Origin of the sequence: Rhodovarius crocodyli (assembly GCF_004005855.1) — a bacterium.
Classification (GTDB): domain Bacteria; phylum Pseudomonadota; class Alphaproteobacteria; order Acetobacterales; family Acetobacteraceae; genus Rhodovarius; species Rhodovarius crocodyli.
Genome location: NZ_SACL01000015.1, coordinates 1 through 54,002, shown reverse-complemented (window position 1 = coordinate 54,002; position 54,002 = coordinate 1). Strand labels below are relative to the sequence as shown.

56 protein-coding genes (1 of these 56 running past the window's edge) are annotated in these 54,002 nt (G+C 69.4%); 30 read left to right on the top strand and 26 right to left on the bottom strand.

Features of this window, described 5'->3' with window-relative positions; genetic code table 11:
* The 5 genes in view from EOD42_RS24390 to EOD42_RS24370 are tightly spaced (at most 60 nt apart) and all read right to left on the bottom strand, a layout consistent with a single transcriptional unit that may run on beyond the window.
* A protein-coding gene (locus tag EOD42_RS24390) for a VOC family protein (protein WP_127790208.1) crosses the window boundary here: on the bottom strand, positions 1–738 show its 5' portion. Its footprint begins 54 nt before the window's first position; the window shows 738 of its 792 coding nt (coding positions 1–738); it begins with the start codon at positions 736–738; the stop codon falls past the left edge of the window.
* A gap of 14 nt (positions 739–752) precedes the next feature.
* The gene (locus EOD42_RS24385; RefSeq protein WP_127790207.1) at positions 753–1,157 is read right to left on the bottom strand and encodes a DoxX family protein; all 405 of its coding nucleotides are present in this window, start codon (positions 1,155–1,157) and stop codon (positions 753–755) included.
* A gap of 55 nt (positions 1,158–1,212) precedes the next feature.
* Complete coding sequence (locus EOD42_RS24380) at positions 1,213–2,169, bottom strand: LysR family transcriptional regulator (protein ID WP_127790206.1); 957 nt, start codon at positions 2,167–2,169, stop codon at positions 1,213–1,215.
* A gap of 60 nt (positions 2,170–2,229) precedes the next feature.
* The gene (locus tag EOD42_RS24375; RefSeq protein ID WP_127790205.1) at positions 2,230–3,057 is read right to left on the bottom strand and encodes a sterol desaturase family protein; all 828 of its coding nucleotides are present in this window, start codon (positions 3,055–3,057) and stop codon (positions 2,230–2,232) included.
* A 4-nt stretch (positions 3,058–3,061) separates the two neighbouring features.
* A complete protein-coding gene (locus tag EOD42_RS24370) occupies positions 3,062–3,364 on the bottom strand; it encodes a hypothetical protein (RefSeq protein ID WP_127790204.1) in 303 nt (100 codons plus the stop codon).
* 184 nt (positions 3,365–3,548) lie between these two features.
* Here EOD42_RS24370 and EOD42_RS24365 point away from each other — a divergent pair, with 184 nt between their 5' ends.
* Both EOD42_RS24365 and EOD42_RS24360 read left to right on the top strand, forming a co-directional pair.
* On the top strand, positions 3,549–4,292 hold the full coding sequence (locus EOD42_RS24365) for a response regulator (protein ID WP_127790203.1): 744 nt from the start codon (positions 3,549–3,551) through the stop codon (positions 4,290–4,292).
* Entirely contained in the window at positions 4,289–5,617 is a 1,329-nt protein-coding gene (locus EOD42_RS24360; RefSeq protein WP_127790202.1) for a sensor histidine kinase, read from the top strand. Before EOD42_RS24365 ends, EOD42_RS24360 begins: the two co-directional genes overlap by 4 nt.
* Positions 5,618–5,620: 3 nt before the next feature.
* On the opposite strand, the gene EOD42_RS24355 is transcribed toward EOD42_RS24360, so the two are convergent.
* Positions 5,621–6,496 carry an isocitrate lyase/PEP mutase family protein gene (locus tag EOD42_RS24355; protein ID WP_127790201.1) on the bottom strand — a complete coding sequence of 292 codons (876 nt, stop codon included), beginning with the start codon at positions 6,494–6,496 and terminating at the stop codon, positions 5,621–5,623.
* Between the two features lie 12 nt (positions 6,497–6,508).
* Positions 6,509–7,465 carry a Bug family tripartite tricarboxylate transporter substrate binding protein gene (locus tag EOD42_RS24350; RefSeq protein WP_164868108.1) on the bottom strand — a complete coding sequence of 319 codons (957 nt, stop codon included), beginning with the start codon at positions 7,463–7,465 and terminating at the stop codon, positions 6,509–6,511.
* A gap of 66 nt (positions 7,466–7,531) precedes the next feature.
* Here EOD42_RS24350 and EOD42_RS24345 point away from each other — a divergent pair, with 66 nt between their 5' ends.
* The 6 genes from EOD42_RS24345 to EOD42_RS24320 all read left to right on the top strand — a co-directional run bounded on the left by EOD42_RS24345 (position 7,532) and on the right by EOD42_RS24320 (position 13,633).
* Positions 7,532–7,930, top strand: coding sequence for a nuclear transport factor 2 family protein (locus EOD42_RS24345; RefSeq protein ID WP_127790199.1), 399 nt, complete (start codon positions 7,532–7,534; stop codon positions 7,928–7,930).
* A gap of 98 nt (positions 7,931–8,028) precedes the next feature.
* Entirely contained in the window at positions 8,029–9,081 is a 1,053-nt protein-coding gene (locus tag EOD42_RS24340; protein WP_127790198.1) for a phytanoyl-CoA dioxygenase family protein, read from the top strand.
* Between the two features lie 34 nt (positions 9,082–9,115).
* On the top strand, positions 9,116–10,360 hold the full coding sequence (locus tag EOD42_RS24335) for an ABC transporter substrate-binding protein (RefSeq protein ID WP_127790197.1): 1,245 nt from the start codon (positions 9,116–9,118) through the stop codon (positions 10,358–10,360).
* Positions 10,360–12,186 (top strand): ABC transporter permease, encoded by a 1,827-nt coding sequence (locus EOD42_RS24330; protein ID WP_240655281.1) that lies wholly within the window; start codon positions 10,360–10,362, stop codon positions 12,184–12,186. Before EOD42_RS24335 ends, EOD42_RS24330 begins: the two co-directional genes overlap by 1 nt.
* Positions 12,183–12,932, top strand: a complete 750-nt coding sequence (locus tag EOD42_RS24325) for an ABC transporter ATP-binding protein (RefSeq protein ID WP_127790196.1) — start codon at positions 12,183–12,185, stop codon at positions 12,930–12,932. Before EOD42_RS24330 ends, EOD42_RS24325 begins: the two co-directional genes overlap by 4 nt.
* Entirely contained in the window at positions 12,932–13,633 is a 702-nt protein-coding gene (locus tag EOD42_RS24320; protein ID WP_127790195.1) for an ABC transporter ATP-binding protein, read from the top strand. Before EOD42_RS24325 ends, EOD42_RS24320 begins: the two co-directional genes overlap by 1 nt.
* A 108-nt stretch (positions 13,634–13,741) precedes the next feature.
* On the opposite strand, the gene EOD42_RS24315 is transcribed toward EOD42_RS24320, so the two are convergent.
* Complete coding sequence (locus EOD42_RS24315) at positions 13,742–14,623, bottom strand: SMP-30/gluconolactonase/LRE family protein (RefSeq protein WP_127790194.1); 882 nt, start codon at positions 14,621–14,623, stop codon at positions 13,742–13,744.
* Positions 14,624–14,713: 90 nt separating this feature from the next.
* Here EOD42_RS24315 and EOD42_RS24310 point away from each other — a divergent pair, with 90 nt between their 5' ends.
* Both EOD42_RS24310 and EOD42_RS24305 read left to right on the top strand, forming a co-directional pair.
* Entirely contained in the window at positions 14,714–15,388 is a 675-nt protein-coding gene (locus EOD42_RS24310) for an RraA family protein (RefSeq protein WP_127790193.1), read from the top strand.
* Positions 15,388–16,044 (top strand): alpha/beta fold hydrolase, encoded by a 657-nt coding sequence (locus tag EOD42_RS24305; RefSeq protein ID WP_127790192.1) that lies wholly within the window; start codon positions 15,388–15,390, stop codon positions 16,042–16,044. Before EOD42_RS24310 ends, EOD42_RS24305 begins: the two co-directional genes overlap by 1 nt.
* Here the strand turns inward: EOD42_RS24305 and EOD42_RS24300 are convergent.
* The gene (locus EOD42_RS24300; RefSeq protein ID WP_206020455.1) at positions 16,027–16,386 is read right to left on the bottom strand and encodes an ArsC family reductase; all 360 of its coding nucleotides are present in this window, start codon (positions 16,384–16,386) and stop codon (positions 16,027–16,029) included. The two genes, EOD42_RS24305 and EOD42_RS24300, sit on opposite strands and share 18 nt — an antisense overlap.
* 93 nt (positions 16,387–16,479) lie before the next feature.
* On the opposite strand from EOD42_RS24300, the gene speB reads away from it, so the two are divergent.
* Both speB and EOD42_RS24290 read left to right on the top strand, forming a co-directional pair.
* Positions 16,480–17,463 carry an agmatinase gene (gene speB / locus EOD42_RS24295; RefSeq protein ID WP_206020454.1) on the top strand — a complete coding sequence of 328 codons (984 nt, stop codon included), beginning with the start codon at positions 16,480–16,482 and terminating at the stop codon, positions 17,461–17,463.
* Between the two features lie 57 nt (positions 17,464–17,520).
* The gene (locus tag EOD42_RS24290; RefSeq protein WP_127790190.1) at positions 17,521–18,453 is read left to right on the top strand and encodes a Bug family tripartite tricarboxylate transporter substrate binding protein; all 933 of its coding nucleotides are present in this window, start codon (positions 17,521–17,523) and stop codon (positions 18,451–18,453) included.
* A 74-nt stretch (positions 18,454–18,527) separates the two neighbouring features.
* Here the strand turns inward: EOD42_RS24290 and EOD42_RS24285 are convergent, their stop codons facing one another.
* Positions 18,528–19,031 (bottom strand): protein-tyrosine phosphatase family protein, encoded by a 504-nt coding sequence (locus tag EOD42_RS24285; protein ID WP_127790189.1) that lies wholly within the window; start codon positions 19,029–19,031, stop codon positions 18,528–18,530.
* 211 nt (positions 19,032–19,242) lie between these two features.
* On the opposite strand from EOD42_RS24285, the gene EOD42_RS26700 reads away from it, so the two are divergent.
* The 4 genes from EOD42_RS26700 to kdpC are packed head-to-tail and all read left to right on the top strand — an operon-like array spanning position 19,243 to position 23,581.
* Positions 19,243–19,329, top strand: a complete 87-nt coding sequence (locus tag EOD42_RS26700; RefSeq protein ID WP_408902183.1) for a potassium-transporting ATPase subunit F — start codon at positions 19,243–19,245, stop codon at positions 19,327–19,329.
* Between the two features lie 16 nt (positions 19,330–19,345).
* The gene (gene kdpA, locus EOD42_RS24275; protein WP_127790187.1) at positions 19,346–21,037 is read left to right on the top strand and encodes a potassium-transporting ATPase subunit KdpA; all 1,692 of its coding nucleotides are present in this window, start codon (positions 19,346–19,348) and stop codon (positions 21,035–21,037) included.
* Positions 21,038–21,044: 7 nt separating this feature from the next.
* A complete protein-coding gene (kdpB, locus tag EOD42_RS24270) occupies positions 21,045–23,033 on the top strand; it encodes a potassium-transporting ATPase subunit KdpB (RefSeq protein WP_127790186.1) in 1,989 nt (662 codons plus the stop codon).
* A 2-nt stretch (positions 23,034–23,035) separates the two neighbouring features.
* A complete protein-coding gene (gene kdpC, locus EOD42_RS24265; protein WP_127790185.1) occupies positions 23,036–23,581 on the top strand; it encodes a potassium-transporting ATPase subunit KdpC in 546 nt (181 codons plus the stop codon).
* Positions 23,582–23,832: 251 nt separating this feature from the next.
* Here the strand turns inward: kdpC and EOD42_RS24260 are convergent, their stop codons facing one another.
* Together EOD42_RS24260 and EOD42_RS24255 are read right to left on the bottom strand one after the other, a co-directional pair.
* A complete protein-coding gene (locus EOD42_RS24260; RefSeq protein ID WP_127790184.1) occupies positions 23,833–24,801 on the bottom strand; it encodes a Bug family tripartite tricarboxylate transporter substrate binding protein in 969 nt (322 codons plus the stop codon).
* An 8-nt stretch (positions 24,802–24,809) separates the two neighbouring features.
* Positions 24,810–25,823, bottom strand: coding sequence for a Bug family tripartite tricarboxylate transporter substrate binding protein (locus EOD42_RS24255; RefSeq protein WP_240655280.1), 1,014 nt, complete (start codon positions 25,821–25,823; stop codon positions 24,810–24,812).
* 49 nt (positions 25,824–25,872) lie between these two features.
* Between EOD42_RS24255 and EOD42_RS24250 the strand changes: the two genes are divergently transcribed.
* The 5 genes from EOD42_RS24250 to EOD42_RS24230 are packed head-to-tail and all read left to right on the top strand — an operon-like array spanning position 25,873 to position 29,786.
* A complete protein-coding gene (locus tag EOD42_RS24250; protein ID WP_127790183.1) occupies positions 25,873–26,598 on the top strand; it encodes an IclR family transcriptional regulator in 726 nt (241 codons plus the stop codon).
* A gap of 29 nt (positions 26,599–26,627) precedes the next feature.
* Complete coding sequence (locus EOD42_RS24245; RefSeq protein WP_206020453.1) at positions 26,628–27,203, top strand: carboxymuconolactone decarboxylase family protein; 576 nt, start codon at positions 26,628–26,630, stop codon at positions 27,201–27,203.
* Positions 27,203–28,003: an SDR family NAD(P)-dependent oxidoreductase gene (locus tag EOD42_RS24240; RefSeq protein ID WP_127790182.1), complete on the top strand. Its 801-nt coding sequence runs from the start codon at positions 27,203–27,205 to the stop codon at positions 28,001–28,003. Before EOD42_RS24245 ends, EOD42_RS24240 begins: the two co-directional genes overlap by 1 nt.
* On the top strand, positions 27,994–28,959 hold the full coding sequence (locus tag EOD42_RS24235; protein WP_127790181.1) for a Bug family tripartite tricarboxylate transporter substrate binding protein: 966 nt from the start codon (positions 27,994–27,996) through the stop codon (positions 28,957–28,959). The genes EOD42_RS24240 and EOD42_RS24235 overlap by 10 nt, the downstream gene beginning before the upstream one ends.
* Positions 28,959–29,786 (top strand): amidohydrolase family protein, encoded by an 828-nt coding sequence (locus EOD42_RS24230; protein WP_127790224.1) that lies wholly within the window; start codon positions 28,959–28,961, stop codon positions 29,784–29,786. Before EOD42_RS24235 ends, EOD42_RS24230 begins: the two co-directional genes overlap by 1 nt.
* 182 nt (positions 29,787–29,968) lie before the next feature.
* Here the strand turns inward: EOD42_RS24230 and EOD42_RS24225 are convergent, their stop codons facing one another.
* Genes EOD42_RS24225 through EOD42_RS24215 form a run of 3 tightly spaced genes read right to left on the bottom strand, consistent with a single transcriptional unit; the run spans position 29,969 to position 32,973 of the window.
* A complete protein-coding gene (locus EOD42_RS24225) occupies positions 29,969–30,925 on the bottom strand; it encodes a Bug family tripartite tricarboxylate transporter substrate binding protein (RefSeq protein WP_127790180.1) in 957 nt (318 codons plus the stop codon).
* Positions 30,922–31,998 carry an LLM class flavin-dependent oxidoreductase gene (locus EOD42_RS24220; RefSeq protein WP_127790179.1) on the bottom strand — a complete coding sequence of 359 codons (1,077 nt, stop codon included), beginning with the start codon at positions 31,996–31,998 and terminating at the stop codon, positions 30,922–30,924. Before EOD42_RS24220 ends, EOD42_RS24225 begins: the two co-directional genes overlap by 4 nt.
* 12 nt (positions 31,999–32,010) lie before the next feature.
* Entirely contained in the window at positions 32,011–32,973 is a 963-nt protein-coding gene (locus tag EOD42_RS24215; protein ID WP_127790178.1) for a Bug family tripartite tricarboxylate transporter substrate binding protein, read from the bottom strand.
* A gap of 120 nt (positions 32,974–33,093) precedes the next feature.
* Between EOD42_RS24215 and EOD42_RS24210 the strand changes: the two genes are divergently transcribed.
* The 5 genes from EOD42_RS24210 (at position 33,094) to EOD42_RS24190 (ending at position 38,177) form a co-directional block, all read left to right on the top strand.
* On the top strand, positions 33,094–34,068 hold the full coding sequence (locus EOD42_RS24210; protein WP_164868107.1) for a LysR family transcriptional regulator: 975 nt from the start codon (positions 33,094–33,096) through the stop codon (positions 34,066–34,068).
* A 126-nt stretch (positions 34,069–34,194) separates the two neighbouring features.
* Positions 34,195–35,187 (top strand): quinone oxidoreductase family protein, encoded by a 993-nt coding sequence (locus tag EOD42_RS24205; protein ID WP_240655279.1) that lies wholly within the window; start codon positions 34,195–34,197, stop codon positions 35,185–35,187.
* Positions 35,184–35,621 (top strand): PaaI family thioesterase, encoded by a 438-nt coding sequence (locus tag EOD42_RS24200; protein WP_127790175.1) that lies wholly within the window; start codon positions 35,184–35,186, stop codon positions 35,619–35,621. The genes EOD42_RS24205 and EOD42_RS24200 overlap by 4 nt, the downstream gene beginning before the upstream one ends.
* Positions 35,622–35,624: 3 nt before the next feature.
* Positions 35,625–37,139 (top strand): class I adenylate-forming enzyme family protein, encoded by a 1,515-nt coding sequence (locus EOD42_RS24195; RefSeq protein WP_127790174.1) that lies wholly within the window; start codon positions 35,625–35,627, stop codon positions 37,137–37,139.
* 54 nt (positions 37,140–37,193) lie between these two features.
* Positions 37,194–38,177, top strand: coding sequence for a Bug family tripartite tricarboxylate transporter substrate binding protein (locus EOD42_RS24190; protein ID WP_164868106.1), 984 nt, complete (start codon positions 37,194–37,196; stop codon positions 38,175–38,177).
* Positions 38,178–38,220: 43 nt separating this feature from the next.
* Here EOD42_RS24190 and EOD42_RS24185 read toward each other — a convergent pair whose 3' ends face one another.
* The 5 genes from EOD42_RS24185 to EOD42_RS24165 form a co-directional block, all read right to left on the bottom strand.
* Positions 38,221–38,679 (bottom strand): Lrp/AsnC ligand binding domain-containing protein, encoded by a 459-nt coding sequence (locus EOD42_RS24185; protein ID WP_164868105.1) that lies wholly within the window; start codon positions 38,677–38,679, stop codon positions 38,221–38,223.
* Entirely contained in the window at positions 38,679–42,062 is a 3,384-nt protein-coding gene (putA, locus tag EOD42_RS24180) for a bifunctional proline dehydrogenase/L-glutamate gamma-semialdehyde dehydrogenase PutA (protein WP_127790171.1), read from the bottom strand. The genes EOD42_RS24185 and putA overlap by 1 nt, the downstream gene beginning before the upstream one ends.
* A gap of 126 nt (positions 42,063–42,188) precedes the next feature.
* Positions 42,189–42,923: an ABC transporter ATP-binding protein gene (locus tag EOD42_RS24175; RefSeq protein WP_127790170.1), complete on the bottom strand. Its 735-nt coding sequence runs from the start codon at positions 42,921–42,923 to the stop codon at positions 42,189–42,191.
* The gene (locus EOD42_RS24170; protein ID WP_127790169.1) at positions 42,920–43,927 is read right to left on the bottom strand and encodes a FecCD family ABC transporter permease; all 1,008 of its coding nucleotides are present in this window, start codon (positions 43,925–43,927) and stop codon (positions 42,920–42,922) included. Before EOD42_RS24170 ends, EOD42_RS24175 begins: the two co-directional genes overlap by 4 nt.
* On the bottom strand, positions 43,924–45,000 hold the full coding sequence (locus tag EOD42_RS24165; protein WP_127790168.1) for an ABC transporter substrate-binding protein: 1,077 nt from the start codon (positions 44,998–45,000) through the stop codon (positions 43,924–43,926). Before EOD42_RS24165 ends, EOD42_RS24170 begins: the two co-directional genes overlap by 4 nt.
* A gap of 170 nt (positions 45,001–45,170) precedes the next feature.
* Between EOD42_RS24165 and EOD42_RS24160 the strand changes: the two genes are divergently transcribed.
* Positions 45,171–47,360, top strand: coding sequence for a TonB-dependent receptor (locus EOD42_RS24160; protein WP_164868104.1), 2,190 nt, complete (start codon positions 45,171–45,173; stop codon positions 47,358–47,360).
* Positions 47,361–47,409: 49 nt separating this feature from the next.
* Here the strand turns inward: EOD42_RS24160 and EOD42_RS24155 are convergent, their stop codons facing one another.
* From EOD42_RS24155 to EOD42_RS24145, 3 genes are read right to left on the bottom strand one after another with little or no spacing between them, the layout of a single operon-like run.
* Positions 47,410–48,054 (bottom strand): hypothetical protein, encoded by a 645-nt coding sequence (locus EOD42_RS24155; protein ID WP_206020452.1) that lies wholly within the window; start codon positions 48,052–48,054, stop codon positions 47,410–47,412.
* Positions 48,054–48,653 carry a hypothetical protein gene (locus EOD42_RS24150; protein ID WP_127790166.1) on the bottom strand — a complete coding sequence of 200 codons (600 nt, stop codon included), beginning with the start codon at positions 48,651–48,653 and terminating at the stop codon, positions 48,054–48,056. Before EOD42_RS24150 ends, EOD42_RS24155 begins: the two co-directional genes overlap by 1 nt.
* Complete coding sequence (locus EOD42_RS24145) at positions 48,646–49,161, bottom strand: hypothetical protein (protein WP_206020451.1); 516 nt, start codon at positions 49,159–49,161, stop codon at positions 48,646–48,648. The genes EOD42_RS24150 and EOD42_RS24145 overlap by 8 nt, the downstream gene beginning before the upstream one ends.
* A gap of 106 nt (positions 49,162–49,267) precedes the next feature.
* Between EOD42_RS24145 and EOD42_RS24140 the strand changes: the two genes are divergently transcribed.
* Positions 49,268–49,750 carry a group III truncated hemoglobin gene (locus EOD42_RS24140; RefSeq protein WP_206020450.1) on the top strand — a complete coding sequence of 161 codons (483 nt, stop codon included), beginning with the start codon at positions 49,268–49,270 and terminating at the stop codon, positions 49,748–49,750.
* A gap of 179 nt (positions 49,751–49,929) precedes the next feature.
* Here the strand turns inward: EOD42_RS24140 and EOD42_RS24135 are convergent, their stop codons facing one another.
* Together EOD42_RS24135 and EOD42_RS24130 are read right to left on the bottom strand one after the other, a co-directional pair.
* The gene (locus EOD42_RS24135; RefSeq protein WP_127790165.1) at positions 49,930–50,184 is read right to left on the bottom strand and encodes a hypothetical protein; all 255 of its coding nucleotides are present in this window, start codon (positions 50,182–50,184) and stop codon (positions 49,930–49,932) included.
* 188 nt (positions 50,185–50,372) lie between these two features.
* Positions 50,373–51,548 (bottom strand): MFS transporter, encoded by a 1,176-nt coding sequence (locus EOD42_RS24130; protein ID WP_240655278.1) that lies wholly within the window; start codon positions 51,546–51,548, stop codon positions 50,373–50,375.
* Between the two features lie 132 nt (positions 51,549–51,680).
* Between EOD42_RS24130 and EOD42_RS24125 the strand changes: the two genes are divergently transcribed.
* Positions 51,681–52,130, top strand: a complete 450-nt coding sequence (locus EOD42_RS24125; RefSeq protein ID WP_127790163.1) for a helix-turn-helix domain-containing protein — start codon at positions 51,681–51,683, stop codon at positions 52,128–52,130.
* A gap of 535 nt (positions 52,131–52,665) precedes the next feature.
* Complete coding sequence (locus tag EOD42_RS24120) at positions 52,666–53,679, top strand: HNH endonuclease (protein WP_127790162.1); 1,014 nt, start codon at positions 52,666–52,668, stop codon at positions 53,677–53,679.
* 126 nt (positions 53,680–53,805) lie between these two features.
* Here EOD42_RS24120 and EOD42_RS26695 read toward each other — a convergent pair.
* Positions 53,806–54,002 (bottom strand): integrase core domain-containing protein (locus tag EOD42_RS26695; RefSeq protein ID WP_164868103.1); only part of this gene is annotated, 197 nt, incomplete at its 5' end.

Below are 54,002 nucleotides of genomic sequence, written 5' to 3'. Positions count from 1 at the left end.
GGGCTGCGCCGCCAGGCGCTCCGGCGAGAGCAGCAGCCGAAGCTCCGTCAGGCCGGTCGAGGGCATCTCACGCACCGGCGCACCCCGGCTGCTCCAGATGTTGGTGGCCAGATGGTGGTGATAGCCATCCGCCGAATAGAAGGTGCCGCCCGGATAGCGGCAGGTGATGTCGAGGCCGAGCGTGCCGGCATAGAAGGCCTCGGCCGGCGGCAGCGCGCCCACCTGCAGATGGACATGGCCAATGCCTGAGCCCGGCGGGAAGCCCTTCCATTCGCCGCCGGCGCCGGCGGCGTAGAGGTTCTCCAGGTCGAGCGGCTCGGTCGCCATGCGCACCTGGCCGTCCTGCCAGGACCAGCTTTCCTTCGGGCGATCGGAATAGATCTCGATGCCGTTGCCCTCGGGATCGGCCAGATAGAGCGCCTCGCTGACCAGGTGGTCGGACGCGCCCTGCAACGGGGTGCGCAGACGTGCCCCATGCCCGAGCCACCGGCCGAGATCGCCGCGCGACGGCAGCAGGAAGGCGGTGTGGAACAGGCCGGCCTCGCGGTGGGTGCGGGCCCGGGCCGCCTTGTCCAGCCGCAGCTCCAGCAGGGTGCGGTCGCCCACACCCAGGCTGGCGGAGGCGGCATCGGCGCGCAGCAGGTGCAGGCCGATGACGCGCTGGTAGAAGTCGCTGGTCACATCGAGGTCATGCACGGTGAGCGTGACCTGGCCGATCGCGAGGCTGGGCGTGGACATGGCGGAACTCCTCGTTACTTGGTGAATGTGGGGCGCAGCGCGCGGGCGCCGTCGCCGATCAGGGCCAGCGCCAGCAGGCCGACGATCCAGAAGGCGGGGAACTCCCAGCCGCCGCCCTGGGCGGTGAAGAAGAAGCCTGCCTTGCCGTGCACGGTGAAGATGGCCCCCAGCAGCACCGGGACAAGCGCGATGGCCACGGCGCGGGCATAGATGCCCAGGATCAGCGCGACGGCGCCCAGCACTTCCCAGGCGATGGTGACATAGGCGAGCCAGCCCGGCAGGCCGAGGCTGCCGAAGAAGCCCGCGGTGCCGGCGGGGGTGAAGACGAAGATCTTCAGCCCGGCATGGGCCAGGAACAGGATGCCCAGGCTGAGGCGCAGCAGCAGCGCGGCATAGGGGGCGGTACGGGGGTCGGTCACGGCTCTCTCCTTCGCGGAAGCGGTGCCGTTGAGATAGACCTTCCAGGACCACGCACTATCCGCGAATATCGGGATTGTTCCCTTCCGATACGGAAGCAATGCCACGCCATCCCTGATCCCATGCCGGCGTGCCGCGAAAACAGGCCGCGAGGAAATCGACCAGCACCCGCACCTTGCCCGCCAGGTGCCGCCCGGGCGGGTAGAGCGCGTGGAGGGCTGAAGGATGGTCCTCGAAGGCTTCCAGTACCGGGCGCAGCGTCCCGGCCCGGAAGGCGGGGCCGGCGATGAAGCTCGGCACTCGTGTGATGCCGAGCCCGGCGACGGCGGCCGCCGTGCAGGCCTCCGCATTGCCGAAGCGCAGCCGCCCGTGCATCGGCACCACCACCGGCCTGCCGTCGCGCAGCAGGCGCCAATTCGCCGGGTCCCGGAAATTGGTGTCGATCACGGCGTCATGGCCGGGCAGATCCTCGGGGACCTGCGGCGTGCCCCGGCGCCCGAGATAGGCGGGGGATGCCGCCAGCACGATCCGCACCGGGCACAGCCGGCGCGCCATCAGGCTGCTGTCGGCGGTGGTGCCGATGCGGATGGCGGCATCGAAACCCTCATCCACCAGGTTCACGGTGCGGTCCGTGAAGCTGACATCCAGCTCGATCGCCGGGAAGGCATGGGCGAAATCGAGCAGCGGCGCGGCCAGCTGGACGGTGCCGAAGGAGAGCGGCGCCGTCAGCCGCAGCCGCCCGCTGGGCGCGCCGGAGGCATGGCGGATGGAGGCATCGAGCGCGTCGAACTCCTCCAGCAGCGGCTTGATGCGGGCGTGATAGGCCTGCCCCAGCTCGGTGGGCGACAGGGCGCGGGTGGTGCGTTTCAGCAGCTGCACGCCCAGGTCGCTTTCGAGGCGGGAGACCAGCTTGCTGGCCTGCCCGCTGCTGGTGCCCAGGCGCTGCGCGGCGGCGGCGAAGCTGCCCAGTTCCAGCACCGCGACGAACATGCGGTCGCAATCCAGCCGTTCCATAGCGCAGCCCCGGAAGGAATAAGGCCCCTCCTTACCCCTTCCCGCCCAAGGCGGAAACAATCACGGCGGGCCGAACAGCGCCCGCAACCGCGCCCAGCCCCGCGCCCGCCAGGCATCCCGCAGCATCGATGCCCATTCCCCCAGCGCGATGCGGAAAGGGTTGTGGCTGGGTGGGCGGCCGGCCAGCCCATAGCGCAGCGCCTCGGCCGGTGCCTCGGCGAAGCTGCCGAACAGCCGGTCGAACACGATCAGCACCCCGCCATAGTTGCGGTCCAGGCAGGCCTGGTTGCTGGCATGGTGCACGCGATGATGCGCCGGCGTGTTCAGCACCCATTCCAGCACGCCGAGGCGCGGCACCAGCTCCGTATGGATGAAGAACTGATAGGCCAGGTTCAGGGCCAGCGCGCCCAGGATCATCAGCGGATGAAAGCCCAGCAGCGCCAGCGGCAGCATGAACAGCACATGCCCCGACAGGCCCGCCGTCCAGCCCAGCCTGATCGCCGCCGTCAGGTTCAGCCGCGTGCTGGAGTGGTGCACGGCATGGGTGGCCCACAGCCAGCGGATGCGGTGGGACGCGCGGTGATGCCAGTAGTAGAGGAACTCCGAGCCCAGAAAGAGGCCGAGCAGCGCCAGCCAGTGGAATTGCGGGAAATCCAGCAGCCGGTGCCGCCAGGCGAGTTCCAGCGGCACCGCCACCAGCCCCGCCTGCGCGGCGCGCAGCAGGTTCTGGCCGAGCGCCACGCCCAGGCTGGCGGCGGTTTCCCGCCAGTCGTGGCTGTCATGGCGCAGCAGGCGTGCCGCGGCGAATTCCAGCGCCATCGCACCCAGCGCCACCGCCGGCACGCCCAGCAGCAGCGGGTACGGAAGCTGTTGGGCGAGCATGGCCATGGCGCTACCGCGTGACGGAGCCGGTGCGCGTGCGGGTCTGCCCGCCCGGGCCCGTGGTGGTGCTGGTGCCGGTGCAGCTGCCATCGGCGCAGCTGGCGCTGCCGCTGCGGTTCACGCTGTTGCCGCCGGGGCCGGTGCGGGTGATGGAACGGGCGCAGCTGCCGCCGTTGCACCAGCCCGACGCATCCACCGTGCTGGTGCCGCGCGGGCCGGTGCTGCTGGCGCGCCGTTCATAGGCGCCGGCATCGCCGGCCGCGCCGAGCCCGACGGTGAGAACCAGGGCGGCAAGGGCAAAGGTCTTGGTCATCGGCTTGTCTCTCCTGGCCGGTGCCCCGATGGCGCCGGCCCTGGGCGCACCCTGCCCGCCCCGCGTCATCGCCCGATCAATGCCGCGCATCGTTTGGCCACCATGCGTCAACGGCGTGTAACAACGTGTCAAAACAGGGCTTTCCCGCTTGCCAAGCGGGTGCCGCCATCGTGATTTTGCCGCCATGGAGCACAGCGCGCCCACCCTGCTGATGGTCGAGGACGATCCGGAGATAAGCCGCCTCGCGGCCGCCTTCCTGCGGCGGGAAGGCTTCGCCACGGAGCTGGCCGAAAGCGGAGCCGCGATGGATGCGGCACTCACGCGCATACGGCCCGACCTGATCATCCTGGACCTGATGCTGCCCGGCGAGGACGGGCTGTCCATCTGCCGCCGCCTGCGGCAGAGCCATGACGTGCCCATCCTCATCCTCTCGGCCAAGAGCGAGGAGGTGGACCGGGTGATCGGGTTGGAGCTGGGCGCGGATGACTACCTGACCAAGCCCTTCGGCCCGCGGGAGCTGCTGGCGCGCATCCGCGCCCTGCTGCGCCGCGCCCAGGGGCGGGTGACGCAGGGGCGGGTGACGGAGGGCGGCACCAGCCCGGCCCGCCGCTATGGCTTCGACCGCTTCGTGATCGACCTCGACGCCCGCGCCTTCGAGACGGAAGCCGGCGAGGCCGTGGCGCTGACCACGGCCGAGTTCGACCTGCTGGCCTGCCTGGCGCGCCACCCGCGCCGGGTGCTGACGCGCGACCAGATCCTGGATTTCACCCATGGCCGCGCGGCGGGGCCCTTCGACCGCACGGTGGACATGCTGATCAGCCGCCTGCGGCGCAAGCTGGAAGGCGCGAGCCCTGGATCGGGCCTGATCACCACGGTGCGCAATGGCGGCTATCTGTTCACCGCCCATGTCAGGCGGCTGGGCGCATGACCCGGCAGCTGACCCTGCTGATGCGCCTGGCGCTGATCGTGGCCATGGCGCTGAGCGTGGTCTGGATCCTGATGATCGGCGCCTATTTCCGCCAGGACTTCGCCCAGCGCATGGCGCTGCGCCCCGCGCCCGAGCGCATCGCGGCCCTGGCCGGGCTGCTGGAGGGGCTGCCGGCCGAGGGCCGCGCCGCGCTGCTGCTGGCGGTGGGCACGGAGGAGTTCCAGGTCCATCTCGTGCCCGCCGGAGAGGCCGTCCCCCCGCGCTACGACGCGGCCCTGCTGGCCGGCTATGCCGCCGCCATGCCGGGCCGCGCGCTCTCCCTCGCGCAGCCGCCCCTGCCCGACCGCTGGTTTCCCCGCCTGTCCAACCTGCCGCGCAACGCCATGCAGCTGCGCGTCGGGCTGGCGGGCGGGCAGGTGCTGGTGGTCGATACCCGCGCCCCGGTGCCCGTCACCGCGCTGGGGGTGCCGGTGGGCTTCGGTGCCGGGCTGTTCGGCACGCTGGTGGCCCTGGTCGCGCTGCTGATCATGCAGCGGGAAACCCGGCCCCTGGCACGGCTGGCGGCCGCCGCCGACAGGATGGACCTGGCAGGCCCGCCCGTGCCCCTGCCCGAAGTCCGCCGCAGCGCGCCCGAGATCCGCGCCGTGGTCGGCGCCTTCGCCCGCATGCAGGAAAGGCTGTCGGGGCTGTTGCAGGCGCGCATGGCGCTGCTGGGCGGCATCGCGCATGACGTGCGCAGCTTCGCCACCCGCCTGCGCCTGCGCATCGACGCCCTGCCCGATGCCGCCGAGCGCGAACGCGCCGAGACCGATATCGCCGACATGATCCGGCTGCTGGACGATGCCCTGCTGTCCAGCCGCGCCGGCGCGGGCGAACTGGCCCAAGAAATGGTGGAGCTGCCCGCCCTGCTGCGGGCCGAGGTGGATGACCGGCTGGCCCAGGGCGCGCGCGCCACCCTCGCGCTGGACGTGCCCGAATGGCTGGTGGTGCTGGGGGACCCGCTGGCCCTGCGCCGCGTGGTGGCGAACCTCGTGGGCAATGCGCTCGCCTATGGCCATGCCGCCCATCTGGGCCTGCGGACCGAGGGCGAGGAAGCGGTGCTGACCGTGGACGACGAGGGGCCCGGCATTCCGCCCGACCAGCGCCTGGCGATGCTGGAGCCCTTCACGCGGCTCGATGCCTCCCGCAACCGGCGCACCGGGGGCGCGGGGCTCGGCCTCGCGATCGCGCGCGGGCTGCTGGAGGCGCATGGCGGGCGGCTGGCCATCCTCGACGCCCCGGACGGGGGCGCGAGGATGGAGGTCCGCCTGCCGGTGTTCCGCTGAGGCCTACTTGTCCAGCACGGCCCAGCGCTTGTCGAACTCCCACACCTCGGGGAAGCCCATCAGCTCGCAGATGCGGGTGAAGCCGTAGCTTTCCTGCGCGGGCAGGCCGTTGCTGTCGCCCATCTGCTTCAGGTGGCTGAACGCGCGCTCATAGGCCGCGGCCGCCGCCAGGAAGCCCACCGCCGGGTAGATGGCGATGCCGTAGCCGATCTCGGCCAGGCGCTGCTTGGAGAGGATGGGCGTGCGCCCGCCCTCGACATTGTTGGCCAGCAGCGGCTTGGTGGTGATGGAACGCCCGATCTCCACCATCTCGGCCTCGCTCTCGGGGCTTTCGATGAAGACGATGTCGGCACCCGCGTCGCCGTACATGCGGCCGCGGCGGATCGCTTCCTCCAGGCCCAGGCTGGTGCGCGCGTCGGTGCGGGCCACGATCAGGAAGTTGGGGTCGGTGCGGGCTTCGACCGCGACCTTGATCTTCAGCACCATCTCCTCGGCGGGGATAACGCGGCGGCCCGGGGTGTGGCCGCACTTCTTCGGCACTTCCTGGTCTTCGAGCTGGATGCCCGACACGCCGCCGGCCTCATAGCCCTTCACGGTGTAGCGCACGTTCAGCAGCCCGCCGTAGCCGGTGTCGGCATCCGCGATCACGGGCGTCCTGGACATCTGGGCGAAGCGGCTGACGCGGCTGACCATGTCGGTATAGGTCGCGATGCCGGCATCGGGTTCGCCCAGATGCGAGGCGACGGTGCCGAAGCCCGTGACGTACAGGCAGTCGAAGCCCATGCCATCAGCCACCTTGGCGGAAATGCCGTCATAGATACCCGGCGCGACCACGAACTTCTTCGCGTCGAAGGCGGCCTTGAGGGAGGGTTTCGCCATGCTTGATGCTCCTTACTGGCGGGTGATGTGTCCGGCCGCGCTGGCGGCGGCCCAGATCTGGTCCTCGCGCTGCATGGCGGCGCGGGTGGCGTCGGGGTCGAGCAGATAGGGCTCGATGCCCAGGCTGGCGAGGCGCGCGCGGAAGGCTTCCTGCGCGAAGGCGCCCGCCACCGCCGCATGGATGCGCGTGGCGAGCTCGGCGGGCAGGCCCTTGGGGCCCAGAAGTGCCACCCAGCCCGCCAGGTCGAAGCCGTCCAGCCCCTGTTCCTGCGCGGTGCGCACCTCGGGGAAGAAGGGCGTGCGCGACGGTGTGGAGCACGCCAGCACCCGCACCTTGCCGGTGGCCATATGCGGCGTGACGCTGGCGGTGCTGGTGGTGCCGAGCGGCAGGTGGCCCGCCACGATGTCGGTCATCAGCTGCCCGCCCGAACGGTAGGACACATCCGGAATCTCGACCTGCAGGCGGCGGGCGAATTCCTGGCCGATGAACTGGGACAGCGCCTCGGTCGAGCCCGTGGACAGCCTGGAACCGCTGCGCGAGGCATGGGCCTTCAGCCCCGCCAGGTCCTGGAAGGGCTGGTCCACGCCCGTGACCAGCAGCATGGTGTTGCGCGCGAGCATCGCCACGGGCGTCACGTCGCGCAGCGCGTCGAAGGGCATGTTCTGCAGCGTGTACTTGTTCATCACATGGGTGCTGACCACGGCCGTCAGCGTGTGGCCGTCGGGCTCGGCGCGCACCACCTGCTCGGTGCCGACCACGCCGGCGGCACCCGCGCGATTCTCGATCACGACCGGCTGCGACAGGCCGGGACGCAGCGCCTCTGACAGCGCGCGGGCCAGGATGTCGGTGCCGCCACCCGCCGCATAGGGCACGATGATCCGGATGGGCTTGGCCGGCCAGGACTGCGCAAGCGCTGGCATTGCCAGGACCGATGGTGCCGCGAGCATGGCCCGGCGGGTGATGAGCATGGCGTTTGTCTCCCTTTGGCGGCACACTACCCCGCACGCCCCGCTTCCGTGAAGAAGGAGAAATCCATGCCCGAAGCCCCTGTGACCGGCGCCGACACCGCGGCCCTCAATGAGATCGAGGCGGTGGTCCGCACCTATCTCGACGGCCTGTATGAAGGCGATGTCGGGAAGCTGGCCTCTGCCTTCCACCCCGTGTCGGACCTGCGCCATGTCGATGGCGGCGAGGTGAAGGTGCTGACCCGCGAGGCCTGGCTGGCCGGCGTGGCGTCGCGGCCCAAGCCCAAGGATCTGGGGCTGGAGCGGCATGACCGCATCCTGGCCATGGACCTGGCGGGGCCCGAGATGGCGATCGTGAAGCTGAACTGCGCCATCCCGCCGCGCTTCTTCACCGATGCGCTGATCCTGCTGAAGACCAGCGAAGGCTGGAAGGTGGCGAGCAAGGTGTTCCGGGTGGAGACGCGCTGAAGGCGCCTGGGTGACCGGACACGTTCCTGACTGATGTTCGAAGGCAAGGGACCCGTTATTCCCTTGCCGCCCCGGCACCCCCGGCGTTACATCCCCGCATGCTTCCGCTGCGCCAATGGCCCCTGCTGCCCCTGCATGCCGCCGCCCTGGCGACCGGCGCGAAGTCATTCGAGAACAACCCGCTGATCGGCAGCGCCCGGCTCAACCGCTGGGGCCTGCACATGGCCCGCCGCCGCATCGCGCTGCGCCTGGCGGAGCTGCGCCGGCGCGCCATGGCCGATTATCTGTCGCCCGATGACCGCGAGGCCTTCCTGCGCGACGGCTATCTGATCAAGCGCGACTTCCTGCCCGCCGCCGCCTTCCAGGCGATGCGGGAGGAACTGTTCGCCGCCCGCATCGAGGCACGCGAATTCATCGACGGCTATTCCCTGACGCGCCTGATCCCGCTGGACGCGCAGACCCTGCCGCGCCTGCCCGCGACCACGGCGGCGCTGGAGCATCCGCAATACCGCGCCCTGCACGACTATATCGGCAGCTTCAGGCTGCAGCCCTACAGGTTCGTGCAGACCATCTACAGCAACTTCCGCGCGGCCGAGCCCGACGTGCAGTCCGACTATCACATGGACACCTTCCACCCGACCGTGAAGTCCTGGCTGTTCGTCGAGGATGTGGCGGAGGAGGAGGCGGGCTTCACCTATGTTCCCGGCTCCCACATGCCCACGCAGCGGCACCTGGAATGGGAGCAGGCGCTGTCGATCCGCGCGGCGCATGCCGAGGACCGCAGCACGCGCGAGGGTTCGCTGCGCATCGAGCCGGAGGAGATCGCGGCGCTGGGCTACCGGACGCCGGTCAAGTTCTCCGCGCCCGCGAACACGCTGGTGATCGCGGACACCAGCGGCTTCCACCGGCGGGGCGTGACGGACGCGCGCACGCGGCGCATCGCCATCTGGTCCTATGCGCGGGGCAACCCGTTCCGTCCCTGGGCGGGTGGCGACGTGCTGGGCGCGACCGGCCTGGACAAGCGCGCGGTGCGGCTGTTCTGGTCGGCGCAGGACGCGCTGAAGCGCGCGCGCGGCAAGACGGGCGGCTGGCGCTGGGTTGGTGAGCGCAGCCCGGTCGATCCGCCCATGGAAGCGGCAGACCCTGCCTGAATCGACATGATTCACGGTTGCGGCGCCGCGAGTGATGCAGTTGCATGGCGCCAGCAATCAGGAAGGCCGCTTCTCCATGATCGTTACCCGCCGTACCGCCCTTGCCGCCGGCCTCGCCGTGCCGGCCATCGCCCAGGCGCAGAATGACCCGATCCGCATCGGCGAGATCAACAGCTACACGGCGCAGCCGGCCTTCCTCGTGCCCTACCGCAATGCCTGGACGCTGGCGGTGGACACGATCAACGCACAGGGCGGCATCAACGGCCGGCCGCTCGCCACCATCTTCCGCGACGACGCGGGCAAGCCCGAGGACGCGGTGCGCCATGCGGGTGAACTCATCAACAATGAGCGCGTGGCGCTGATCAGCGGCGCCTTCCTGTCCAATATCGGCCTGGCGCTGGGTGACTTCGCGAACCAGAACAAGAAGCTGTTCGTGGCCAGCGAGGCGCTGACCGACGCGCTCGTCTGGTCGCGCGGCAACCGCTACACCTTCCGCCTGCGCTGCAGCACCTACATGCAGGCCGCCATGCTGGTCGAGGAAGCGGCGAAGCTGCCGGCCAAGCGCTGGGCCGTGGTCGCGCCCAACTATGAATACGGCCAGTCCGCCGTGCGCTGGTTCAAGGAGATGCTGACCCGCGCCAAGCCCGATGTGCAGTTTGTCGCGGAGCAGTTCCCGGCCCTTGGGCGCATCGATGCCGGTGCCACGGTGCAGGCGCTGGCCGCCGCGAACCCGGAGGCGATCTTCAACGTTACCTTCGGCGCGGACCTGACCAATTTCGTCCGCCAGGGCAACACGCGCGGCCTGTTCGAGCGCCGGGCCGTGGTCTCGATGCTGACCGGTGAGCCCGAATACCTGGAGCCGCTGGGCGACGAGGCGCCGGAAGGCTGGATCGTCACCGGCTATCCGGTCGAGCAGATCAACAACCCGACGCACAACGCCTTCCGCGACGCCTATCGCGCGAAGTACCGCGAGCTGCCCAAGCTTGGCTCGGTCGTGGCCTATGACACCGTGCTCGCGATCGCTGCGATGCTGCGCAAGGTGCCGAGCCTGGAGACCGAGGCCATGGTCGAGGCCATGCGCGGCCTGAAGTTCAACGGCGTGTTCGGCCAGGGTGAGAGCGAGTTCCGCGCCGCCGACCATCAATCCACCATGGGCGCCTATGTGGGCCGCACGGTGGTGCGCGGCGGCAAGGGCACCATGGCAGACTGGCGCTTCGCCGACGGCCGCGCCTATCTGCCGAGCGAGGACGCCGCCCGCGCCATGCGCCCCGCTGGTTGATGCTGGGTAACCTGGCGGTCCAGGCCCTGTCGGGCCTGGCCAGTGCAGCGTCGCTGTTCCTCGTCGCGGCGGGGCTGACGGTGATCTTCGGGGTCACCCGCATCGTCAACTTCGCCCATGGCAGCTTCTACATGCTGGGCGCCTACCTGGGCTGGACGCTGGCGACCAACCTGCCGCGCGGGCATGTCCCGTTCTGGGGCGGGGTGGTGCTGGCGGCCGTCATCGTGGGGCTGGTGGGCGTGGTGGTGGAGCTGCTGCTGCTGCGCCGCATCTACAAGGCGCCCGAGCTGTTCCAGCTTCTGGCCACCTTCGGCGTGGTGCTGGTCGTGCAGGATGCGGCACTCTGGATATGGGGCCCGCAGGACCTGCTGGGGCCGCGCGCACCGGGGCTGCGGGGCGCGGTGTATATCTTCGACAGCCGCTTCCCGCTGTATGACCTGGTGCTGATCGGCATCGGCATAGCGGTGTTTCTGCTGCTGTGGCTGCTGTTCCAGCGCACGCGCTTCGGCATCCTGGTGCGGGCCGCGACGGCGGACCGCGAGATGGTGGGCGCGTTGGGCGTGAACCAGCGGCTGCTGTTCACGGGCGTGTTCTTCCTGGGCTCCGCCCTGGCGGGGCTGGCCGGGGCGCTGCAGGTACCGCGGGAAAGCGTGAACCTGCAGATGGACCTGGCCATCATCGCCGAGGCCTTCGTCGTCGTGGTGGTGGGTGGCCTGGGCTCGCTGCCGGGGGCCGCGCTGGCGGCGCTGCTGCTGGGGCAGATGCAGGCCTTCGGCATCCTGGTGTTTCCGCAGATCACGCTGGTGCTGGTGTTCCTGGTGATGGCCGCGGTGCTGGTGGTGCGGCCCTATGGGCTGCTCGGCCGCGCGCCGGCCGGGCACGCGGCCAGCCTGCATATCGTGGAGCCGCCCATCGCGCCGCTCTCGCCGCGCGGGCGGCTGGTGGCGGCGGTGGCGCTGGGGCTGGCCATGCTGGCCCCACTCGTTCTGGCCGACTACGCGCTGGTCGTGATGACCGAGATCTGCGTGGCCATCCTGTTCGCCGCCACGCTGCACTTCATCATGGGGCCGGGCGGCATGGCGAGCTTCGGCCACGCGGCCTATTTCGGCATCGGTGCCTATGGCGCCGCGCTGCTGGTGAAGCACCTGGCGGCACCCATGGAACTGTCGCTGCTGGCCGCCCCCTTCGCGGCGGGCATCGCGGGGCTGGCCTTCGGCTGGTTCTGCGTGCGGCTGTCGGGTGTCTATGCCGCGATGCTGACCATGGCCTTCGCGCAGATCGCCTGGTCCACCGCCTTCCAGTGGGTGGCGTTCACGGGCGGCGACAACGGCATATTGGGCGTCTGGCCGCCGGCCTGGGCGGTGCCCAAGCCTGTGCAGGCCTGGGGCGCGCTGGTGCTGTGCCTGGGCGGGGCCTTCCTGCTGCGCCGGATGATCTTCGCGCCCTTCGGCGCCGCCCTGCGCGCCCAGCGCGACAGCGTGCTGCGGGCCGAGGCCATCGGCATCGACACCATGCGCACCCGCTGGTTCGCCTTCGCGATCGCTGCTGCCTTCGCGGGGCTGGCGGGTGGGCTGTTCGCCTTCACCAAGGGCAGCGTGTTCCCGACCTACATGAACATCTCCCGCAGCACGGACGGGTTGCTGATGGTGCTGCTGGGCGGGGTGCAGACCGTGACGGGCCCGATCATCGGCGCCATTGCCTATACCGGCCTGCATGAGCAGCTGCTGCGCCTGACCGATCTGTGGCGGGCGGTGCTGGGGGCCATCATCATCGCGCTGGTGCTGTTCTTCCCGCGCGGCCTGGCGGGGCTGGGGGCGAAGCAATGACCCTTCTCGTCGTCGAGAACCTGGCCAAGAGCTTCGGTGGCGTGCATGCGGTGCAGGGTGTGTCCTTCTCCCTGGCCGCAGGTGAGCTGCTGGCGCTGATCGGCCCGAACGGTGCCGGCAAATCCACCTGCTTCAACATGCTGAACGGCCAGCTGCGCCCCGATCAGGGCCGCGTGGTGCTTGCGGGGCAGGAGATTACGGGCAAGCCCCCGCGCCAGGTCTGGCGCATGGGGGTGGGCCGCACCTTCCAGATCACGGCCACCTTCGCTTCCCTGCCGGTGATCGAGAATGTGCAGCTCGCCCTGCTGTCCCATCGCCGCCGCATCCTGCGCTTCTGGAAGCCGCTCGCCGCCGAGGACCCCGCCGAGGCGCTGGCCCTGCTGGAGCGCGTGGGCATGGCAGACCAAGCGCAGCGCCCCTGCGGCGTGCTGGCCTATGGCGATCTGAAGCGGGTGGAGCTGGCCATCGCGCTGGCCAACGCCCCGCGCCTGCTGCTGATGGACGAGCCCACCGCCGGCATGGCGCCCGCCGAGCGCGTGGCCCTGATGGCGCTGACCGCGCGGATCGCGCGCGAATCCGGCATCGGCGTGCTGTTCACCGAGCACGACATGGATGTCGTCTTCACCCATGCCGACCGCATCATGGTGCTGGAACGCGGCCGCCTGCTGGCCGAAGGCGCGCCCGAGGCCGTGCGCGCCGACCCGCGTGTGCGGGAGGTCTATCTGGGCCATGAGGGGACGCATTGATGCTGCGCGTCACGGAACTGCACGCCCATTACGGCCGCGCCCATATCCTGCAGGGCGTGTCCCTGCATGTGCGCCCCGGTGAGATTCATGTGCTGCTGGGCCGCAACGGCGCCGGCAAATCCACCACCATGAAGGCCGTGATGGGGCTGGTGCCGCCCACATCGGGCGGGGTCGAGTTCCTGGGCCAGCCCATCGCGGGCCTGGAACCCTTCGAGGTCGCACGCCGGGGCCTGGGCTATGTGCCCGAGGAACGGCGCGTCTTCGCCGAGCTCTCGGTCGCCGAGAACCTGGAGGTCGGCCGCCGCCGCCCGCGTGAAGGGCTGGCGCCCTGGACGGTGGAGCGGGTCTGCGCGGTGTTTCCCTCGCTCGCCGCCATGCTGAAGCGGCCGGGCGGACGGATGAGCGGCGGCGAGCAGCAGATGCTGACCATCGGCCGCACGCTGATGGGAAACCCCTGCCTGGTGCTGCTGGATGAGCCCAGCGAAGGCCTGGCCCCCGTCATCGTGGACCGCATGGCCGAGGCCGTGCGCGCCCTGCGGGACGAGGGGATGTCGATCCTGCTGTCGGAGCAGAACTGGCACTTCGCGCGGCGTGTGGGCGATACGGCCAGCATCATCGAGAAGGGCGCCATCGTCTGGCACGGGACCATGCAGGCGCTGCTGGCGGATGATGAAGTCAGGGCGCGCTACCTGACGGTGTAGGCCGAACAATCTTCTTTTTCTGTAGAAAAAGAAGCAAAAAGACTTTTTGTCAGTTTTAACTCATAAAAATTTTTTGGTTCTTTTTTATAAAAAAGAACATTATTTTCACTACGGTAACGTCACCCGCAGAATCGTCCCGGTCTCGCTTTCCGTGATGAAGGCCTCGCCATCCTTCAGCGCCAGGTTGGTGGTGTTCCACCCCGCGCAGCTCGCGATGCGCAGCTCGGGCTCGGCCCGCGCCGAGAGCCGCCACACCGTGCCGAACCCGGCATGGGCCACATACAGCCGCCCCTTCTCGTCCAGCGCCATGCCGTCGGGGCCGGAGGTGCCGCCATGCAGGTGCGAGAAGATGCCGGCCTTGGTGACGGAGCCGTCCTTGTGCAGCGGCAGGCGCCACACCTGGTTGGCGCGCGTGACGGCGACCAGCACATAGGACAGGTCGGGCGCGACCACGATGCCGTTCGGGCTCGGCACCGTGTCGATCAGCTTGTCCAGCCGCCCGTCGGGGCGCAGGCGGTACACGCGGCCCGTGGGGTCATGCAGGCCGGTCTGGCCCTGGTCGGTGAAGAAGATGCTGCCGTCCGAGCCGAAGGCCAGGTCGTTCACGCCCTTGAAGCCCTCGCTGCGCGCGGATTCCAGCAGGGGCGTGATGGAGCCGGTATCGGCATCCAGCTGCAGCAGGCCGTGGCGGTAGTCGGTGATGACGTAGTGGCCCTCGGGTGAGCGCTTCAGCCCGTTCGGCCAGCCGTCATACTGCACCACCAGCTCCCACTCGCCCTCGGGCGAGATGCGGAAGATGCGCCCGAACGGGATGTCGGTGACCAGCAGGTTGCCGTCCTCGTCGAAGCACGGCCCTTCGAGGAAACTGTCCACCGGGTTGCCGCCGCGGTTCCAGGTGGCCCAGGCGCTCGGGACCAGGCGGCGGAACTCGTCGGGCAGGCGCGTCCAGGCGGTGGTCTCGATACGGGTGGGGGGCGCGAAGAAGCTCATGGTCGAATCCGTGCTGGGGGCGGCTTGGGGCGCGCGCCATTCGGGTGCAGTGTCGCGCCTGCATCCATACTCGCCTAGGGGGAGCCATCCATGCCCGTCGGTTTTGCCATCCATCAGCGCACCCGCGCCGTGTCGCCCGAGATCGTGGAGGCGTTCCGCCCCCTGCCGGTCGCCAACATCAGCGACTGCATGTCCCGCATCACGGCCGGTGGCCCGCGCATCCGCCCGATGCACAAGGGCGGCGTGATGGCCGGCCCCGCGCTGACCATCAAGACGCGCCCCGGCGACAACCTGATGATCCACAAGGCCATCCAGCTGGCGGTCGCCGGCGACGTGCTGGTGGTGGACGGCGGCGGGGACCTGACCAACGCCCTGATCGGTGAGCTGATGGCCAACCAGATGATCATGCGCAAGCTGGGCGGCATCGTGCTGAACGGCGCCATCCGCGACGCGGGCTGGATCGGCGCGCATGACTTCCCGGTCTATGCCGCGGGCGTCACGCATCGCGGCCCCTACAAGGACGGCCCGGGCGTGATCAACGGCGCCATCGCCATCGACGGCATGGTGATCGAGCCCGGCGACCTGATCATCGGCGACGAGGACGGCTTCCTCTGCGTGCCCTATGCGGATCTGGACGTGGTGCTCAAGGCCTCCCAGGCCAAGAAGGCCGCCGAGGACAAGCAGATGGCCGCGATCCTGGGCGGCACCCACAGCGCCCCCTGGGTGGACGAGACCCTGCGCAAGGCGGGCGTCGAGGGCATCTGATGCCCTTGCTGCTGCTGCCGGGCTTCATGCTCGACGCCGATCTGTGGCGCGATGTGGAACCCGGGCTGCGGCAGTTCGGCCCGATCCTGCACGCCGACCTCGGCCAGGACGACACGCTGGCCGGCATGGCGCGCCGCGCACTGGACATGGCCCCGCCCCGCTTCGCGGTGGTGGGGTTTTCCATGGGCGGCTATGTCGCGCGGGAGATCCTGCGCCAGGCGCCGGAACGGGTGTCGAAGCTGGCGCTGGTCGCCACCTCCGCGCGCGGCGACAGCCAGGTGCAGGCCCGCCGCCGCGCCTCGGCGGATGTGGCCTTCCGGGGCCTCAGCCGCTCGGCCGTCGCGCGATCCCTGCGTGAACCCGATGACGTGCTGATCACCCGCATCCAGGCAGCGGGCGAGCGCATGGGCGCCGACGCCTTCCGCCGCCAATCCCTGCTGGAGCGCGAGGACCAGGTCGGCCGGCTGGACTACATCACCTGCCCCACCCTGGTGGTCGCCGGCGCCGAGGACAGGCTGCGCTCCCTGGAGGAAGCGCAGGAACTGCGCGACGGCATCCCCGGCGCGACGCTCACCATCGTCGAGGGCGTGGGCCACATGATCCCGATGGAGGCGCCGGAGCGCCTGGCCGGGATCCTCTCAGCCTTTCTGGAATAGCGCCGCGTATTTATCGGCCGAGAAGCCGGCCAGCAGCCTGCCGTCCGCCTCCAGCATCGGCCGCTTGATCATCGAGGGCTGGGCCACCATCAGCGCGATGGCGCGCCCCTGGTCCAGCCCCTCGCGATCGGCATCGGGCAGCTTGCGGAACGTGGTGCCGGCGCGGTTCAGCACCGCCTCCCACCCCAGCGCCGCGCACCATTCGGCCAGCTTCTGCGGCGTGACGCCCGAGACCTTGTAGTCATGGAAGGCGTAGGCCACGCCATGCGCGTCCAGCCAGTCCCGCGCCTTCTTCATCGTGTCGCAGTTCTTGATGCCATGGATGGTCACGCTCACGGGCAATCTCCTTGCTCGACCGGGCTTCGCATGCCCCGGGGGCGATTCCAACCGGCCCCGGCCTGATCTAGCCTGCGCCGACGCATCCCGGAGAAGCTCATGACCGATCCATCAGCCTTGCCATCCACCTGGCCGCAACCGATGGACGGCATGACCACGCCGCGCTTCGCCGGGCCCGTCACCTTCATGCGCCTGCCCCAGGTCGAGGATGCCTCCACGCTCGACATCGCGCTGCTGGGCGTGCCCTTCGACCTCGGCACCACCAACCGCGCCGGGCCCCGCCACGGCCCGCGTGAGATCCGCAACATGTCCTCCATCATCCGCCGGGTGCATCCCGTGACGCGGGTGGAACCCTGCCGCCTGTGCCGGGTGGCGGATGTGGGGGACACGCCCACCAACCCGGCCGACCTGATGATCTCTCTGGCCATGATCGAGGAACGGGTGGCCGAGATCCGCGCGGCCGGCGCCTGGACCCTGTGCCTGGGCGGGGACCACCTGATCTCCCTGCCCATCCTGCGCGGCATCCACCGCGCGCAGCCCGGGCTGGGGCCGCTCGGCATGGTGCATTTCGATGCGCATTCCGACACCAATGACAGCTATTTCGGCGGCATGCGCTTCACCCACGGCACCCCCTTCCGCCGCGCCATCGAGGAAGGGCTGCTGGACCCCGCGCGCATCGTGCAGATCGGCATCCGCGGTTCCCTGTTCGACCCTGAGGACATGGACTGGGCCCGCGAGCAGGGCGTGCGCATCATCACGATCGAGGAGTTCGAGGCGCTGGGCGTGGATGCCACCATGGCCGAGGCCCGGCGCGTGGTGGGCGAGAAGCCCGCCTACCTCACCTTCGACGTGGACAGCCTGGACCCCGCCTTCGCACCCGGCACCGGCACGCCCGAGATCGGCGGGCTGACCCCGCGTGAGGCGCAACGCATGCTCCGTGCCCTGCGGGGGCTGAACATCGTGGGCGCCGATGTGGTGGAGGTGGCCCCCCCCTTCGACCACGGCGGCTGCACGGCGCTGATCGGCGCGAACATGATGTTCGAGATCCTGTGCCTGATGGCCGAGGCGCGCGTCGGGGGCTGAACTGGCCCCAACATTGCTAGGCGGACGGATCGCCCCCGTTACAAGAGGATCCGTCGCTTGCGACACTGCCTGCTGGGATTGCTGTTCTACGGTGTCGCGATGGCCTCGGCCGTCGCGCAGAATGCCTCGACCATCGTGGTCAATTTCGGCTCAGGCGGCAGCGCCGACCGCATGGCGCGGCTGATCGCGCCTGAGATGGGCACCGTCCTGGGCACCCAGGTGGTGGTGAAGAACACCACGGGCGCCGCCGGCGCCATCGGCGCGACAGAGGTCGCCCGTGCCCGCGCGGACGGCACCACCCTGCTGCTGACCACCACGGGGCCCATGGCCATACAGCCGCATTTCCGCGCGGACCTGCCCTATCGCGTGGCAGATTTCGCGCCGGTCTGCCTGCTGGGCGATGCGCCGGTCATGATGATGGCGGCGCCCGTCAGCGGCATCCGCAGCGTGGCGGACCTGCTGGCGCGCGCGCGGCGCGACAACGGCATCAACTACGGCTCGGCCGGGCCAGGCTCCATCCCGCATATCGTGATGGCGGCGCTGGCCCAGAGCAGCGGCGCGCAGATGACGCATGTGCCGTTCCGCGGCAGCGCGGAGGCCATCATCGCCCTGCTGCGCGATGACGTGTCGGTCTATGCCGACCTGCCGGGCGGGCTGCGCGCCAACAACCTGGTGCCGGTGGGCGTGATGGCCGCAGCCCGCACCGCGGAGTTCCCGGAGACGCCCACCTTGCGCGAGCAGGGCGTGGACATGGTCTATTCCATTTGGGCCGGGCTCTATGCCCCCGCCGCCACGCCCCCCGCGACCCTGGCGCGGCTGGAGGCGGCCTGCCGGAGCGCGCTGGGTGCGGCCAGCGTGATCGACGGCTTCGCCCGGCTGGCCACCCCCATCACCTTCCGCGGCCAGGCCGATTTCGCGGCCTTCCAGGCGGCGGAGCTGGAGAAGTTCAGGCAGGTGATCCAGTCGGCCGGGCTGCGCCCGGGGGATTGAGCGCCTGTTCGGGAATGCGCGCCTGCGCGCATTCCCGGCACCGGCGGCGGCGGGGGCGGCCGGTGCCGCACCCGCTAACGCACGCCCAGGCGGAAGCGCGCCACGAAGTCGCGCTGGGCCGGGGTTTCGGGCCCCGATCCCGCCGCCTGCACCAGCGCCTCGGCGCGATCGGGCTCTTCGCCCAGCAGGTGCAGCAGGCACAGCGCGACGGTGCCTGTGCGCCCGATGCCGGCCGCGCAATGCAGCACGGCACGCTCGCCGGCGCGCAAGCGGCCGGCGGCGGCCTTGGCCCAGGCCGCGAAGGCCGCCTCATCGGCAGGTGTCGCGAAATCCGGAATGGGGTGCGGGTCATGGCGCGCCGGCAGCGCCCCCGCCGCGAGCGCCGCCGCATAGGCAGGTGACTTCGCGGCGATCTCGGCCTCGCCCGTCAGGCACAGAACCTGACCGACCCCGTGTTGCCGCAGCGCGGCGCCCACATCCTCCAGCGGGCCGAAGCGCCCGGGCATGGCGGTCAGGAACAGGCTGCCCGCCACCTCCGGCGGCAGCGGAAGCGGGCGTAGCATCGGGCTCGGCTGCATCGCGGGTTCCTTCGCGTCCTTGCGCTCTCCTTATGCACCTGCCTCCCCTTCCCCATCGAGCCCTTGCGCCGTCCTGACCGAGATTGGGCGCCGTGCCGGACCATGCCCGGCTGGGAACACTCATGCTCGACATCATCATGCTCATGCTGGGGGTCGGCGGCTTCGCGCTGATGGCCCTCTATGTCGCCGGCTGCGACCGGGTCTGACCGCCATGACCGAACTTCTCCTCGGCGGCGGCGTCGCCCTCGGCCTGCTTCTCTACCTGTTCTGGGCGCTGCTGCGTCCGGAATCCCTTTGATGGGGGACCTATAACCATGACCATGATCGGATGGGCGCAGATCGCGCTCGTGCTGCTGCTGGTGACGGCCACGGCCATGCCGCTGGGCGCCGCCATGGCCAACATCGCCGAAGGGCGCTGGCGGCTGCCCGGCGAGGGCGCCCTGTACCGCGCGGCCGGCATCGACCCGGCGCGCGGCATGGGCTGGCGCGGCTATGTGCTGGCCATGCTGGCGGTAAACCTCGCCGGCTTCCTGCTGCTGTATGCGTTGCTGCGCCTGCAGGGCGTGCTGCCCTTCAACCCGCAGGGGCTGGACGGGCTCTCGCCCTGGCTCGCCTTCAACACGGCGATCAGCTTCGTCACCAACACCAACTGGCAGGCCTATAGCGGCGAGGCGGCGATGAGCTACCTCTCGCAGATGGCGGGGCTCGCGGTGCAGAACTTCCTGTCCGCCGCCACGGGCATCGCGCTGGCCTTCGCGGTCATCCGCGCCTTCGCCCGCGGCAGCACCAGCGACCTGGGCAATTTCTGGGTGGACCTGACGCGCGTCACGGTGCTGCTGCTGCTGCCGCTGAGCATCGTGTTCGCCCTGATGCTGGTGGCCGACGGCGTGCCGCAGAACCTGGCGGGCTATGTCACGGCGAACACGCTCGAAGGCGGCACGCAGACCATTCCCATGGGCCCCGCCGCCTTGCAGATCGCGATCAAGCAGCTGGGCACCAACGGCGGCGGCTTCTTCGGCGTGAACTCGGCGCACCCGTTCGAGAACCCCACCCCCTGGACCAACTTCTGGCAGAGCTGGGCGATCATCGCCCTGCCCATGGGTCTCGCGCTCAGCTTCGGGCGGATGGTGGGCGACCGGCGCCAGGGCTGGGCGATCCTGGCCGTGATGATGCTGTTCGTCGTGGCCGGCACCTGGGCCACCTATGCCGCCGAGGCCGGCGGCAACCCGCTGCACCTGGCCCAGGGCGTGGCGCGGGGCCTGGGCAACATGGAGGGCAAGGAAGTCCGCTTCGGCACCTCGGCCAGCGCGCTGTGGGCCGCGATCACCACCGGTGCCTCCAACGGCTCGGTGAACGCCATGCATGACAGCTTCACCCCGCTCGGCGGGCTGGTGCCGCTGTTCCTGATCCAGCTGGGCGAGGTGCTGCCGGGCGGGGTGGGCTCCGGACTCTACGGCATGCTGGTTTTCGTGCTGCTGGCGGTGTTCGTGGCAGGCCTCATGGTCGGCCGCACGCCCGAATACCTGGGCAAGAAGGTGCAGGCGCGTGAGGTGAAGCTCGCCATGCTCGCGGTGCTGATCGTGCCGCTGTGCATCCTGGGCTTCACGGCCGTGGCCGCCGTGCTGCCGATGGCGCTGTCATCGGTTCAGGACGCGGGTCCGCATGGCCTTACGGAGCTGCTCTATGCCTACAGCTCGGCCGCCGGCAACAACGGCTCGGCCTTCGGCGGGCTGACGGCGGATACGCCCTGGCTGAACACCACGCTCGGCATCGCCATGCTGCTCGGCCGTTTCGCCATCATCGTGCCGGTGCTGGCCATGGCGGGCAGCATCGCAGCCAAGCCGCGCCTGCCGGCCAGCGGCGGCAGCTTCCCGACCCACGGCCCGCTGTTTGTCGGGCTGCTGACGGGCGTGATCCTGATCCTGGGCGGGTTGCAGTTCCTGCCTTCCCTCTTCCTCGGCCCCATCGCGGAACACTTCGCGATGCTGGCGGGCCAGAGCTTCTGAGGTTCCGATGACCACCGAAACGGCTTCCGTGCCGCTCTCCCGCGTGGCGCTCGACGCGCTGCGCAAGCTCAACCCCATCACCCTGCTGCGCAACCCGGTGATCTTCGTCACCGAGGTGGTGTCCATCCTGGTCACGCTGCTGGCGGCCATGGCCGCCGCGCGCGGCGAGCCCTGGGCCTTCCAGGCCGGCATCGCCGCCTGGCTGTGGCTGACCGTGCTGTTCGCCAACGCCGCGGAGGCCGTGGCCGAGGGCCGGGGGCGCGCGCGCGCCGAAAGCCTGCGCCGCGCCCGCGGCGAGACCCGCGCCAAGCTGATGGCCCGCCACGACGACCGCAGCCTGTGGCACTGGCGCGACGCGCCGGAGCTGCGCGAGAACGATGTGGTTCTCGTCGAGGCCGGTGACCTGGTCCCCGCCGATGGCGAGGTGATCCAGGGCATCGCCAGCGTGAACGAGGCGGCGGTGACCGGTGAATCCGCCCCCGTGATCCGCGAGAGCGGCGGCGACCGCAGTGCCGTCACCGGCGGCACGCTGGTCGTCTCGGACTGGCTGGTGGTGCGCGTCACCGCGGCCCCGGGCAATTCCTTCCTCGACCGCATGATCGCCCTGGTGGAAGGCGCCGCGCGGCAGAAGACGCCGAACGAGATCGCGCTGGACATCCTGCTGGCCGGGCTGACCATCGTGTTCCTGATCGCGGTCGCGAGCGTGGTGGGGCTTGCCAGCTTCAACGGCACGCCGCCCTCGGTGCCGGTGCTGGCGGCGCTGCTGGTCACGCTGATCCCGACCACCATCGGCGGGCTGCTGTCGGCCATCGGCATCGCGGGCATGGACCGTCTGGTGCGGTTCAACGTGGTGGCCACCTCCGGCCGCGCGGTGGAGGCGGCAGGCGACGTGGACGTTCTGCTGCTGGACAAGACCGGCACCATCACGCTGGGCAACCGCCAGGCCGCCGGCTTCTTCGCCGCGCCGGGCGTTTCCGAGGCCGAGCTGGCCGAGGCCGCCATGCTGGCCTCGCTGGCCGACGAGACGCCCGAGGGCCGCTCCATCCTGGCCTTCGCGCGGGACCGCTACGGGCTCTCGGCCGAGATGCCGCAGGGTGCCGCGATCGTGCCCTTCACCGCGCAGACCCGCATCTCGGGCCTGGACATTCCCGGCCGCGGCAGCTTCCGCAAGGGCGCCGTGGATCGCATGGGGCAGGCGGAGGTGAAGGACATCGCCGAGCGCATCGCCCGCGCCGGCGCCACGCCGCTCGCCGTGGCCAGGGACGGCCGCGTGCTGGGCGTGATCGAGCTGAAGGACATCGTGAAGCCCGGCATGCGCGACCGCTTCGACGCGCTCCGCCGCATGGGCATCCGCACCGTCATGGTGACCGGCGACAACCGCCTGACGGCGGCGGCCATCGCGGCCGAGGCGGGCGTGGACGACTTCATCGCCGAGGCCACACCCGAGGACAAGCTCGCCTATATCCGCAATGCCCAGAAGGAGGGACGCCTGGTCGCCATGGCCGGCGACGGCACCAATGACGCCCCAGCCCTGGCGCAGGCCGATGTGGGGCTGGCCATGCAGACCGGCACCCAGGCCGCGCGCGAGGCCGGCAACATGGTCGACCTGGACAGCGACCCCACCAAGCTGATCGAGGTGGTGGAGATCGGCAAGCAGCTGCTGATCACGCGCGGCGCGCTGACCACCTTCTCCATCGCCAATGACGTGGCGAAGTACTTCGCCATCCTGCCCGCCATCTTCGTGGCGCAGTATCCGGGCCTGGCCGCGCTGAACGTGATGGGGCTGAACAGCCCCGAAAGCGCCATCCTCTCGGCCGTCATCTTCAATGCGCTGATCATCATCGCCCTGGTGCCGCTGGCGCTGAAGGGCGTGCGCTACGCGCCCGTGGGGGCGGCCGCTCTGCTGCGCCGCAACCTGCTGATCTATGGGCTGGGCGGGGTCGTCGCACCCTTCATCGGCATCAAGATCATCGACCTGATCCTGGGAGTATTCTGAGCATGTTCGCATTGCTGCGCCCCGCCCTGGTGATGATGGGCAGCTTCACCCTGGTGCTCGGCATCATCGTGCCGCTGGGCTTCACGGCCCTCGCGCAATTCGCCTTTCCCCGCCAGGCCAACGGCTCGCTGATCGAGCGTGACGGCCAGGTGGTGGGTTCCGAGCTGCTGGCCCAGGGCTTCGAGGGCCCGCGCTATTTCCATCCGCGCGCGTCCAATGCGGGCCAGGGCTATGACGGTGCTTCCTCGGGCGCCAGCAATCTGGGCCCGACCAGCGCGGCGTTGCTGGAGGCGGTGCAGGGCCGCCTGGATGGCCGGCGCGGCGTGGCGCCGGATGCGGTCACCATGTCGGGCTCGGGCCTGGACCCGCATATCAGCCCGGAGAACGCGCTGTCGCAGATCCCGCGCATCGCCACGGCGCGGGGGGTGACGCCGCAGCGGGTGCTGGCACTGGTGGAACAGCATGTGGAAGGGCGGACGCTGGGTGTGCTGGGGGAGCCGCGCGTGAATGTGCTGCGGCTGAACCTGGCGCTGGATGCGCAGCGGTGAGACCCCGGGGCGTTGCCCCGGCCCCCACCAGAGGGCGCTGCCCTCTGGACACCCGCCAGGAAACTCAGTTTCCTGGACCTTCGGCAGGTTGGTACTGACCTTGCCTGGGTTTCCCATTGATTTTTAATTGGCGTACCGCTTACCCAGCGCAGGCGCCAAACTCTTATCAGGTCCAGGAGATATTATCTCCTGGCGGGGGTGCCGGGGGCAGAGCCCCTGGCTGGGGGTCTCGGGGGGAACGCCCCTGAGCCCTACTCCATCCGGATATTCGCCGCCTGTGCCACTTCCCGCCACCGCGACAGGTCCCGGCTGATGAACCGCTCCCCGTCCTCCAGGCTTCCCGGGCTGGGTGCGGCCCCTTCCTGGGCCAGGCTTGCCGCCAGCCGGCTGTCGCCGAGCGCCGCATTAGCCGCCGCGTTGATCCTTGCGCGGGTGGGCGCCGGCGTGTCGCGCCGGCCGAGCAGCCCCCACCAGATCGCGGCCTCATAATCCGGCAGGCCGCTTTCGCGCGGGGTAGGCGCGTGGGGCGCGTTGGCGGGGCGGTCGGCGGTGCACCAGCCCAGCAGCTTCACCCGCCGCCCGCTGATCAGCCCGGCGGCTGCGGTGATGGTGGTGAAGGTCAGCTGGATCACGCCGGCGGCCAGGTCGTTCAGCACCGGCCCGGTGCCGCGATAGGGCACGTGCTGCATGGACAGCCCGGCCTTCAGCGCGAACAGCGCGCCGCCCATATGCCCGATGCTGCCGACCCCGGCCGAGCCGTAATCCACCGTGCCCGGGTGCCGGCGAATATGGGCCGCAGCCTGTTCCATGTTGTCGGGCGCGAAATTCGGCGCGCCCAGCATCACCAGCGGCGCGGTGGCGATCAGCGCCAGCATCGCGAAGTCCCGCCCCGCGTCATAGGGCGTGGCCTGCACCGCCGCGCTGGTCGCGAAGGTCGAGGAAGTGATCATCAGCGTCTGGCCATCGGGGGCCGCGCGCGCCACCTCCGCCGTGCCGATGGTGCCGCCGGCGCCGCCCCTGTTCTCGATGACGAAGGGCTGGCCCAGGCTGCGCTGCATCTCGTCGCACAGCGGCCGGGCGATGGCGTCGTTGGACCCGCCGGGCGGGAACGGGACGATGACGCGCACGGGGCGCGCGGGCCATTGCGGCTGGGCAATCGCCGGGGTGGCCAATGCCGGTGTGGCCAGCAGGGGTGCTGCCAGCAGGCTGCGTCGGAACATGGTCGTCCTCAATCGAGCGAGATGCGCGCGGCCTCGGCCACGCGGCGCCAGCGGGCGATCTCGGCGCGCTGGAAGGCAGCGAATTCGGCAGGCGTGTTGCCGACGACGCGATAGCCGACTTCCTCCAGGCGCGGCGCCACCTCCGGGTCCTTCAGCGCCCCGGTCACGGCGGCGTGCACGCGGCGCAGCGTGTCCTCCGGCACGGCGGCCGGCACCATCACCGCCTGCCAGGAGGCGACCTCGAAATCCGTGAGGCCGCATTCCCGCGCGGTGGGCACATCGGGCAGCAGCGGGTCGCGCTCGGCCGAGGTGACGAGGATGGCGCGCAGCTTGCCGTCGCGCACCGGCCCCAGGATGGTGCCCAGGCCCTGGAAGGACAGCTGGGTGCGCCCGGCCAGCTGGTCGGTCATGGCGGTCGCGGCCCCGCGAGAGGGCACATGCGTGGCCTCGGTGCCCGTGACCTGGGTGAACAGCTCCATGGTCAGGTGCGGAGAGGAGCCGGTGCCGCTGGTCGCGTGGAACACGTTGCCGCGGTTGGCACGCATCCAGGCGAGAACGCCGGGCAGGTCGGTCGCGGGCACGCGCTCTGGGTGGACCACCAGCACATTGGGCGTGGTGACGGCCAGCGTGACGGGCGCGAAGTCCCGCACCGGATCATAGCCGGGGTCGCGATACAGCACCGCATTCAGCGCGAACACGCCGATCGAGCCCACCAGCGCCGTGTAGCCGTCCGGCGCGCTGCGCGCGAGCTGGCGGGCCGCGATCTGCCCGTTGGCGGCGGGCTTGTTGTCCACCGCCACCGGCTGGCCGACCTGCATGGCCATGCGGTTGCCGATGGCCCGCGCCACGATGTCGGAAGCGCCGCCGGGCGCAAAGGGAACCAGGAAGGTGACGGGCCGCGTCGGCCATGGTGATTGCGCCCGGGCCGTGGCGGGTGCCGCCAACAGGCCGAGCGCCGCGCGCCTGCGCAGCAGCATGAACTCTTCCTCCATCGTTGGCGGCATGGTGGCGGGCGTTTTCATTCTACGCAAGTGACTTCCATCTGACGGAAGTGACTGCTAGCGTCCGCGCATGGCCAAACCCGCCCTGCACGAAGTCCCGCCCCCTGCCCCCGCCCCGGTCGAGGGCGTGCGCGCGGTGGACCGCGCCCTGGTGTTGCTGCGCGCCTTCCGTGACGATGACGGCCCCCTGCCGCTGACGGAGCTCTCGCGCCGCGCGGGGCTGAACATGACCACCGCGCTCCGCCTGCTCGGCACGCTGGAGGGGCACGGCTTCATCAAGCGCCTGCCCAGCGGCGGCTACATGCTGGGCGCGACCCTGCTGCTGCTGGGCGACGTGTTCAAACGCTCGCTGAGGCTGGAACATCATGTGATGCCCGCGCTGGAACGCCTGCGCGCCGAAAGCCGCGAAAGCGCCGCCTTCTTCGTGCGCGAGGGCGATCAGCGCCGTTGCGTGTTCCGCCTCGATTCCCCGCAGATCGTCCGCGACATCGCCCATGTCGGAGAGGCGCAGCCGCTCGGCCGGGGCGCGCATGGGCGCTCGCTGGTGGCGCTGGAAACCGGTACGCCCCTGCCCGTCGTCACGCGCGGCGAACGCCTGCCGCAGATCGCGGCGATCGCCTGCCCCGTGCTGAACGCGGCAGGCGAGGTGGCGGGCTCCATCGGCATTTCCGTGCCGCTCTATCGCTTCGACGCCGAGATCGAGGCGCTCTGCACGCCGCTGGTGATGCGCGAGGCGATCGCCATGACCCGCGACCTGGGCGGCGACCCCACCCCCTTGGAACGATTGCGGCGCTGAACGCGCCAATCGGAGGAAACGAACAAGCAATGGCCCGTATCGAACTGACCCCCGAGGGGCAGCGCACGCCCGAGGAAGCCCGTGCCTGCGCCGAAGCCGTCGCCGGCATCCGCGGCCGCGTGCCCGCGCCCATGATCGCCTGGCTGAAGAACCCGGAGCTCGCCAGCCGCGCCCAGAAGCTGGGGGAGCTGCTGCGCTATCAGACCTCGCTGGAGCCGCGCTACAGCGAGCTCGCGATCCTCATCATGGCCCGGCACTGGACCGCGCATTACGAGTGGTTCGCCCATAAGCGCATCGGGCTGGAGGCGGGGATGGACCCGGCGGTGGTGGCCGACATCGCGGCCCGCCGCACCCCCACCCTGCGCGACGACAAGGAACAGGTGATCTACGACGTGTCGACCACGTTGCTCGCCACCCGCCGCGTGCCGCGCCCGCTCTATGACCGCGCCGTCTCGGTGCTGGGGGAAAAGGGGCTGGTCGAGCTGATCGGCGTGCTCGGCTACTACTCCTTCGTCTCCATGACGCTGAACACCTTCGAGCTGGGCCTGCCGGAGAATTTCCAGACCGACCTGGGCGCCGAGCCCGGCGATGAGGTGCCCGTCTGATGGCCGGCCGTCTGCAGGGAAAAGTCGCGATCATCACCGGCGCGGGCTCCGTCGGGCCGGGCTGGGGCAACGGCCGCGCGGCGGCTGTGCTGTTCGCGCAGGAAGGGGCCATCGTGCATGGCGTGGACCGCGATCCGGCCGCGATGGCCGAGACCGCCGCGCGCATCGCTGAATTCGGCGGCACCTTCACCATGGGCCAGTGCGACGTGCTGCAGCCCGCCTCCATCGAGGCGATGGTGGCGGAAGCCCACAAGCTGCATGGCCGCATCGACATCCTGGTGAACAATGTCGGCGGCAGCGCCAAGGGCGGCCCGGTCGAGATGAGCGAGGAAGTCTGGGACACGCAGTTCGACTACAACCTGAAAAGCGTGTTCCTGGCCTGCAAGCATGTGCTGCCCATCATGGTGGCGCAGGGGGGCGGGGCCATCGTCAACACCGCCTCCACCAGCGGCATCCGCTGGACCGGGGCCGCGCAGGTCGCCTATGCGGCGTCCAAGGCGGGCGTCATTCAGCTCTCACGCGTGGTCGCGGTCGAATATGCCAGCCGCAACGTGCGGGTGAACACCGTGGTGCCCGGCCAGATGCACACGCCGATGGTCGAGGTGCGGCTGGCGGGCCAGCGCGCCGGCGGCGATGTCGAGGCGCTGCTGAAGACCCGCCTGTCGCGCATTCCCATGGGCTTCGCCGGTGACGGCCGGGACACCGCCAACGCCGCGCTCTTCCTCGCCTCGGACGAGGCACGGTTCATCACGGGCACTGAGATCGTCGTGGATGGAGGGATGTCGGTACGATGCGACTAGCAGCAACCCGCCGCGCGCTGCTCGCGGCCCCGCTGGCGACGCCGGCCCTCGCGCAATCCTTCCCCGACCGCCCGGTGCGGCTCGTGGTGCCCTTCCCGCCCGGCGGGCCGGTGGATCTCGGCGCGCGCATCCTGGCCCAGCCGATGGGCGAGGAACTGCGGCAATCGGTCGTGGTCGACAACCGGTCCGGCGCGGGCGGCGTGGTGGGGGTCGATGCGGTCGCGAAGGCCGCACCCGACGGCTACACGCTGGGCTTCGCCAGCACGGGGGCGCTGGCCGTCAACGTCACGCTGATGCCCAACAACCCCTATGATTCGCGGCGGGACATCGCGGCAATCTCCATCGTCTCGGCCGTGCCGTCGCTGCTGGCGGTGCACCCGGATGTGCCGGCGCGCAGCGTGGCAGAGCTGGTGGCGCTGGCGAAGGCGCGGCCCGGGCGGCTGAACTACGGCTCCTCCGGCCCCGGCGGGACGCCGCACCTGGCGGGCGCGCTGTTCACCATGCGCGCGGGCGTCGAGATCGGCCATGTGCCCTATCGCGGCGCGGCACCCGCCATCACGGCGCTGCTGGCCAAGGAGGTGGACATGGCGTTCCTCGACGTGCCGGTGCTTCTGCCGCATGTGCAGGCCGGGCGGCTGCGGCCGCTCGGCGTGACGAGTGCCGAACGCTCCGCCGCCCTGCCCGAGACACCGACCTTCGCCCAGGCGGGCGTGCAGGGCATGGAGGTGGAGAACTGGTACGCCGTCTTCGCCCCCGCCGGCACGCCGCCCGACCGCGTGGCGCGGCTGCATGCCGCGACCGCCGCCGCCCTGGCCCGCCCCGAGACGGCCCGCCAGATCACCAGCCAGGGCGCCCGCGTGGTCGCCAGCGGCCCCGAGCAGGCAGCGACCTTCATCGCGGCCGAGGTGGATCGCTGGGCGCAGGTCGTGCGCAGCGCCAACATAAGGCCCGAGTGATGGTCTACGTCCCGCCCGAAAACACCTGCGACGCGCATTGCCATGTCTGGGGCCCCGTCGCGCGGTTTCCCTTCCAGGAGAACCGCCCCTTCACCCCGCCCGAGCGCACCAAGGACGATCTGGCGGCGCTGTACCGGCGCCTCGGCATCACGCGATCCGTCATCGTGCAGGCGGTGGTCTATGGCACCGACAATGCGGCGATGCTGGATGCGATCGCGCATTCCGGCGGACGCTATCGCGGCATCGCGCTGATCGACGACAGCTTCGACGAAAAGGCGCTGATCAAGCTGCATGAAGGCGGCATCCGGGGCGTGCGCTTCGGCTTCGTGCAGCATCTGGGCCGCCGGCCGGACCTCGGCTTCTTCCGCCGCACGGTGGCGCGCATCGCCCCGCTCGGCTGGCACGCCCAGATCCATCTGGACGCGGGCGACCTGCTGGAACTGCGCGAGGAACTGGACAAGCTCACCATCCCCTTCGTCATCGACCATATGGGCCGCGTCGATGCCGCGAAGGGGCTGGAGCAGGCGCCGTTCCAGGCGTTGCTGGAACAGGTGAAGCGCGAGAACTGCTGGGTGAAGGTGTCCGGCAGCGACCGCGTCTCGGCCGCCGGAGCGCCCTTCACGGATGCGGTGCCGTTCGCCCGGGCGCTGATCGCGGCGGCCCCCGACCGCGTGGTCTGGGGCACGGACTACCCGCACTCCAACCCGCGCCATCTGATCGAGGATGACGCGGGGCTGATGGAACTGCTGCCGCAAATGGCCGATGAGGCCGGGCTGCGGAAGCTGCTGGTGGACAATCCGGCCCGGCTGTATGGGTTCCAGTCATGACTGCCGAAAGAGCTTGTTCTTTTTTGTAAAAAAGAACCAAAAAACTTTTGGCAGTTTGACGGAGTACCGAAATTGAAGCGCCCAGCCTAAAAATCCAACAAAAGTCTTTTTGCTTCTTTTTCTACAGAAAAAGAAGAATACTTAACTAAGGCGCTTCATACTATTCCATCTCAGCGGACGTCTTAATCCAACCGGACATTCGCGCCCCGGATGATCCCCGCCCAGCGCTGGTTCTGATCGGCCAGGAAGTCGGTCAGCGCCTGGCCTGAGATCGGCATGGGCTGGGCGGTGGTGGCTGCCAGCCTTTCGGCGAAGCTGGGATCGCGCACCGCCTCATCGCAGGCCACGCGCAGGCGTTCGGCGATGGCCGGCGGAACGCGCCCCGCCGCGACGATGATGAACCAGCTCGGCACGTCGAAATCGGTGATGCCGAAGCTGCGGAAGGTCGGCACCCCCGGCAGCAGCGGCGAGGGCTCCGGCAGCCCCACCGCAAGCCCGCGCACATGCCCCGCCTGCAGCTGCGGCAGGCAGTTCGAGACCAGCTCGACCATCACCTGCACCTCGCCCTGCATCACGGCCGTGACCGCGGCGGCGGCACCGCGATAGGGCACATGCATCAGCTCCGTGCCCGTCACCTGCGCGAACAGGGTGGTGGCCAGATGCGTGCCGCCCCCGATGCCGGAGGAGCCGTAGTTCAGCTTGCCCGGATTGGCCTTCGCATAGGCCACCAGCTCCGTCAGGTTCCGTGCCGGCAGGCTGGGCGAAACGATCAGGCAATAGGGAAAGGCCGCCAGCGTCGACAGCGCCGTGAAGTCCCGGTCCGGGTTGTAGCTGAGGTTGCTGTAGAGGTAGCGGTTGAACACATGGGTCGGCTGGGTGCCGAGCATCAGCGTGTAGCCGTCGCCCGGTTCACGCGCGACGTATTCGGCGGCCGTGCGCCCGCCCGCCCCGCCCCGGTTCTCCACCACCACGGGCTGGCCCAGCCGCGCGGACAGCCGCTCCGCCATCAGCCGCCCGAGCAGGTCCGAGGCACCACCCGGCGGGAAGGGCACGATCAGGCGCAGCGGGCGTTCCGGCCAACGGGTCTGGGCGATCGCGGGCGTCGCGACGGTCGACGCCAGGAAAACGCGGCGCCTCATTCCGCGGCCATCGCCGGCTGGACCGCCCCCATCGCCCGCAGGCGCGGCACGACATGCTGGGCGAAGCGCCGCATCTCCGGCTCGAAGGGCTGGAACTGGGTCAGCAGCGTGTCGATGCCGGCCGCGTGGAAGGCCGCCAGACGCTCGGCCACCTGCTCATAGCTGCCGACCGTGCCGGCCGCCGTGCCGCCATTGGTGCCCACGGTCTGGTACTTGGCCTGGGTCTTGCGCATGGCCACGGCGGGGTCGGTGTTGGCCTTCACATAGGCCTTGATCTCGGCATCCTCCTTGGCCAGCTCGAACAGGCGCTGGAACTCCTCCTGCGCCTCGGCCTCCGTCTCTCGTGCGATGACGAAGGTGGACAGGCCGAAGCGCGCGGGCGGCAGGTCGGCGGGGCGGGGGCGCGAGCGCACGTCGGCGATCAGCGCCTGCACGGCCTCCAGCGGCTGGCCGTTGATGAACCAGACATCGGCCTGGGCCGCGACCAGGTCGCGCGCCGGGCCGCTTTCACCGCCGACATAGATGGTCGGGCGCGGCCGGTGCCCCGCCGGGCGCAGCATGTAGTTGTGGACGTTGAAGTACCGCCCGTCATGCTGCACCTCCTCGCCCCGCATCAGGCGCTCGACGATGGACAGCCACTCGCCGCCATACGCGTAGCGCTCGTCGTGCTCGCGGAATTCGAGGCCCGCATCCTCGATCTCCTTGCGGTTCCAGGCATTGACCAGGTTGATGGCGAAGCGGCCGTCGCTGATCTCATGGATCTGGGTCGCCATCTTTGCCAGCACCACCGGGTGGTAGAGCATGGGCTTGATGGCGGCGATCAGCTCGATGCGCTTCGTCTCGGCGGCGAGCGCGGCGCAGGCCGTCCAGGTCTCCAGCTGGTCCAGATCCGGCTTGTGCGGGTTCATCGTGTGCTGGGCGACGAGCACGCAGTCATAGCCGAGCTGCTCGGCCTCCAGGATCAGCGCGCGGTTGCGGCGCCAGCTGGCGTCATAGGGTTCCTGCGGGTCATGCAGGGCGGCGCGGTTGCCGTGAACCAGCGCCCAGATGCCGATGCGCAAAGGTCGGGTCATGTTGTTTCCTCCTCAGCCGAGGCTGATGTTGGCGGCGTTGACCACGGCGCGCCAGCGCGCGGTCTCGCTCTCGATCTGGGCGGCCATCGCCTCGCGCGTGCTGCCGACAATGGTGAAGCCGAGCGCGCCCAGCCGTTCACGCGTGGCGGGGGCGGCTAGGGTCTCGGTGAAGATGCCGTGCAGCCGCGCCAGGATGGGCTCGGGCACGGCGCGGGGCGCGACGATGCCCTGCCAGCTATAGGCCTCGAAATCCGCGAAGCGGCCGGCCACCGCGGGCACGCCCGGCAAGGCGGGGCTTTCCTCGGTGGAGGAGACCGCGAGCGCCCGCAGCCGCCCGCCCTGAATATGCGTGAGCGTCGCCCCCAGCCCCAGGAAGCCCGACTGGATGGTGCCGCCCAGCAGGTCCGTCACGGTCTGCGCGACACCCGGATAGGGCACATGGGTCATCTCGACGCCCGCGCGCTGCGCGAACATCGCCATGGTCAGGTGCTCCGAGGAGCCCGGCCCCGGCGTGCCGTAAGTGATGGCCGCCGGGTTGGCGCGGGCCGCGGCGATGAAGCCGTCCAGCGTGGTGATGGGCGAGGCCGCCGGCACCACCAGCACATTGGGCGCGCGGATGCCCAGCGTGATCGGCGCGAAATCCCGCACCGGGTCATAGGGCAGGTTGCGCATCAGCAGCGGGTTGATGGTCATGATGCCACCGGCCACCACCAGCAGCGTGTGGCCATCGGGCGCCGCGCGCGCGACCTGGCCGCAGGCGATGCTGCCATTGGCGCCGGCGCGGTTCTCCACCACCCCCGCCTGGCCCAGGGCAGGCTGCAGGCCGGCGGCCATGGCGCGGCCGAAGATGTCCGACGGGCCACCGGCCGAATACGGGACCACGACCGTGATGGAACGCTCCGGCCAGGTGGCGGCATGCGCAAGGGCTGGGGCTGCGGCGACGCCCGCCAGGGCGCGTCGGTTGATGAGGGTCATGCGGTTCTCCGGCAGCGATCCCGGTGACCGCCCGATTGCTGCACTGTGTCAGAGTTGCGACAGGCTGGTGTTTCGTGTTTCGTCGCAAGCGTTGCACCGGACGCAACGATGGATGAATGCATGACGGGCACCCGCCGAAGCCTGCTGTCGGAAAAGAAGCGCCAGCAGCTGGCCGGCCGGCTGGCCGCGATCGACCATCGCGGCCTGCTGGGCCTGCATGAGGTAGCGGGCGCGGGCTCCGTCCGGGGCGCCGCCGAAAGGCTCGGCATCAGCGCCTCCGCCCTCAGCCGCCAGGTGGCGCGGATGGAGGAGGACCTCGGCATCATGCTGCTGGAGCGCCACGGGCGCGGCGCCCGCGTGACCGAGGCCGGCGCGCTGCTGAACGACTATTTCGAGGAACAGCGCGCGCGGCTGGACGGCGTGGTGGCGCAGCTGCAGGACATCACGGAGGCACGGCGCGGCCAGATCTCGCTGGGCACCGGGGAGGGCTTCCTGTGGCACCTGATGCGCGGCCCCCTGCGCGGCTTCGCCCAGGCGCACCCGCAGCTGCACATGGAGCTCTCGGTCGGCAGCACCGATCAGCTGGTGGCGCAACTGCTGGATGACAGCATCCAGATGGCGGTGCTGTACAACCTGCCGCCCGACCCGCGCCTGCAATCCCACGCCGCGCGGCGCCACCCGATGCGCATCGTGGTGGCGCCCGGCCACCCGCTGCACCGGCTGGGACGCAAGATCACCCTGCAGGACCTGCGCCAGCACCGGTTGGGCATGCTGACCGGCAGCCATGGCGTGCGGCAGCTGCTGCTCTCGGCCGAGCATGGCGAGCGCGTGCGGCTGGAACCGCAGCTGCGCAGCAACTCCGCCCGCGCCCTGCTGCGCTTTGCCGAGGAATGGGGCGGCGTGGTCATCACCGCGGCCTTCGCCGTGGCGCCCGAGGTGCTGGAGAAGCGGCTGGTCGCGCTGGAGGCCGAAAGCGGCATCCTGGAAGGGGCCGAGGCGCAACTGGTGACGCGGCGCGGCCGTCGCCTGTCACCGGCCGCCCAGCAGCTGCTGCGGCACCTTGCCGCGCATACGCCCATTCTGCGGGCTTCCTGATCGGGGGTTGCGCACCCATCTGTAGAAGGTGACATTCCACAGGGCCTATTTGGGGGTGCACAGGGCGTACCGATTGCTGTAACACCGTTCCAGTAAACAACAGATGGGCAGGATATGCGCGCGTTAGTGCTGAACGAACACGGCGACCTCGACATGCTGAAGGTCGTGGACGACCACCCGATGCCCGTGGCCGATGCCGGCCATGTGGTGATCCGCGTCGGCGCCTCCTCCTTCAACTACCATGACGTGTTCACGGTGAAGGGCATGCCGGGCATCAAGGTGCCCATGCCGGTCGTGATCGGCCTGGACATGGCCGGCACCATCACCGAGATCGGCGAAGGTGTTTCCGGCTGGGCCGTGGGCGACCGCGTGCTGGTGAACCCGCTGAACAAGAAGAAGGGCCTGATGGGCGAGATGCTCGACGGCGGCATGGAGGAATACTGCCGCGTCGCCGCCGACCAGCTCATCAAGATGCCGGACGCCGTGACCTTCGAGGAAGCGGCCTCCCTGCCGGTGGCCTATGGCACCGCGCACCGCATGATCGTGACGCACAACACCATCAAGGCGGGCGACAAGGTGCTGATCCTCGGCGCCTCCGGCGGCGTGGGCACGGGCTGCGTCATCCTCGCCAAGCAGCTGGGCGCGCATGTCATCGCCTGCGCCGGCAGCGACGCGAAGTGCCAGGCCCTGCTCGACATGGGCGCGGACGAGGCGATCAACTACAACGAGGTCGATTTCTCGAAGTGGGCGGTCGAAAAATACGGCAAGCCGCAGCGCCGCAACTATGAGGGCGGCGTGGACGTCGTCATCAACTTCACCGGCGGCGACACCTGGACCAAGACGCTGCGCTGCGTGAAGCGCGGCGGCAAGATCCTGGTCTGCGGTGCGACCGCCGGCCACGACCCCAAGGAAGACCTGCGCTACGTCTGGTCCTTCGAGCTGCAGATCATCGGCTCCAACTCCTTCTACGACGACAACCTGTCGGCGCTGATGGACATGATCAGCAAGGGCGAGATCAAGCCCGTCATCGACAAGGTTCTGCCGCTGGAACAGGCCGCCGAAGGGCTGCGCCTGATCCGCGATCGTGAAGTGCTCGGCAAGGTGATCGTGACGCCATGAGTGAGAAGAAGCCCCTGCCCACCCCCGCCGAGGTCGAGGCCCTGCTGCTGCGCGGGCCCTTCCACCAGTGGCTGGGCATCAAGGTGATCGCCGTCGGCGAAGGCACCATCGAGCTGAAGGCCACCTGGCGCGAGGAGTGGGTGGTGAACCCCGACCGCCGCTATACCCATGGCGGCATCCTGGCGGCCCTGATCGACCTGACGGCCGACTGGGCGCTGGTGTCCTCCACCGGGCGCGGCGTGCCGACCATCGACATGCGGGTGGACTACCACCGCGCGGCGATGCCGGGCGACCTGACCGTGAAGGGCAAGGTCGTGCGGTTCGGCGGCCAGTTCTCGGTGGCCGAGGCCCAGGTGTTCGACGGCGACGGCAAGCTCTGCGCCTCCGGGCGCGGTGCCTATCTGACTGCCCCCCCTGCCCCGCCGAAGGCCTGAAGAATGACGTTCCACGCCGTGAACCTGGGCGCGCTGACGCCCCCCGACATCGACCGGGCCAAGCCCGCGATCATCGAGCGGGACGGGCCATCGCGGCGTGTCGTCACCTATGGCGAGCTTGATGCGCTCGCTGATTCCGTCGCGCGGGGGCTGCTGAAGCGCGGCCTGCTGCGCGGCGACCGGGTGGGCATGCTGGCCGCCAATTCCATCGAGTATCTGGCCTTCATGTTCGGCGCCCAGCGCGCGGGCCTGGTGGTGGTGCCGGTGAACTGGCGCTTTCCGCCCGAGACCATCGCCTATGTGCTGGGCAACGCCCAGGTGAAGCTGGTGGCGCATGACGCGACCCGCGCCGGCGCGGTGCCCGCGGGTCTGCCGACGCTGCCGCTCTCCGGCCCGGAATGGGAAGCCGCACTCGACCCCGGCCCCTTCGAGGCCATCACGCCCGAGGACCGGGAGCCCGCGCAGTTCATCTATACCTCCGGCAGCACCGGCAAGCCCAAGGGCGTGGTGCTGAGCCACCAGTCGCATCTGTGGATCGTGGAACAGCGCATGGCGGCCCAGCCGCAGCGCGAGGAACGCTTCCTGATCGCGGCACCGCTTTACCACATGAACGGGCTGGCGCTGGCGCAGCTGGCCATGGCCGCGGGTGCCACCATCGTGCTGCTGGCGCTCTTCAAGGAGCCCGACTACATCCGCGCCATCGGCGCCGAAAAATGCACCTGGCTGACCGGCGTGCCGCCGATGTTCGCCATGCTGCTGCGGGAAAAGGCGCTGCTGGCCGAGACCGATACCAGCTCCGTCCGCTCGATCCGGCTCGGCTCCGCGCCGGTCAGCGCGGCACTCGCGGCCAGCATCAAGGCGGCCTTCCCGAATGCGAAGCTGATCAACGCCTATGGCACCAGCGAGGCCGGCCCCCTGGTGTTCGGCCCGCATCCCGATGGGCTGCCGCAGCCGCAGCTTTCCGTCGGCTACCCGCACCCCAAGGTGAAGCTGCGCCTGCGCGCGGCCGACGGGTCGCTCGGCGATGAGGGCGTGCTGGAGCAATGGACCCCGGGCGTGATGAACGGGTATTTCAACCGCCCCGACATCAAGCCGCCGATCACCGAGGACGGCTACTACGTCACGGGCGACGTGCTGCGGCGCGACGCCGACGGCTTCTTCTATGTGGTCGGCCGGGCCGACGACATGTTCATCTGCGGCGGCGAGAACATCTTCCCCGCCGAGGTGGAAGCGGTGCTGGAAAAGCACCCGGCCGTCGAGCAAGCCGCCGTCATTCCGGTCCCCGATGACATCAAGGGCATGAAGCCCGTCGCTTTCGTGGTGCTGCGCTCTGGCCAGACGGCCAGCGAGGAAGATCTGAAGGCCTTCTGCCTGCGCCACGCCCCCGCCTTCATGCACCCCCGGCGCGTGTGGATGTTACCCGCACTGCCTCTCGCCGGCACCAATAAGGTCGACAAAGCCGATCTTACCAAAAAAGCACGGGAAAGCCTTTTAATCACACAGGAGAATGGTACATAAACCAGGCGCGCTGCTCCCTGCCGGGAGGCGGCGGCCGTTACAGGAATTATGCCGATGCTCCCTCGTCGTTCGTTGTTCGCCCATGGGGCTGCGCTCGCCACCGGCGTGCTTGCAGCCCCGCGCCTGGCGCTTGCCGCCTTCCCTGACCGTCCCGTCACCATGATCGTGCCTTACGCGCCCGGCGGTTCCGCCGATGTGCTAGGCCGGGTCGTCGCTTCCGAGATGAGCAAGGTGCTTGGCCAGACCGTGGTGGTCGAGCTGCGCGCCGGTGCCGGCGGGCATATCGGCGGGGCCTATGTGGCCAACACCGCCCGCGCCGATGGATATACCTTCCTGCTGGCGTCGAATTCCAATGCCACCGGCCCTTCCCTGCAGAATCTGAGCTATGACCCGATCGGCGGGCTGACGCCGCTGGGCGGCATCGGCGCCGTGCCCATGATGTGCGTCGTCTCGCCCGAGGCCCCCTGGCAGACCTTCCAGGAATTGCTGGCCGACGCGCGCCGCCGGCCCGGCGCGCTCAACTACGGCTCCTCGGGCATCGGCACCGCCAGCCACCTGGCGGGGGAACTGCTCTCGGCGGCCACGGGTGCCACCTTCACCCATGTGCCCTACCGCGGCTCCGGCGCGGTGTATCCGGACCTGATCGGCCAGCGCATCTCCTTCCTGCTGGATGCCATGGGTTCCTCCAGCGGGCAGGCGCGCAGCGGCGCGGTGCGGGCGCTGGCGGTCAGCAGCACCGCGCGTTCGGCCGCCTTCCCGAATGTGCCGACCATCATCGAAGCCGGCGTGCCGGATTACGAGTTCAGCACCTGGCTGGGCTTCTTCACCCGCACCGGCACGCCCTCCGACGCCTTCGCCCGGCTGGAGGAGGCCAATATCAAGGCCATCGCCACCCCCGAGGTGCAGGAGAAGCTGGCCCAGACCGGCGCCCAGCCGCTGCCGACCAGCGCTGCGCCCTTCGGCGAATACTTCCGCCGGCAGGTCGCGACCTGGAAGGGTCTGGTGGATAGCGGGAAGCTGCAGCGGATCGACAGCTGAAGCATTCTTCTTTCTACAGAAGCGAAGGTGACTGTTGGGGCCGCTACAAGGGTAGCGGCCCTTCTGTCTTCACTTCCTCCATCACGGCATAGGTCCGGGTTTCCTTCACCCCGGGCAGGGCCAGCAGCGCATGGCCCAGGAAATGCCGGTAGGCCGCCATGTCCTTCATCCGCGCCTTCAGCAGATAGTCGAAGCCGCCGGCCACCATGTGGCATTCCAGCACCTCCGGCGCGCGGCGCACGGCGGCGGCGAAATGGTCGAAGATGTCGGGCGTCGTCTTGTCCAGCAGCACCTCCACGAACACCAGCAGGCCGAAGCCCAGCCGCGCCGAGTCCAGCCGCGCGCCATAGCCGGTGACGTAGCCGTCCTTCTGCAAGCGGCGCGTGCGCTCGCTGGCGGCGGTGGGCGACAGGCCGATGCGCTCGGCCAGCTCCAGGTTCGTGATCCGGCCCTCACGCTGGAGGATGCCCAGGATCATGCGGTCGGTGCGGTCGAGGTCCATCACAGGCTCATCAGGCTGGCATTGCCGCCGGCGGCGGCGGTGTTGATGCTGATGGATCGCTCCTGCACCAGCATCTCCGTCGGATAGACCCCGTCGCGCGCGACGATGACCGGCAGGATCGGCCCATCCAGCGCGGCCACCCGCGCCAGCATGGCCAGCAGCGCCGCCTCATCGCCCGCGAACAGCACGGCGGCGCAGCCGGTGGGGTCGTCGCCCGCGCGGGCGATATTGCCGGTGGCCCGGCAGACCTCCCGCTGCGCCCTGAGGTCCTCAGGCGAGGAACCGGCGCACAGCACCGTGCCGCGCGGGTGCAGCTCATAGCGGTTCTCCTCCCCCACCGGGCCGGGCAACAGGCCCGTCGTCACGGGCGCCGTCATCGGGTCCGCCAGCAGGCGGCGCAGATACAGCGGCCCGCCCGCCTTGGGCCCGGTGCCGGACAGCCCGTGCCCGCCGAAGGGCTGCACACCCACCACCGCGCCGATCAGGTTGCGGTTGACGTAGATGTTGCCGGCCGGCGCACGCGAGCACAGGCGTTCGATGGTCTCGTCCAGCCGGGAATGGACGCCGAAGGTCAACGCGTAGCCGGTGGCCGCGATGTCGCGCAGCAGCGCATCCAGCCCCTCACGCCGGAAGCGCAGCACGTGCAGCACCGGGCCGAACACCTCGCGCGTCAGGGCGCGCATGTGGTCGATCTCGATCACGGTGGGGGCGACGAAGCTGCCATGGCGCGCGGCCTCCGGCAGGGGGGCCGCATGCACCGGGTGGCCGGCTGCGCGCATGGCCTCGACATGGGCGAGGATGCTGTCGCGCGCCTCATCGGTGATGACGGGGCCGATATCGGTTTCCAGCGCGTCGGGGCGGCCGATCGCCAGTTCCGCCATCGCGCCCTTCAGCATGGCCAGGATCCGGTCGGCCACATCCTCCTGCAGGCACAGCACGCGCAGGGCGGAACAGCGCTGCCCCGCGCTGTCGAAGGCCGAGGCCAGCACATCGGCCACCACCTGCTCGGCCAGGGCGGAGCTGTCGACGATCAGCGCGTTCTGCCCCCCTGTCTCGGCGATCAGCGGCACCGGCGCGCCATGGGCGCCGAGCCGTGTCGAGAGCTGCTTCTGGATCAGCCGCGCGACCTCGGTGGAGCCGGTGAACATCACCCCCTGCACGCGTGCATCGGCCACCAGCCGCGCGCCCACGCGCCCGTCCCCGGGCAGCAGCTGCAGCGCCTCGGGCGGGATGCCGGCATCATGCAGGCAGGCCACGGCCAGCGAGGCGATCAGCGGCACCTCCTCGGCCGGCTTGGCCAGCACCGGGTTGCCGGCCGCCAGGGCCGCCGCCACCTGGCCCGTGAAGATCGCCAGCGGGAAGTTCCAGGGCGAGATGCACACCACCGGCCCCAGCGGCCGATGACCGCCCAACCCGCGCGCCTGGCCCGCGTAATAGCGCAGGAAATCCACCGCCTCACGCACCTCGCCCACGGCGTTGGGGAGCGTCTTGCCCGCCTCCCGCACGATGGGGCCGAGCAGCGCCGGCATGCGCGCCTCCATCAGATCGGCGGCGCCTTCCAGCAGGGCGGCACGTTCGGCCGGGGGCGCGGACCAGCGGCTGGCGGCCAGCGCCGCCTCGACCGTGGCCTCCTCGGCTTCGATCACTTCGCCCACCACATCGCGCCGGTCGGCCGGGTTCAGCACCGGGCGCGCCGTGCCGCCCTGCCCCGCCCGCAACGCCCAAGGCACCGTCAGCACCTCGGCCAGATCCGCCAGCCGCGCCTCGCTGGCCAGGTCGATCCCCGCGGAGTTGCGACGCGCCGGGCCGAACAGGTCGCGCGGCTGGGCAATGGCGTCATGCGGGCGGCCTGCCAGGGCCCGCGCCTCGGCCACCGGGTCGGCCGCCAGGGCGGCCACCGGCACATCGGGGTCGTTGATGCGGTTCACGAAGCTGGAATTGGCCCCGTTTTCCAGCAGGCGCCGCACCAGATAGGCCAGCAGCGTCTCATGCGTGCCGACGGGGGCGTAGACACGGCAGGGACGGCCGAGCTGCCCGACCACCTCGTCGTAGAGCGGCTCCCCCATGCCGTGCAGGCATTGGAACTCGTATTGGCCGGGGTGCCATTCGCCCGCCATTTCATGGATGGCCGCCAGGGTGCGGGCATTGTGGGTGGCGAATTGCGGAAACACCGCATCGGGTGCGGCCAGCAGCTTCCGCGCGCAGGCCAGGTAGGACACGTCGGTGTGAACCTTGCGGGTGAAGACCGGAAAGCCCTCCAGCCCATCGACCTGCGCGCGCTTGATCTCGCTGTCCCAATAGGCGCCCTTGACCAGGCGCAGCATCATGCGACGCCCGGTCCGGCGGGCCATGTCGATCACCGCGTCCACGACGAAAGGCGCCCGGCGCTGATAGGCCTGGATGACGAAGCCCACCCCGTCCCAACCCGCCAGCCGCGGTTCGCGGCACAGCGCCTCCAGCAGATCCAGCGACAGTTCCAGCCGGTCGGCTTCCTCGGCGTCGATGTTCAGGCCGATGTCGTATTCCCGCGCCAGCACGGCCAGGCCCACCAGGCGCGGCAGCAGCTCTGCCATCACGCGCGGCTTCTGGGCCACCGAATAGCGTGGGTGCAGCGCCGACAGCTTGATGGAGATGCCCGGCCCCTGCCGGATGCCCCGCCCAGCCGAGGCGCGGCCGATCGCGTGGATCGCGTTCTCATAGTCCCGCAGATAGCGCGCGGCATCGGCGGCGGTGGCAGCCGCCTCGCCCAGCATGTCGTAGGAGTAGCGGAAACCGCGCGCCTCGCGTTCCTTCGCGCGGTCCAGCGCCTCATCGATGGTCTGGCCCATGACGAATTGTTCGCCCATCAGCCGCATGGCCATGTCCATGCCGCGCCGGATCACGGGCTCACCGGCACGCGCCACCAGCCGCTTCAGGGCGGCGCCCAGACCCGCCTCACCATGCGCGCCCACCAGCCGGCCGGTGACGACCAGCCCCCAGGTCGCCGCATTGACGAACAGCGATGGCGACTGGCCCAGATGCGCGGACCAGTCGCCATCGCCGATCTTGTCACGGATCAGCGCGTCGCGGGTTTCGGTATCGGGAATGCGCAGCAGGGCCTCTGCCAGGCACATCAGCGCCACGCCCTCCTGGCTTGAGAGGGAGAACTCCTGCACCAGCGCCTCTACCCCTGCACCGCGCGGCCTGGCGCGCAGGGCGGTGACGAGGCGTGAGGCCAGCGCCGCCGCCGCCGCATCCTGGGCGGGCGTCAGGGCCGCCGCCGCCAGCAGGGGCGGCAGGCACTCCTCCTCCGGCCGGCGGGTGGCGGCGGTGATGGCGGCGCGCAGCGGCGAGGGCGGGACAATACGCTCAGCGAGGGGCTGGAAGGGGGCGATGCGGGTCATGCGTGCTCTCTCGGGGCCAAGCCTTCGGGGTAGCAGCGGATCTGGTGCATCTATACAGCATTTTTCGGCTCAATGGCGTGGAAAAAACGGCACATTGCCGCCTTTGCCGATTCAATCACGGCCGCCTTACAGACTGTGCATCGGCACCAGGGTCTCTCCACCCTCGAACGCGACACGCCGGATCGGCACCCCGTACAGACGCTGCAGATTGGCCTCGCTCAGCGCCTCGTCGCGGGGGGCATGCAGATGTTCCCCGGCCGGCAGCATCAACAGCGCCTGATGGGCGATGGCCAGCGCATGGTCGGGATGGTGAGTGGTGAACAGGATCGCCAACCCCTTTTCGGCCGCCAGGCGGCGCAGCAGCCGCAGCATCACGCCCTGGTTGGCGAGATCAAGCGCCGAGGCGGGCTCATCCAGCACCAGCGCGGCGCAATCCGTGGCCAGGGCGCGCGCCAGCAGCGCCAGCTGGCGCTGCCCCCCGCTGAGCCGGTCGAAGCGGCTGCGGGCGACATCTGCAAGCCCCACCTCATCCAGGCAGGCCTCCGCGCGCGCCACATCGGCACGGCCAGGCGTGCCGAAGCGGCCATGGAAGCGGCTGCGGCCCATCAGCACCATCTCCAGCGCCGTGTAGCCGGTTTCGGTGGCCAGGGCCTGGGGCACATAGCCCAGCGCGCCGCCCAGGCGCACCCTGCCCTCCCGCCAGGCCAGAGTGCCGCAGAGACCCCGCAGCAGGGTGGTCTTGCCGCGCCCGTTGGGGCCCAGCACCGCCATCACCTCGCCCGGCGCCACGCGGAAATCCAGGTGGCGGAACAGCCATTGGCCGGGCCGGTAGCCATGGCCCCCATTCTCTGCCGCGATCATGCCTGCCGCCCCCCGGCGGCCCTGTGCAGCAGCCAGGCAAAGACCGGCGTGCCCACCAGGGCGGTGACGATGCCCACCGGCACCTCGGCCGCGGTGACGCTGCGGGCCAGCGTGTCGGCCAGCATCAGGAAGCTGGCACCCAACAGGGCGGAGGCCGGAAGCAGGCGGCGATGATCCGCGCCCATCGCGATCCGGCACAGGTTGGGAATGACCAACCCCACCCAGCCGATGGCGCCGCTGACCGAGACCTGGGCCGCCACCAGGGCGCAGATGGCCCCGAACAGGATCAGCCTGTCGCGGGCGGGGTGCACGCCCAGGCTGCGGGCCTCCTCGTCACCCAGCGAGAGGATGTTGATGCGCCAGCGCATGGCCAGCATCAGCGCCCCGGCCGGCAGGCTGCACAGCGCCAGCAGACCCAGCTTGGGCCAGGTGGCCGTGGCGAAGCTGCCCATCAGCCAGAAGACCAACCCGGGCAACTTGGTCTCGGGGTCCGCCACATAGGTGGCGAAGCTGACCATGGCGCCGCAGAAGGCACTGACCACCACCCCCGCCAGCACCAGCGTCAGCACCGCCGACAGGCCGCGCCCGTCATGGATCGCCAGCACCGCCAGCAGCGCCAGCACCGCCCCCAGGAAGGCACCGCCCGCCACCGGCCAGCCGAAGCCCAGCAACATGATGGCCACGACACCCCCGAGCGCCGCGCCGGAGGAAACGCCGATGGTCTGCGGCCCCACCAGCGGGTTGCGGAAGATGCCCTGCAGCACCGCGCCGCACAGGGCCAGCCCCGCCCCCGCCAGCCCCGCCGTCAGCAGACGCGGCAGGCGCACGGTGCGCACCACCAGCGCCTCGGCGGGCGACCAGGAGGGCGTGATGTCGAACACCGGCGCCGCCAGTATCGCCGCCACATGGCCGATCGGCACGGGATAGCGCCCCGCCGCCAGAGAGAGGAGCAGCACCGCCGCCAGCAGCAGCACCAGCCCGCTCCACAGCACGGAGACCTTCATCGGCGCAGCAACCTGTCATAGCCGGCGGCACCCTGGTTCGGGCCCGCGAACAGGATGGCGTCGATGTCGTCCTCGGCCAGTTCATGGCCATAGAGGAAGCGGAACCACTCCCGCATTTCCGCCCGCAGGTCGAACCCGGAGGCCCCCGGCTGCAGCAGCTCCGCCAGCCAGATCCAGGTCAGCGCCGATTCATGGCTGGGCGGATCCCACCGATAGCCGCCGAGCGGCATGCGGTAGACGCGCCGGCTGCGCACGGCGGCGAGCCCCGCCCAACGCGGATCGGCATAGACATCCGCCGGCATGGCGGTGTCGAAATTGCCCAGCAGGATCACTTCCGGATCCCAGGCCAGCACCTGTTCCAGCGTGACGGCGGCGGGCGCCGAGGTGGCCGCGTTCCGCCCGCCCGCCAGGCGCAGATACATGTCGTTGTAGGTGCCGGGGCCCGCGATGCGCATGCTGTCGGTGTAGCGGCCGACATAGGCCACGCGCGGGCGCCGCGCGTCGGGAATGGCTTCGGTCGCGGCCGCCAGGCGGGCGCGCACGGCATCCTGGCGGCGCAGCAGTTCGGCCGCGCGCGGCTGCCTGCCCGACAACTCCCCCATGAAGCCGGTATAGGCCGCGAAATCGGCCTGGCTGCAGCAGGTGATGCCGATGGTGCGCAGCCCCACCCGGTCCAGCACTTCCAGCAGCTCCGGCCCCTGGGAGGCCCATTGGAAGACCGCGTCGGGCCTGAGCGCGAGGATGGCTTCGATGTTCGGCGTGAAGCCCGCGCCGCGCGTGATGTCGGTGGCGATGGCACGCGCGCGGGGAAAGATGCGCGCCAGGATACCGTCCCGCAGCGCGGCGCCGGAGCTGGGGTTCATCCCCACCACATGCCGCTCCGTCCCGTCGATCGCCATGTAGGTCGAGGGCAGCGGCATGGGCAGGGTGACGACGCGTTCCACCGGACGGTCGATCCGGTGCGCGACGCCCCGCTGATCGAGGAATTCCGCCGCCCCGGCAGGCAAGGCGCCGGCCAGCGACGCCGCCAGGAGGAGGGCGGCCGGGCGGTGTCCGCGGTGCCTGTGTGGCATTCATGTCTCCCTGCCGGGGATTTATGCTGTTACATGGTTTTGATGCGAATGATTCGCATTGTCATCGAATGACATGGGACATATACGCGATGCGGCACTGCCGCAAGCGGTGCCGTGAAATCTCTCAGAAGGCACACCGCATGCCACGCAGTCCGACCTTGCTCTGCCTGATGACCGCGCTTTCCGCGGCCCCGGCACTGGCCCAGACCACGGCAACCACCCCCGCCACCGCCACGCCCAGCCAAACAGAGCCCAGCCGGACAGAGCCAGGTCAGACCATCCCCGCCATTCGCATCGACGAGGTGAATGTGCGCGCCGGCGCCGCGCTGGGTGAATTGCGCCCGCTGGGCGCCGTGCCGCCCGCGCCGCTCATCCCGCTCCTGCCCAGCACCTCCGCCAGCGTGATCGACCGCGCGGATATCGAGCGCAGCAACGCGCCGGGCATGCTGGAGCTGCTGGAAAGCGTGCCGGGCGTGTCGATCAACCGCGTCGGCGGCATCAACGGCACCATCTTCCTGCGCGGCTTCAACACCAATGACTTCCGCGTGCCGATGTACATCGATGGGGACCGCGCACGCGGCCGCAACACCTTGCAGTTGATGCTGCTCTCGCCCGAGGAGATCGAGCGGATCGAGGTGATCCGCGGGGCCGCCTCCTTCGCCTATGGCAGCGATTCGCTGGGCGGGCTGGTCAACGTCGTCACCCGCCGGCCGCGCGGCAACGCCTTCCAGCCGGGCTTTTCCATCACCGGCGGCGACAGCTTCATCCTGTACGGCACGAACGGGAACCGGGTGGATGGCGGCATCGGCATCGAGGCGGCGGGCTCGGGCTTCGACGCGCGCGTCAGCATCACCGGGCGCCGCAGCGACGACTACCGCTCAGGGGCCGGCCGCGTGCGCAACAGCGACTACGAGACGGGCAGCCTCGGCCTCAACATCGGCTATTCGCCGAGCGCCAACCAGCGGGTGGAGCTGGGCCTGCGCGTCACCAGCGTGACCGACGGCCGCGGCAGCAACCAGCCGGCTGCCCCCGCCGCGACCCTGCGCGAGGCGGTGCTGAACCTCTATTCAGGCCGCATCGCCTATAGCGGCACCTTCGACCACGGCCTGTTCCGCAGCATCGAGGCCAGCATCTACCGCAACGAGTTCTACACCAAGCTCGTCACCAGCACCCGCGCGGCCTCCCAGATCACCACTTCCAACAGCTATGTCATGGGCCCGGTGATGTGGGGCGGGCGGGTGTCGGGCATGATCCCCTGGGGGCCGACGCGCACCACCCTGGGCCTGGATGTGATCAGCGAGCAGCGCCCGGGCTCCGACAGTTCCAGCGCCGTCAACCGCTACAACAGCGCCGGCGACCTGCTGAGCATCACGCCCACCGCCCGCCGGCAGACGGGCCCTGCGGTGGACCAGGTGAATGCGGGCGCCTTCGTCACCACCGAATGGGACGCGACGCGCGAGCTGACGCTGAGTGCCGCCGGCCGCTTCGATTATGTCTACTCCAACCCGTCGCTGACGGGCCTGTCCTCGGCCAACCTGCTGCCGGCCTTCCGTGCGGCGCAGGACACCACGGCCACCGCCGTGACGGGGGCCATCGGCGTGAACTACCGCCCGATCCGCCTCATCGAATTCATCGGCAACATCAACAACTCCTTCCGGTATCCGGTCCCGTCGGAGCTGTTCTCGCAGGGGTTGTCAGGCTCAACCTACACCATCCCGAACCCCGACCTGCGGCCTGAGCGCGGGGTGAATTTCGAGGGCGGCTTCCGGGTGCATTTCCCGAACGCCACCTTCCGCGCCACCATGTTCCACAGCCGCTTCGAGAACTTCCTGGCCAATGTCAGCACCACCTACAACGGCTATCTGGCGACGCAGCGCCAGAATGTCGGCCAGGTGCACATGACGGGCTTCGAGGGCGACTGGCGGTGGCAGCTGAACCCCGCGCTGAACTTCTTCGGCAATGTCACGGTGCTGCGCGCGGACAATGTGACCACCCACCGTCCGGTGGCGCAGATCATGCCCTTCGGCGGGCGGGCCGGCCTGCAATATGTTCTGGCGGACCAGGGCATCGCCCTGACCGGCACGCTGAACTGGGCGGCCGGCAAAACGCGCATCGACACGGCCAGCGAATACAAGACCACGGGCTATGCGGTGATGAACCTGTCGGCGGAATTCCGGCTGGACCGGCTGGTCTCTCCGCGGCTGGGCAACACCACCCTGTCGCTGTCGGCGAACAACCTGTTCGATGCGTCCTATCGCAGCGCCGCGACGATCGCGAACATGAATTACCGGCAGAGCGACACCAACCCGCTGCTGGAACCCGGGCGTACCTTCCTGATCGGGTTGCGCAACCGATTCTGATGGTGACACCCGGGGGCCTTGCCCCCGGGTGGTCCGGAGCAGCGGTCGCCTAGCCTTCCGCCACCGCTTCCTGCCTCGCCAGCCGGTTCATCCAGGGCAGGAAGCCGTCCAGGAACCGCGTGGTGCTGGGCATGAAGCGGCTGCCGTGGTGATAGAACGGATCAAGCGTCGCGATCAGCAGCCGCCCGGCCTCCGAGGCACGGTCCTCATACAGCAGCGCCCCGCCCTGGTCCCGGCCCTCCGGGTCGGGCGGCACGGTGATCAGCGCCTCGGCGCCCGGGGGTGGCTGCAGCACGCCGTGATAGTGCCAGACCGTGTCCTCGGGCGGCACATGACGGAAGAACTCGTGTTCTGGGCGGGGATACTGGTGTTCGGGCTTGGCACCCGGCTCCAGCCACCACCAGAAATTGGTGGGGCGCGGGGACCAGCGGACACCGGGCACCCAGCTCTCGGCCTCATTCTCACCCAGCACCACCAGCGTGCCGCCGCGGCGCCAATGGCCGAGGATGAGATCGGCGTGCCGGCGCAGCAGCACGGGGTTGTTGCGGTCGGCCACCAGCAGCACCGAAACGCCCTCCAGCGCGGCGCGGTCCAGATCGGGCGTGTAGATCACGCGGTCGAACAGGTGGCGATAGGGCGCGCCGTGGATGGCGTGGTGATGGTAGTAGCTGCCGGCATCGAGAACAGCGAGCATCAGAGCACCTCCGGCCCGGCGAGCAGCCAATCGAACAGGTTGCGGGCGATGTCGCCGGCGCCGAAGCTCCAGAGGTCGTTGCCGCCGTGCAGCAGCACCCTGCCCTTCCCATGGCGCCACATGATGTCGAGCGGCCGGTGCTCCCGGCCTACGCTGTGCAGCACCCGCGCGCGGGGTGGCGGTATATGCCAGCCCCGGCCGTAGAAGCCGGCGACACCGCGCCTGAAGGTGAGATCCTGCTCGCTCACCCCGGCCCAGATCGGGTGTGCGGCCTCACGATGGATGCGCAGATCGTCCAGATGGCCGGTCGGCAACGGCTGGAAGCCGGAGACATCGGGCAGGAAGGGATAGGCCAGGTGGCCGCTGGCAGCGATGGTGCCGCCCTGGGCCAGATATCCCGCCAGGCGCCCGGCGCGGGCCGCGAGGTGTCGCTGGTCGGCATGCATGCCGATCACCAGCGCGGCGTGGTGCTCCAGAGGCTCCTCATCCAGCGCGTACTGGTCGCGCGGCACCACATCCCGGCCCGGCGCGGCGAAGCGTCGCAATGCGGCACCTGTCTCCGCCGCGTGGCCGTAGGTCAGCATCAGGATACTAGGCATAGGCGTAGAGGCTTTCGGGTTCCTCCAGCAGAACGCGCTCTGCGATGCTGCTCTTGAGTGCATCGGCCTCGGCCAGGGTGGCCGGGCTGTGCTGGTCCTTCGGCATGGCGACCAATGCGTAGAAGCGGTCGGGCAGCACCCCCTCACGCAGGGCGGCGACCAGCGTGCGATCCTGCCAATGCAGGCGGAAGCTGTAGGAGATGGCCGCATGCGGGTTCACCCGGGCCTCGGGCAGGCTGCGGTCTACGGTATAGGCGCCGCGCGTGACGGCACGGGTGACGAATTCGATGGCGTCACGCACGCCCGGGCCGGGATGGCCGCTGGTGACGGTGAGAGCCGCGCGGTCGACGGGTGCAGCGGGTGAGAGGCGCGTCAGCGCGCCGCGCAGCCCCTGGAAGGTCAGGGCCAGCATCGCGAGCGCCGAATGACCGTGATAGGCGGCGGCGGCCCGATAGGGCAGCAGGAGGGGCTTGCCCTCGCTGAGGATGGTGATCGACGGGATGGACAAGGGTGATGGCTTTCAATCGCGGCAGGCGGGCAGTTTATTGCGACTGCGAGTCATACGCAATTTAGGCAGGTCAAGGCTGTCTGCGCCTTTCCCTTATATGCCCCGCATGGCCCTCCCCGGCGGCGTCGAGGCCGGACGCCCCATGGTCGTCGAGGGCCAGGAACCGGGCTACACTCGCGTCATGACAGAGCCCCCCGCCCCACCATTGGACGAAGACGGCATCCGGCGGCTCGTGCACGGCTTCTATGATGCTGTCAGGTCGGACGATCTTCTCGGCCCCGTGTTCAGGCGCGAGATCCCGGAAGAGCGCTGGCCGGAGCACCTCGAAACCCTCTGCGCCTTCTGGTCCTCCGCCCTGCTGCGGACATCCCGCTATGATGGGCGGCCGCTCCAGGCCCATCTGCGCCTGCAGGATATTTCCGAGACTCATTTCGAGCGGTGGCTGGCGCTGTTCAGCGCGGCCGCCGCCAGGACGCTCAAGCCTGAGGTCGCGGAGCATGTGGTCGGGATGGCGCACCGCATCGCGCAGAGCTTCCGCATGGGCATCGCCTTCCATCGCGGCGAGAGCCTGAAGCCGGCGGGCCGTTAGCGCACCCGACCGGCACCCCACCGGGACTGCCAAGAGCGGCTAGCGCTCCGGTGCTGCGGGAACGAGCGGTGCCGCTCCCCCGGAGGAAGCCAGCCTTTCGGCCATCGCTTCAACCTGGCGCCTGGCCAGCCCCCCCAGCAGCCGCAAGGCCAGATCCCGGTCGGCGCCCGAACTGTTGGTCAGATCGGGTGCCTGCTCAGTGGCCCATGCGATCGATCATAGGTGCCTACCCTGCCGCTGCTCCATCCCGACAGCAGGCGGGATGGCAGCCTCGGCTTGAGGCCTTCCACGGGCGGCCCGGGTTCCGGCATGGCCGCCAGGCCCAGGGACCCGGTCTCCAGCAGAGCCATGACGGAGATGTCGGGTGCTGTCCGCCACACAGCGACCGTCTCTCGCGAATGCTGCGCGGCAGCGGCCCTGACGGTGACGGACATGGAGACGAGCCTGTCCGGGGTGGGTGTGCACGCGCACGCCGCATTCGAGGATGCCGAAGACAGGTGTTTTGCGGCCTGCGCCTCGGCCTCCTCTGCCTCGGACGCGGGTGGCGAGTTCTGCCAGGGGCCAACACCATCGATGGCGGCGCGGGGGAGGACACCGCCAGCCAGGCCGGGATACGGGGCGGTCACCGCGGGTGTTTGGCCGGGTTACGGCGGCCAAATGTGATCCCTATTGCGACAAGCATCATGGCACCGGCCAGAAGGAAGGTCAGACGCATCCCGGCGGCGATATCCGTTGGGGAGGCATTGGTGAACTCCCCGGTTCCGACGCCAAAGGCGAAGACGGTCCCCATGAGCGATGCCCCGGCGATCAGCCCGATATTGCGCGACAGGTTCAATGCGCCGGAAACCGTGCCGCGCCGGTCCTTCGGCACATCCGCCAGCGCGGCTGTGTTGTTGGCCGCCTGAAAGAGCTGGTATCCCGGCGTCAGCACGGTGATGGACAACAGATAGCCAACGACGCCCGTCATATGTGGCGCAAAAGCCAGGAGAGTCGCGCCGACAGTCAGCAGGGTCAGCCCAACGGCAAGCACCCGGCAACTTCCCCAGCCATCAACGAGCCTGCCGGACGGAACCCCGCTGAAGATGGAAATCACCGGACCGACCGCCATGACGAGGCCCACCTGTGTTGCCTCCAGGCCGAGCCCCAGGCTCAGATAGAAGGGGCCAACCACCAGCGTCGCCATCATGACAGCCGCCACCAGTATGTTGACGGCAAGATTGGGCACCAGGCTCCGATCCGTCTTTGACCATGAAGCTGGGAATCGCGGCTTTCTTTTTTCCGGCTCGTGCGGCAGCGTCGTGACAGCAAGGATCAGGGCAAGCACCGCCAGCGGTACTTGCACCCAGAAGATGCCACGCCATCCCGTCATGGGGATCATCAGACCGCCGAGCGAGGGGCCGAGCGCTGTTCCCAGTGCCGATATCGTGCCGAGCAGGCCCATGGCACGCCCGACACGCATCTCGCCCGCCGTCTGACGCATCAGCGCCATGGCGAGCGTCATGAGGAATGCCGCGCCTGTGCCCTGCAACGCCCGCGCGCCGATCAACAGCCACAGGTCCGGCGCAACGGCGCATAGCAGCGATCCAGCGGCGAAAATGGCCAGACCCGCGACCAGCATTCGTTTCAGCCCATAGCCGTCACCGAGCCGGCCCGCGATGACGACCGAAGCCGTCAAGGCCGCAAGATAGGCGACGACGACCGCCTGCACCCGCGCGAATGGTGCCGAGAATGCCTCGGCCAGTGTCGGCAGCGCGATGTTGGCGATGCTGGTGCCCAATGAGGCCAGCAGCATCGCCATAGCCAGCGTTATCGCGACTGATGATCGCGTCTGCGCCGATGCGCCTGGTTCAGTCCGATCCATCCTTTTGCCTTCTTGCCTCAACTTCGGGTCGGCAGCAGGCTGCCACTTCAAGTCAACTTGAGGTCAAGCATGAAAGTCCTGGATATCGGAGAGGTCGCGGCACAAAGCGGAATCAGTCCCTCGGCGCTGCGCTACTACGAGGAGGCCGGGTTGATTTCCTCGATCTCGCGGCATGGCTTGCGCAGGCAGTTCCCGCCGGAGGTGATGTTGCAGCTCAAGCTGATCTCCATGGGCAAGATGGCCGGATTCTCGCTGGCGGAGATCTCCGGCATGTTCGGCCGCAACGGCATGCCGGACCTGCCGCGCGACGTTCTCCATCAGAAAGCCGACGAGATCGACCGGCAAATCCACGAGTTGACCGCCCTGCGCGACACGCTCCGTCATGTCGCCGACTGTCGTGCCCCTTCGCATATGGAATGCCCCGCGTTCCGGCGGCTGGTGGACGTGGCGGGCAGACACGGAAAAAGACGTGGGAACGCAGAGAAGTCGAAGGCGAGAGGCAACCTCTCGCGATCCTGAGCATCAGGCCGTTCGCCTGAAAGGCTATGTCGACCGAATTGGCGGGCAGCGCCAGACGAAGATGAGAACTACGAGATCATCATAACCCTTTGATGATTATGACGATACTTGCTGTTGTGCGGTTATCGGCGGGTTTTGGCGGTATTTTGGTGGCTAACGACGGCCATTTCGGGCGTTTGGCAAGGTATTCCGTTTTGCCCGCCGATTGCCGACATGAGATTGCTCTTTGGATCTGTCGGTTCCTCCGACCTGCTCGACTGATCGATCAAACGATGGAAGCTGGGACTTAACCGACTTTCCCGAAGGTGCGGCAATGAGCAGATTTCAGGGAGGAACAGACTCAAAGCGTTTGCCCGCGTAGTTGAGCAAGCCTAGTTGCCTCATCGAACAATGCTCACCGGAAACGCGGAAAGAAGCATTAAATTCTATTCCTAAGCGGGACGAACGCCAATCCGCCGCTTATATCGAACAGCGGAGGCGGCTCGCTGAAGCGTCATCAAGCTGCGGTGTCACAATAGATCAAGGGGGATGACGAATGACAGAAGACACGGAACAGGGGCCGCAGACCATAGCGGTCGAGAGTACGGCACTAGCGGGGATCACCTTTTACAGCGCCAATTACGACACGCTGCACTTCAAGGGCTTGAATCTCGAGAACAAAAAAGAGATCTGGGGGGAGAGACCGCCAACATGCCGATTTTGCCGCCGAACGAAGCCGACGGTTACCTTTTCTAAGGACGCTCATCTTGTTCCGGCGTTCGTTGGCAACAAGACGCTGTTCAGCCGATACGAGTGCGACGACTGCAACGAACGCTTTTCACAGTTCGAAGACGACCTTGCCAAGATGACGATGGGTGACCGTGCGATAAGCCAGGTGCCTAAGCGGAAGGGTTTCACGCCTCTGAAACCTCAAGGCAAGAAGTCAAGTTTCGTTCGCGACGCCGCCGGCGTAGTCATCAAGCAGTATGCGGACGAGGGCGTGTTCACGATCGATCATGAGAACTCGCAGATGGTTATCACATACGACACCCAGCCGTTTCGTCCTCTCGGCGTTTACAAAGCCCTGGCCAAGATCGCCTACGGGCTCCTGCCCGAGGATGAACTGCCCTATTTCGAGGAACTGCGTCTCTGGTTGCTTGAGAAGGACGTGGCGACTCGCAAGGTTTATGCGGACAAGGGGCACTGGTGTTTCCACACCTTTGTACCCGGACCCAGCCCGTTCCCGCGACCGATCATCGCGCTGCTACGGCGTAAGGCTGAAGTCGCGGCACCTTACCTCATGTTCTTCTTGGCTTTCGGCAACTGGACCTACCAAATCTTCGTCCCCTGCCCGAAGATGGACGCGCAACTTGCCGACAAGCCTTTTGATGTGGTCGTGTATCCGCACCTCCACATGCTGCAGCCTTGGCTTCTACCCGGACTGATCCAGACCAAACAGCTGTTCCTCGACGATCCGGAACGCAAATCGGAGAACCGGATCCTCAGGATGCACTTCGATGCGATCGTGCCCGGCGCCGCCCCGGAAGTCGACGGCAGCCAGACGGGCTAGCGACGGCCATTGGCTTCTCCCCCAACATCGGTGGCAGCGTTGTCCACAACCACGAACGACCACACTCAGCCCTTGGCTTCGAGACCCCGGCGGCGTTCGCCGCCGAACTGACGTGCCCCCCATTTCTCATCCAGCGATAACGAGAGTCCTGGGTTGATTTGAGCCTTGGTGTTGGTGGGTGGCAAGAGGCCGGTGCGCGGAGCTATCAGCCTGCGCAGCGTGCCGGCCGGTCTCTCCGCAGAAGGCGCTGGCGTAGTCCCTTGGCGTCATCCAGCCGAGGCCCGAGTGCGGGCGACGCTCGTTGTAGTCGCGCCTCCAGGCCT

Bases quoted from the DNA above. Each gene is read 5' to 3' on its own strand.
- EOD42_RS24175 (WP_127790170.1), bottom strand. From the start codon at position 42,923: ATGATCGCGGCAGAGAATGGGGGCCATGGCTACCGGCCCGGCCAATGG.
- EOD42_RS24365 (WP_127790203.1), top strand. From the start codon at position 3,549: ATGGAGCACAGCGCGCCCACCCTGCTGATGGTCGAGGACGATCCGGAG.
- kdpC (WP_127790185.1), top strand. From the start codon at position 23,036: ATGTTCGCATTGCTGCGCCCCGCCCTGGTGATGATGGGCAGCTTCACC.
- EOD42_RS24210 (WP_164868107.1), top strand. From the start codon at position 33,094: ATGACGGGCACCCGCCGAAGCCTGCTGTCGGAAAAGAAGCGCCAGCAG.
- EOD42_RS24355 (WP_127790201.1), bottom strand. From the start codon at position 6,496: ATGGCGAAACCCTCCCTCAAGGCCGCCTTCGACGCGAAGAAGTTCGTG.
- EOD42_RS24250 (WP_127790183.1), top strand. From the start codon at position 25,873: ATGGCCAAACCCGCCCTGCACGAAGTCCCGCCCCCTGCCCCCGCCCCG.
- EOD42_RS24235 (WP_127790181.1), top strand. From the start codon at position 27,994: ATGCGACTAGCAGCAACCCGCCGCGCGCTGCTCGCGGCCCCGCTGGCG.
- EOD42_RS24320 (WP_127790195.1), top strand. From the start codon at position 12,932: ATGCTGCGCGTCACGGAACTGCACGCCCATTACGGCCGCGCCCATATC.
- EOD42_RS24230 (WP_127790224.1), top strand. From the start codon at position 28,959: ATGGTCTACGTCCCGCCCGAAAACACCTGCGACGCGCATTGCCATGTC.
- EOD42_RS24375 (WP_127790205.1), bottom strand. From the start codon at position 3,057: ATGGCCATGCTCGCCCAACAGCTTCCGTACCCGCTGCTGCTGGGCGTG.
- EOD42_RS24140 (WP_206020450.1), top strand. From the start codon at position 49,268: ATGGCCCTCCCCGGCGGCGTCGAGGCCGGACGCCCCATGGTCGTCGAG.
- EOD42_RS24345 (WP_127790199.1), top strand. From the start codon at position 7,532: ATGCCCGAAGCCCCTGTGACCGGCGCCGACACCGCGGCCCTCAATGAG.
- EOD42_RS26700 (WP_408902183.1), top strand. From the start codon at position 19,243: ATGACCGAACTTCTCCTCGGCGGCGGCGTCGCCCTCGGCCTGCTTCTC.
- EOD42_RS24240 (WP_127790182.1), top strand. From the start codon at position 27,203: ATGGCCGGCCGTCTGCAGGGAAAAGTCGCGATCATCACCGGCGCGGGC.
- EOD42_RS24340 (WP_127790198.1), top strand. From the start codon at position 8,029: ATGCTTCCGCTGCGCCAATGGCCCCTGCTGCCCCTGCATGCCGCCGCC.
- kdpA (WP_127790187.1), top strand. From the start codon at position 19,346: ATGACCATGATCGGATGGGCGCAGATCGCGCTCGTGCTGCTGCTGGTG.
- EOD42_RS24335 (WP_127790197.1), top strand. From the start codon at position 9,116: ATGCAGTTGCATGGCGCCAGCAATCAGGAAGGCCGCTTCTCCATGATC.
- putA (WP_127790171.1), bottom strand. From the start codon at position 42,062: ATGACCCGCATCGCCCCCTTCCAGCCCCTCGCTGAGCGTATTGTCCCG.
- EOD42_RS24200 (WP_127790175.1), top strand. From the start codon at position 35,184: ATGAGTGAGAAGAAGCCCCTGCCCACCCCCGCCGAGGTCGAGGCCCTG.
- kdpB (WP_127790186.1), top strand. From the start codon at position 21,045: ATGACCACCGAAACGGCTTCCGTGCCGCTCTCCCGCGTGGCGCTCGAC.
- EOD42_RS24255 (WP_240655280.1), bottom strand. From the start codon at position 25,823: ATGAAAACGCCCGCCACCATGCCGCCAACGATGGAGGAAGAGTTCATG.
- EOD42_RS24220 (WP_127790179.1), bottom strand. From the start codon at position 31,998: ATGACCCGACCTTTGCGCATCGGCATCTGGGCGCTGGTTCACGGCAAC.
- EOD42_RS24350 (WP_164868108.1), bottom strand. From the start codon at position 7,465: ATGCTCATCACCCGCCGGGCCATGCTCGCGGCACCATCGGTCCTGGCA.
- EOD42_RS24170 (WP_127790169.1), bottom strand. From the start codon at position 43,927: ATGAAGGTCTCCGTGCTGTGGAGCGGGCTGGTGCTGCTGCTGGCGGCG.
- EOD42_RS24195 (WP_127790174.1), top strand. From the start codon at position 35,625: ATGACGTTCCACGCCGTGAACCTGGGCGCGCTGACGCCCCCCGACATC.
- EOD42_RS24135 (WP_127790165.1), bottom strand. From the start codon at position 50,184: ATGTCCGTCACCGTCAGGGCCGCTGCCGCGCAGCATTCGCGAGAGACG.
- EOD42_RS24160 (WP_164868104.1), top strand. From the start codon at position 45,171: ATGACCGCGCTTTCCGCGGCCCCGGCACTGGCCCAGACCACGGCAACC.
- EOD42_RS24310 (WP_127790193.1), top strand. From the start codon at position 14,714: ATGCCCGTCGGTTTTGCCATCCATCAGCGCACCCGCGCCGTGTCGCCC.
- EOD42_RS24155 (WP_206020452.1), bottom strand. From the start codon at position 48,054: ATGCTCGCTGTTCTCGATGCCGGCAGCTACTACCATCACCACGCCATC.
- EOD42_RS24360 (WP_127790202.1), top strand. From the start codon at position 4,289: ATGACCCGGCAGCTGACCCTGCTGATGCGCCTGGCGCTGATCGTGGCC.
- EOD42_RS24120 (WP_127790162.1), top strand. From the start codon at position 52,666: ATGACAGAAGACACGGAACAGGGGCCGCAGACCATAGCGGTCGAGAGT.
- EOD42_RS24225 (WP_127790180.1), bottom strand. From the start codon at position 30,925: ATGAGGCGCCGCGTTTTCCTGGCGTCGACCGTCGCGACGCCCGCGATC.
- EOD42_RS24380 (WP_127790206.1), bottom strand. From the start codon at position 2,169: ATGGAACGGCTGGATTGCGACCGCATGTTCGTCGCGGTGCTGGAACTG.
- EOD42_RS24215 (WP_127790178.1), bottom strand. From the start codon at position 32,973: ATGACCCTCATCAACCGACGCGCCCTGGCGGGCGTCGCCGCAGCCCCA.
- EOD42_RS24130 (WP_240655278.1), bottom strand. From the start codon at position 51,548: ATGGCGATGCTGCTGGCCTCATTGGGCACCAGCATCGCCAACATCGCG.
- EOD42_RS24190 (WP_164868106.1), top strand. From the start codon at position 37,194: ATGCTCCCTCGTCGTTCGTTGTTCGCCCATGGGGCTGCGCTCGCCACC.
- EOD42_RS24330 (WP_240655281.1), top strand. From the start codon at position 10,360: ATGCTGGGTAACCTGGCGGTCCAGGCCCTGTCGGGCCTGGCCAGTGCA.
- EOD42_RS24150 (WP_127790166.1), bottom strand. From the start codon at position 48,653: ATGCCTAGTATCCTGATGCTGACCTACGGCCACGCGGCGGAGACAGGT.
- EOD42_RS24185 (WP_164868105.1), bottom strand. From the start codon at position 38,679: ATGGACCTCGACCGCACCGACCGCATGATCCTGGGCATCCTCCAGCGT.
- EOD42_RS24285 (WP_127790189.1), bottom strand. From the start codon at position 19,031: ATGCAGCCGAGCCCGATGCTACGCCCGCTTCCGCTGCCGCCGGAGGTG.
- speB (WP_206020454.1), top strand. From the start codon at position 16,480: ATGACCGATCCATCAGCCTTGCCATCCACCTGGCCGCAACCGATGGAC.
- EOD42_RS24315 (WP_127790194.1), bottom strand. From the start codon at position 14,623: ATGAGCTTCTTCGCGCCCCCCACCCGTATCGAGACCACCGCCTGGACG.
- EOD42_RS24370 (WP_127790204.1), bottom strand. From the start codon at position 3,364: ATGACCAAGACCTTTGCCCTTGCCGCCCTGGTTCTCACCGTCGGGCTC.
- EOD42_RS24125 (WP_127790163.1), top strand. From the start codon at position 51,681: ATGAAAGTCCTGGATATCGGAGAGGTCGCGGCACAAAGCGGAATCAGT.
- EOD42_RS24245 (WP_206020453.1), top strand. From the start codon at position 26,628: ATGGCCCGTATCGAACTGACCCCCGAGGGGCAGCGCACGCCCGAGGAA.
- EOD42_RS24260 (WP_127790184.1), bottom strand. From the start codon at position 24,801: ATGTTCCGACGCAGCCTGCTGGCAGCACCCCTGCTGGCCACACCGGCA.
- EOD42_RS24305 (WP_127790192.1), top strand. From the start codon at position 15,388: ATGCCCTTGCTGCTGCTGCCGGGCTTCATGCTCGACGCCGATCTGTGG.
- EOD42_RS24325 (WP_127790196.1), top strand. From the start codon at position 12,183: ATGACCCTTCTCGTCGTCGAGAACCTGGCCAAGAGCTTCGGTGGCGTG.
- EOD42_RS24165 (WP_127790168.1), bottom strand. From the start codon at position 45,000: ATGCCACACAGGCACCGCGGACACCGCCCGGCCGCCCTCCTCCTGGCG.